The sequence below is a fragment of the Azohydromonas sediminis genome (assembly GCF_003574675.1).
GTDB classification, from domain to species: domain Bacteria; phylum Pseudomonadota; class Gammaproteobacteria; order Burkholderiales; family Burkholderiaceae_C; genus Calidifontimicrobium; species Calidifontimicrobium sediminis.
In genome coordinates this window covers 1-40,431 of the sequence record NZ_QOAZ01000031.1, presented here as the reverse complement: position 1 = coordinate 40,431, position 40,431 = coordinate 1, and the positions used below count along the sequence as shown (strand labels likewise).

At 69.8% G+C, this 40,431-nt stretch carries 29 protein-coding genes, 4 pseudogenes and 1 other annotated feature; of the genes and pseudogenes, 30 read left to right on the top strand and 3 right to left on the bottom strand.

All coding sequences use genetic code 11. The features are described 5' to 3' along the window. The 13 genes and pseudogenes from DRV96_RS18600 to DRV96_RS14290 all read left to right on the top strand — a co-directional run. A partial coding sequence (locus tag DRV96_RS18600) for a GGDEF domain-containing protein (protein ID WP_235823418.1) occupies positions 1-572 on the top strand: 572 nt, incomplete at its 5' end. After that, positions 497-826, top strand: coding sequence for a diguanylate cyclase (locus DRV96_RS14345; RefSeq protein ID WP_235823414.1), 330 nt, complete (start codon positions 497-499; stop codon positions 824-826). The genes DRV96_RS18600 and DRV96_RS14345, both read left to right, overlap by 76 nt. A gap of 171 nt (positions 827-997) precedes the next feature. Further along, on the top strand, positions 998-1,771 hold the full coding sequence (locus DRV96_RS14340) for a FadR/GntR family transcriptional regulator (RefSeq protein ID WP_119292318.1): 774 nt from the start codon (positions 998-1,000) through the stop codon (positions 1,769-1,771). Next, positions 1,768-2,694 carry an L-threonate dehydrogenase gene (ltnD, locus tag DRV96_RS14335; RefSeq protein WP_119292316.1) on the top strand — a complete coding sequence of 309 codons (927 nt, stop codon included), beginning with the start codon at positions 1,768-1,770 and terminating at the stop codon, positions 2,692-2,694. Before DRV96_RS14340 ends, ltnD begins: the two co-directional genes overlap by 4 nt. After that, on the top strand, positions 2,691-3,998 hold the full coding sequence (otnK, locus tag DRV96_RS14330; protein ID WP_119292314.1) for a 3-oxo-tetronate kinase: 1,308 nt from the start codon (positions 2,691-2,693) through the stop codon (positions 3,996-3,998). The genes ltnD and otnK overlap by 4 nt, the downstream gene beginning before the upstream one ends. Positions 3,999-4,018: 20 nt before the next feature. Continuing rightward, on the top strand, positions 4,019-4,663 hold the full coding sequence (gene otnC / locus DRV96_RS14325) for a 3-oxo-tetronate 4-phosphate decarboxylase (protein ID WP_119292322.1): 645 nt from the start codon (positions 4,019-4,021) through the stop codon (positions 4,661-4,663). 13 nt (positions 4,664-4,676) lie between these two features. Further along, a complete protein-coding gene (otnI, locus tag DRV96_RS14320) occupies positions 4,677-5,465 on the top strand; it encodes a 2-oxo-tetronate isomerase (protein ID WP_119292312.1) in 789 nt (262 codons plus the stop codon). Beyond that, positions 5,462-6,475 (top strand): D-erythronate dehydrogenase, encoded by a 1,014-nt coding sequence (gene denD, locus DRV96_RS14315; RefSeq protein WP_119292309.1) that lies wholly within the window; start codon positions 5,462-5,464, stop codon positions 6,473-6,475. Before otnI ends, denD begins: the two co-directional genes overlap by 4 nt. 29 nt (positions 6,476-6,504) lie before the next feature. Beyond that, positions 6,505-7,482 (top strand): TRAP transporter substrate-binding protein, encoded by a 978-nt coding sequence (locus DRV96_RS14310; RefSeq protein WP_119292307.1) that lies wholly within the window; start codon positions 6,505-6,507, stop codon positions 7,480-7,482. Between the two features lie 76 nt (positions 7,483-7,558). Next, complete coding sequence (locus tag DRV96_RS14305) at positions 7,559-8,050, top strand: TRAP transporter small permease (RefSeq protein WP_235823412.1); 492 nt, start codon at positions 7,559-7,561, stop codon at positions 8,048-8,050. Positions 8,051-8,116: 66 nt separating this feature from the next. Beyond that, positions 8,117-9,391, top strand: a pseudogene (locus DRV96_RS14300) (TRAP transporter large permease); the annotation flags it as partial. Between the two features lie 331 nt (positions 9,392-9,722). Beyond that, positions 9,723-11,174, top strand: a complete 1,452-nt coding sequence (locus DRV96_RS14295; RefSeq protein WP_119292303.1) for an aldehyde dehydrogenase family protein — start codon at positions 9,723-9,725, stop codon at positions 11,172-11,174. 29 nt (positions 11,175-11,203) lie between these two features. Then, positions 11,204-11,959 carry an SDR family oxidoreductase gene (locus tag DRV96_RS14290; protein WP_119292302.1) on the top strand — a complete coding sequence of 252 codons (756 nt, stop codon included), beginning with the start codon at positions 11,204-11,206 and terminating at the stop codon, positions 11,957-11,959. Between the two features lie 119 nt (positions 11,960-12,078). Here the strand turns inward: DRV96_RS14290 and DRV96_RS14285 are convergent. Further along, a pseudogene (locus tag DRV96_RS14285) lies at positions 12,079-12,507 on the bottom strand (transposase); the annotation flags it as partial. A 52-nt stretch (positions 12,508-12,559) separates the two neighbouring features. Here DRV96_RS14285 and DRV96_RS14280 point away from each other — a divergent pair. Beyond that, positions 12,560-12,984, top strand: a pseudogene (locus DRV96_RS14280) (transposase); the annotation flags it as partial. After that, positions 12,838-12,954, top strand: a sequence feature (AL1L pseudoknot). It overlaps the preceding pseudogene by 117 nt. Before the next feature lie 57 nt (positions 12,985-13,041). Here the strand turns inward: DRV96_RS14280 and DRV96_RS14275 are convergent. Next, positions 13,042-14,391 carry a vWA domain-containing protein gene (locus DRV96_RS14275; protein WP_119292298.1) on the bottom strand — a complete coding sequence of 450 codons (1,350 nt, stop codon included), beginning with the start codon at positions 14,389-14,391 and terminating at the stop codon, positions 13,042-13,044. A 49-nt stretch (positions 14,392-14,440) separates the two neighbouring features. After that, positions 14,441-15,586: a hypothetical protein gene (locus tag DRV96_RS14270; protein WP_119292295.1), complete on the bottom strand. Its 1,146-nt coding sequence runs from the start codon at positions 15,584-15,586 to the stop codon at positions 14,441-14,443. Between the two features lie 308 nt (positions 15,587-15,894). Here DRV96_RS14270 and DRV96_RS14265 point away from each other — a divergent pair, with 308 nt between their 5' ends. The 16 genes and pseudogenes from DRV96_RS14265 to DRV96_RS18850 form a co-directional block, all read left to right on the top strand. Then, positions 15,895-16,881 carry a helix-turn-helix transcriptional regulator gene (locus DRV96_RS14265; protein ID WP_235823411.1) on the top strand — a complete coding sequence of 329 codons (987 nt, stop codon included), beginning with the start codon at positions 15,895-15,897 and terminating at the stop codon, positions 16,879-16,881. 2 nt (positions 16,882-16,883) lie between these two features. Further along, positions 16,884-20,450: a helicase-related protein gene (locus DRV96_RS14260; protein ID WP_119292291.1), complete on the top strand. Its 3,567-nt coding sequence runs from the start codon at positions 16,884-16,886 to the stop codon at positions 20,448-20,450. Positions 20,451-20,487: 37 nt separating this feature from the next. Further along, positions 20,488-22,725, top strand: coding sequence for a dynamin family protein (locus DRV96_RS14255; protein ID WP_162911070.1), 2,238 nt, complete (start codon positions 20,488-20,490; stop codon positions 22,723-22,725). Positions 22,726-22,749: 24 nt separating this feature from the next. Then, positions 22,750-25,893: a DUF1156 domain-containing protein gene (locus DRV96_RS14250; RefSeq protein WP_119292287.1), complete on the top strand. Its 3,144-nt coding sequence runs from the start codon at positions 22,750-22,752 to the stop codon at positions 25,891-25,893. Further along, positions 25,890-26,282, top strand: coding sequence for a hypothetical protein (locus DRV96_RS14245; RefSeq protein WP_119292284.1), 393 nt, complete (start codon positions 25,890-25,892; stop codon positions 26,280-26,282). Before DRV96_RS14250 ends, DRV96_RS14245 begins: the two co-directional genes overlap by 4 nt. Before the next feature lie 11 nt (positions 26,283-26,293). After that, a complete protein-coding gene (locus DRV96_RS14240) occupies positions 26,294-26,599 on the top strand; it encodes a nucleotidyltransferase family protein (protein ID WP_119292282.1) in 306 nt (101 codons plus the stop codon). Then, complete coding sequence (locus tag DRV96_RS14235) at positions 26,586-26,939, top strand: HepT-like ribonuclease domain-containing protein (protein WP_119292280.1); 354 nt, start codon at positions 26,586-26,588, stop codon at positions 26,937-26,939. Before DRV96_RS14240 ends, DRV96_RS14235 begins: the two co-directional genes overlap by 14 nt. Next, positions 26,939-30,283, top strand: a complete 3,345-nt coding sequence (locus DRV96_RS14230; protein WP_119292278.1) for a Swt1 family HEPN domain-containing protein — start codon at positions 26,939-26,941, stop codon at positions 30,281-30,283. The genes DRV96_RS14235 and DRV96_RS14230 overlap by 1 nt, the downstream gene beginning before the upstream one ends. 64 nt (positions 30,284-30,347) lie before the next feature. After that, positions 30,348-30,803, top strand: coding sequence for a hypothetical protein (locus DRV96_RS18595; RefSeq protein WP_235823417.1), 456 nt, complete (start codon positions 30,348-30,350; stop codon positions 30,801-30,803). Then, on the top strand, positions 30,695-31,189 hold the full coding sequence (locus DRV96_RS14225; RefSeq protein ID WP_235823415.1) for a PD-(D/E)XK nuclease family protein: 495 nt from the start codon (positions 30,695-30,697) through the stop codon (positions 31,187-31,189). The genes DRV96_RS18595 and DRV96_RS14225 overlap by 109 nt, the downstream gene beginning before the upstream one ends. After that, positions 31,186-32,625, top strand: a complete 1,440-nt coding sequence (locus DRV96_RS14220) for a Wadjet anti-phage system protein JetA family protein (protein ID WP_119292273.1) — start codon at positions 31,186-31,188, stop codon at positions 32,623-32,625. Before DRV96_RS14225 ends, DRV96_RS14220 begins: the two co-directional genes overlap by 4 nt. Positions 32,626-32,632: 7 nt before the next feature. Then, positions 32,633-33,349: a DUF4194 domain-containing protein gene (locus DRV96_RS14215; RefSeq protein WP_119292271.1), complete on the top strand. Its 717-nt coding sequence runs from the start codon at positions 32,633-32,635 to the stop codon at positions 33,347-33,349. Continuing rightward, positions 33,346-37,044: an SbcC/MukB-like Walker B domain-containing protein gene (locus tag DRV96_RS14210; RefSeq protein ID WP_119292270.1), complete on the top strand. Its 3,699-nt coding sequence runs from the start codon at positions 33,346-33,348 to the stop codon at positions 37,042-37,044. The genes DRV96_RS14215 and DRV96_RS14210 overlap by 4 nt, the downstream gene beginning before the upstream one ends. Continuing rightward, entirely contained in the window at positions 37,031-38,248 is a 1,218-nt protein-coding gene (locus DRV96_RS14205) for a hypothetical protein (RefSeq protein WP_119292268.1), read from the top strand. Before DRV96_RS14210 ends, DRV96_RS14205 begins: the two co-directional genes overlap by 14 nt. A 921-nt stretch (positions 38,249-39,169) precedes the next feature. Further along, on the top strand, positions 39,170-39,850 hold the full coding sequence (locus tag DRV96_RS14200; RefSeq protein WP_162911067.1) for a hypothetical protein: 681 nt from the start codon (positions 39,170-39,172) through the stop codon (positions 39,848-39,850). A gap of 449 nt (positions 39,851-40,299) precedes the next feature. Next, a pseudogene (locus tag DRV96_RS18850) lies at positions 40,300-40,431 on the top strand (IS256 family transposase); the annotation flags it as partial.

Here is a 40,431-nt window from a genome sequence, read left to right as displayed (position 1 = left end):
GCGCGGCGCTGTGCGGCGGCAGCAGCCTGGCTACCGCGCGGTCCTTGAATGCTTGTCCGTATCGAGCCAACTCGTTCTCTGTCATCGTCCCCGGGCCTACGAAATGCGGCGGCCAAGCAGGCTGTGGATTTATGGGCGATGCGCTGCGCGCACCGGCCAGCTTGCCGTGGACAACGCTGTCGCGTTGCCCACCGCGCAGGCCTTCGCCCACAAGCTCCACAGCCTCCCACCACCATCTACATGAACCTGGAACTCAACGAAGACCAAGTTCTATCGGGGTGACAACAATTCTGACGCGGGGGGTGTTCATCGACATCGCGGCGGCCGCGATGTGCAACTTCACCCTCGTCGCGCTGCTGATGGTGCGGTTGGTCAAGCGCCTGCAGGCGATGTCGTTGCGCGATGCGCTGACCGGGCTGCACAACCGCCGCGCGCTCGACGCCGACCTGCAGTGCGAGTCGGGTCGCGCACGCGACGCGGCGGGGCTGCGTTCTCGGTGCTGGCGGTCGACATCGACCACGTCAAGCAGGTCAACGACCGGCACGGCCACCTTGCCGGCGATGCGCTGCTGACGCCGGTCGCGCAGCGTTTGCTCGCCACGGCGCGCGAGGCCGACACCGTCGCGGGCGTCGGGCCACGATCAGCGTCGGGGTCGCGGTCGCGCGCGCCACCCACGGCGACGTGCAGGGCGTCCTGCGTCGGGCCGACGAGTTCGCCCAATGACAACGGCCTTGGCGAGTGCCAAGGCCGTTGTGCGGGTGTGGGGTGGTGGAGACGAGGAGGATCTCCAGCTCCTGCCGCTATCCCAAGAAAATCAAGGACTTAAGTCGGCATCGGCTGCGCTTTGTGCATCGGTATTGTGAACCACTTGCCCCGTTGCGCGAGTCCTTCCGGTTGATGTTCGCGCCGTGCGGCGCCGACGGGAATGCGCGTGGAGTTCTGCGTCCGTTGTGCGCCGCGGCAAGACAACCGCGGCGGCAATTTGTACGATGATCAGATGAGTGACCTCGGCGTGCTCCAGCCTCCCGTCCGCCTGTCGGATCGCCTCGCCGCGGTGCTGCAGGCGGCGATCGAGTGCGGGGAGCTCTCACCGGGCGACGCGCTGCCGACCGAGGCCAAGCTGGTCCAGCAGTACGGTGTTTCGCGTACCGTGGTGCGCGAGGCGATCAGCCGGCTGAAGTCCACGGGTCTGCTGGTGTCGCGGCAAGGCAGTGGCGTCTATGTCGCGCTGGCGGCCGCGAACCGGCCGCTGCTGCTGGATCCCGCGCTGCTGGGCACGTCCGATGCGGTGATCGAGGTGCTCGAGGTGCGCCGCGCGCTCGAGTCCGAGGCCGCCGGTTTGGCGGCCGAGAGGGCCGATGCGGCCACACGCCGGGCGATCCTCGACGCTTGCGAGGCGATCGACGCCGCGGTCGACGCTGGCGGTGACGGCGTGGCCGAGGACGTCGCCTTCCATCGCCGGATCGCCGACGCGAGCGGCAACCCCCAGTTCGGCCGCCTGCTCGGCTTCCTCGATCAGTACGTGCGGGCAGCAGTGGCCGTCACGCGCGCCAACGAAGCCCGGCGCGACGACTTCGCGCAGCAGGTGCGCGACGAGCACCGCGAGCTCGCGCGGGCGATCTTCGAGGGCGACGCCGCTCGAGCCAGAGCGGCGGCGGCCACCCACATGCACAACGCGGCGCGGCGCATCCGCGAAGGCATCCAGGCGCGCCGTGTGCGACCCCGGGCTGCCAGGCGCGCCGCCGCGACCGGCTCGGGGACGAACGCATGACGAACACCGTGGGTGTGATCGGGCTGGGGTCGATGGGGTGGGGCGCGGCCACCTCGGTGTTGCGCAAGGGGCTGGCCACCTGGGGCTTCGACACCCGCGAGGAAGTCCTCGCGCGCTTCGCCGCCGAAGGCGGCCGGATCGCGCGGCGGCCCGCGGATCTGGCCGCTGCCTGCGACGTGGTACTCGTGCTCGTCGTGAACGCGGCCCAGACCGAGCAGGTGCTCTTCGGCGAGGGCGGGCTGGTGCCGGGCATGCGCCCGGGCTCGGTCGTGATCGCGTCGGCCACTGTCGATCCCGCGCTGCCGCCGCAGTGGGCTCAGCGCCTCGCCGAGCACGGCGTGCTGATGATCGACGGCCCGGTGTCGGGTGGCGCATGCAAGGCTGCCGAAGGACAGATGACGGTGATGGGCTCGGGGCCGGCCGAGGCCTTCGACAAGGCCGCCGCGCTGCTCGACGCGATCGCCGGCAAGGTCTATCGCCTGGGCGAAGCGCCGGGCATCGGCTCCACGGTGAAGATGGTCAACCAGCACCTGGCCGGAGTGCACATTGCCGCGGCCTGCGAGGCGATGGCGCTGGGCATCCGTGCGGGCGCCGAGCCGCGTGCGCTCTACGACGTGATCTGCAACTCGGCGGGCATGAGCTGGATGTTCCAGAACCGTGTGCCGCACATCCTCGACGGCGACTACACGCCGCTGTCGGCGGTGAACATCTTCGTGAAGGACCTCGGCATCGTGCTCGATGCAGCGCGCAAGCTCACCTTTCCGCTGCCGCTCGCTTCGGCCGCGCACCAGATGTACCTCGCCACGGCGGCGCTGGGCCACGGCGGCGACGACGATGCGTCGGTCATCAAGATGTTCGCGGCACTGGCCGGCATCGAGCTGCCGGCCGCGGCAGCGTCCGGTGGCGAGGGGGCAGGCCGGTGATCCTGGGCGTCGTCGCCGACGACTTCACCGGCGCCACCGACGCGGCGAGCATGCTGGTGCGCAACGGCATGCGCACCGTGCAGGTGATCGGCGTGCCGCAGGGGCCGGCGCCCGACGCGGATGCGGTGGTGGTGGCGCTGAAGTCGCGCACCGTGCCCGCAGCCGACGCGGTGCGCGCGTCGCTGGCCGCGCTCGACTGGCTGCGTGCCGGCGGCGCGCGGCAGTTCTACTTCAAATACTGCTCCACCTTTGACTCCACGCCGGCCGGAAACATCGGTCCGGTGGCCGACGCGCTGATGCAGCGTCTGGGCACCGACTTCACGATCGCCTGTCCGGCCTTTCCCGAGAATGGCCGCAGCGTCTTTCGCGGACATCTGTTCGTCGGTGACGAGCTGCTGTCGGAATCGGGCATGCGCACCCATCCGCTCACGCCGATGACCGACTCGAACCTGGTCCGCGTGCTGCAGGCGCAGACGCCGTCGAAGGTGGGCCTGGTGCGCTACGACGTGGTCGCCCAGGGTGCTGAGGCGATCCGCGCGCGCTTCGACGCGCTGCGCGCCGAGGGCGCGCGCATCGCGATCGTGGACGCGACGTCCGACACCGACCTGCTCGCGATCGGTGCGGCCTGCGACGGCATGCCGCTGATCACTGCGGGGTCGGGCGTGGCGCTCGGGCTGCCGCGAAACTACCGTGCGCGCGGCTGGCTGCGCCAGCAAGGCGACGCGGCGCGGCTCGATCCGGTGGGGGGCGGCGCCGCGGTGCTGTCGGGCTCGTGCTCGGTGGCCACCAACGGCCAGGTAGCGCGCTGGCTCGCGGGCGGCAGGCCCGGCCTGCGGCTCGATCCGCGCAAGCTCGCTGCCGGGCGCGACCTCGCTGCCGCCGCGCTCGAATGGGCGCGCGCCCGGCTCGCCGAAGGCCAGGCGCCGCTGGTCTACGCAACCGCCGAGCACGACGAGGTGTCGGCGGTTCAGCGCGAGCTGGGCGCCGCGCGCGCCGGGGAGCTGGTTGAGCGGTGCCTGGCGCGCGTCGCGCAGGGGCTGGTCGAGGCGGGTGTGCGGCGGCTGGTGGTTGCGGGCGGGGAGACTTCCGGCGCAGTCGTGCAGGCGCTCGGCGTCGCACAGCTTCGCATCGGCCCGACGATCGCGCCCGGCGTTCCGTGGACGCAGGCCGAGGGGCGTCCCCTGTGGCTCGCGCTGAAGTCGGGCAACTTCGGCGGCCCCGACTTCTTCGCCGACGCGTTCGCGATGTCGGGCGAGGCTGGCGCTGCGGCCGCGTCCTCGACCGCGCGGGGAGCGGGCCGGTGAGCGCCGCGAGCCCCCGCCCGATGAGCCCCGCCGAGCAGCGCGCCCGCGAGCGCCTGTGCGAGATCGGCCGCTCGCTGTACGCGCGCGGCCTCACCGCGGGCAGTTCGGGCAACCTCTCGGTGCAGCTCGACGACGGCTGGCTGTTCACGCCCACCAACGCCTGCCTCGGTGAGCTCGACCCGGCGCGCCTTTCGAAGGTCGGCTTCGACGGGCGGCTGCTCTGCGGCGACGCGCCCACCAAGGAGCAGCCCCTGCACACCGCCGTGTACCAGCGGCGCGGGGCGGCGCGCGCGATCGTTCACTTGCACTCGCACTACGCGGTGGCGGTGTCGGTGCTCGAGGGCATCGATCCGCGCAGCGTGCTGCCCGCGCTCACCGCGTATTACGTGATGAAGGTCGGGCGCCTGCCGCTGGTGCCTTACTTCCGCCCGGGCGATCCGCGCGTGGCCGACGCGATTCGTGAGCTCGCCGGCGAGCACGCGGCGGTGCTGCTCGCCAATCACGGCCCGGTGGTGAGCGGTGACTCGATCGAGGCCGCCGCGTATGCGATGGAGGAGCTCGAGGCCACCGCCCGGCTCTTCCTACAGCTCGACGGCAAGCGCGTGCGGCTGCTCACCGAAGAGCAGATCGACCAGCTGCGCCGCGAGTTCGGCGCGCGCTGGTAGAGGAGTCCTGTCGATGCCCCGCTTCGCAGCCAACCTCTCGATGATGTACGGCGAGCACGAGTTCCTCGACCGCTTCGGTGCGGCGGCCGCCGATGGCTTCACGGGTGTCGAGTTCCTGTTCCCCTACGCGTGGCCGCCCGCCGAGATCGCCGCGCGGCTGAGGGCGAACGGCCTGACGCAGGCGCTGTTCAACATGCCGCCCGGAGACTTCGACGCGGGCGAGCGCGGCCTCGCGGCACTGCCGGGCCGCGAGGCCGAGTTCGAGCAGGGGGTGCGTCGAGCGGGCGCCTACGCGCTCGCCACCTGCTGCACCCGCCTGCACGCGATGGCCGGGATCGCCGCGCCGGGCGCGGACCGCTCCGAGATGCGCGCGACCTACGTGGCGAACCTGCGTCGCGCGGCGCGCATGCTCGCGCCCGACGGCATCACGGTGCTGATCGAGCCGATCAACCATCGCGACATCCCCGGCTATTTCCTCTCCACGCAGGACGATGCGCACTCGATCCGCGAGGAGGTGGGCGAGCCGAACCTGAAGGTGCAGATGGACTTCTACCACTGCCAGATCGTCGAGGGTGATCTGCTGCACCGCTACGAGAAGCATGCAGCCGGCGTCGGGCACATTCAGGTCGCCGGCGTGCCCGAGCGGCACGAGCCCGACGTTGGCGAGGTCAACTACACGTACCTGTTCGAAAAGCTCGACGCGCTGGGCTACCCGGGCTGGATCGGCTGCGAGTATCGTCCTCGCGCCGGCACCTCGGCCGGCCTCGGCTGGTTCGCGCGCTGGAAGGACTCCCAACGATGAAGGTGCTGATCACCGGCGGTGCGGGCTTCCTCGGGGCGCGGCTCGCGCGCACGCTGCTAGCGCGTGGCACGCTGGCCGGCCGCCCGATCGACCGCTTGATTCTCGCCGACCGCGTCGCGCCGGATCGTGCGCTGCTCGCTGACCCGCGGGTGAGCGTGGATGTGGGCGACCTGCTCGAGCGCATTCCCTCGCTCTTGCGCGAGCGACCCGAAGGTGTCTTCCACCTCGCGTCGGCGGTCTCGGGCGAGTGCGAGGCGGACTTCGACCTCGGCATGCGCTCCAACCTCGACACCACACGCGCGCTGCTCGACGCCTGCCGTGCCGCCGGCAACTCGCCGCGGCTCGTCTTCGCGAGTTCGGTCGCGGTGTTCGGCTCGGACCCGGCGATTGCGTTGCCGCCGGTGGTGCGCGACGACACGCTGCCCACGCCGCAGTCGTCGTACGGCATCCAGAAGTTCGTTTGCGAGCAGCTGATCGCCGACTACACGCGCAAGGGCTTCCTCGACGGGCGGGCCGCGCGGCTGATGACCGTGTCGGTGCGGCCGGGCAGGCCGAACGCCGCGGCTTCCGGTTTCCTGTCGGGTGTCATCCGAGAGCCGCTGGCGGGCCTGCCGGCGAATTGTCCGGTGCCCCTCGACACGGCGGTCGCGCTGGCCTCGCCGGCCAGCACGATCGACGGGCTGATCGCCGTGTTCGAGGCGAGCCGCGAGGCCTTCGGCGGGCGCACCGCGATGAACCTGCCCGCGCTCACCGTCACCGTGCGCCAGATGATCGAGGCGTTGCGCGAGGTGGGTGGCGAGGCGGCGGTGTCGAAGCTGACGTTCGAGCCGGATGCGGACGTCGCGCGCATCGTCGGCGGCTGGCCCTCGCGCTTCGAGACGCGGCGCGCGTGCGCGCTGGGCCTGAAGGCCGACGAGAGCTTCGTTGCGATCGTGCACCAGTACGTTCGCGACAACCCGGAGGCGGTGACCGTTCCCGTCGTTCAAGCCCAGACGCGCCATCCGCGTTGAGGGCATCCCAACCCAAGGAGGTAGACAGCATGAAGACCACTCTCACCCGCATCGCACTGGCCGTCGCGGCCACCGTCGCCACGATCGGCGCCGCGCAGGCGCAGACCGTGCTGAAGATCGGCTACGCCACCTCGAAGGAGTCGCACTACGGCGTCGGCTCCACTGTGTTCTGCGACGAGATGGAGAAGGGCACGCAGGGTCGCTACAAGTGCCAGCAATTCCCGAGCTCGGCGCTCGGCGGCGAGCGCGAGATGATCGAGGCCGTGCAGCTCGGCACGCTCGACCTGGTCAACACCTCCACGGGGCCGCTCGGCAACTTCGTGCCCGAGGTGAAGATCGTCGACATTCCCTTCCTGTTCCGCGGCTACGACCACGCGCGCAAGACCCTCGACGGCCCGATCGGAGAGGACCTGCTCGCCAAGATGCGGGCCAAGAACCTGATCGGCCTGGCATGGACCGAGAACGGCTTTCGGCACATGACCAACAACAAGCGGCCGATCGTCAAGGCCGAAGACGCGAAGGGCCTGAAGATGCGCACCATGGAGAACAAGGTGCACATGGACGGGTACAAGACCTTCGGCATCCTGCCCACGCCGATGCCCTTCCCCGAGCTGTTCACCGCCTTGCAGCAGGGCACGGTCGATGGCCAGGAGAACCCGATCCCGGTGATCCTCTCGGCGAAGTTCGCCCAGGTCCAGAAGCATCTGTCGCTCACCGGCCACGTGTACTCGCCCGCGGTGATCATCCTGTCGCCGGCGGTGTGGAACAAGCTGTCGGACGCCGACAAGAAGGTCTTCGTCGAGGCCGCACGCAAGGGCGCCGCTGCGCAGCGCAAGAAGGTCAACGACGACGAGGCCAACGGCATCGCACAGCTTCGCAAGGACGGCATGCAGGTCGTCGAGAAGGTGGATGGCGAGAGCTTCCGCAAGGCGGTCGCGACCGTGTTCCCCGAGTACGCGAAGGAGTTCGGTGCGGATCGCATCGCTGCGATCCAGGCGGTCAAGTAAGCCCAGGTGTCGCCCGCGGCCGCCCTGCGCGGCCGCGGCCTGCCGACCCCTCGTTGCTGCACGTGCGGGAGTTGCCGTGAGATCCCTGATCCTCTCCCTCGACCGCCGCCTCAGCGGGCTGGCGCTGCTGCTCGCCGCGCTGCTGCTGGCACTGGTGGCCGCGCTCGGCCTGTGGCAGGTGGTCAGCCGTTTCCTGCTCGAGGAACCGTCCACCTGGACCGAAGAGGCGATGCGCCGGCTGCTGATCTGGATGGTGATGCTGGGCACCGCAGCCGCGTTCAGGCGAGGCGCGCTCGTGTCGGTGGACCTGATGCTCAGGCTTTCGCGTGGCGCGTGGCTGCGCTACGTGCGCCTGGGGATCGCCGGCGTGTCGCTCGCCTATCTGACCGTGATCGCCTGGTATGGCATCGACCTGGCCTGGCGCGTGCGCTTCCAGACCTTCGCCAGCATCGACATGTCGATGGGCTGGGCCTACCTCGCGCTGCCCGTGGGCGCGCTGCTCTCGATGCTCGCCGTGACCGCGAACTTCCTCGATCCGAGGAACGAAGAACTCGGCACCGCACAGTGAGCGCTTGGCGTCGCGGCCGCACGGCCGCGGCGGGCGCGCGCCAACCAATCCGACGACGGCAACGCGATGTCCTCCACCTTGCTCTTCACGATGCTGCTGTGCTTCGCCTTCAGCATCTCGATCGCCGTCTCGATCGGCAGCTCTGCGATTCTGGGCTTGGCGCTCTTCGATCCGTCGCGGCTGATCATCGCGCCCAAGGAGATGTTCACCGCGATCGACAAGTTCCCCCTCGCGGCCATCCCCTTCTTCATCCTCGCCGGAAACCTGATGGAGGCCAGCGGCATCTCGCGGCGGCTGGTCGAGTTTGCGAAGTCGCTGGTGGGCGGCGTGCAGGGGGGACTGCCGATGACCACCGTGCTGACCTGCATGATCTTCGCTGCGGTGTCGGGCTCGTCGGTGGCGACGACCTTCGCGATCGGCGCAATCCTCATCCCGGCGCTGATCCGCCACGGCTACCCCACCAGCTACGCGGCCGCGCTGCAGGCCACTTCGGCCGAACTCGGCGTGGTGATTCCGCCTTCGATCCCGATGATCCTGTTCGGCGTGGCGGCCGAGGTATCGATCGGTGATCTGTTCCTCGCCGGCATCGGCCCCGGCATCCTGATCGGCGTGACGCTGATGCTCTTCGTGCACGTCTACTGCCGCATCAAGGGCTGGGGCAAGCAGGACGGTGATGGGCGGCTGCCGGTGCTGCGTGCGACGATGGACGCGGGCTGGGCGCTGCTGATGCCCTTCATCATCCTTGGGGGCATCTACGGCGGGGTATTCACGCCGACAGAGGCCTCGGTCGTCGCAGTGTTCTACGCGCTGCTGGTCGGGCTGGTGATCCACCGCGAACTCGGGCTGCGGGACCTGCTGCCCATCCTCAAGAAGTCGGTGCTTTCGAGTGCGGTGATCATGTTCATCATCGCCAACGCCGGCCTGTTCGCGCTGATCATCACGCGCGAGGGCGTTCCCGAGGCGATCGGCCGGTGGCTGGCGCATGCGCTCGATTCGCCGGCCTGGTTCCTGCTCGGCATCAACGCGGCGCTGTTCGTGATCGGGATGTTCATCGAGACGTCGGCCGCCATCATCGTGCTCGCGCCGATCCTGGTTCCCGTGGCCGTGCACTTCGGCATCGACCCCGTCCACTTCGGGATCATCATGGTGGTGAACCTGGCGCTGGGCATGATCACGCCGCCGTTCGGCGTCAATCTGTTCGCCGCGTGTACGGTGGCGCAGATCCCGCTCGAGCGCATCGTCACGCACCTGGGGCCCTTCGTGCTCGTGGTGCTCGGCTGCCTGGCGGTCATCGCCTACGTTCCGCCCCTGTCGCTCGGGATCCGCGACGCGATACGCGCCGCGCCGGCGGAGGTCGCGCCGGTGGTCGCCCCGTCCGGCGCTCCCGCGCAGGCTGGGCGGTCGTCGCCCGTGCTCCCGGGCGGCGCGCCCGCGATCGGCCCGGCCGCCACCGATGCGTCCGCGCCGATCGGGCCGGCGGCCACGGACGCGTCGCCGCCGATCGGCCCGGCCGCCACCGACTCGTCGCCTCCAATCGGTCCGGCGCCGACGAACGCAGCCCCGCCGACCGGTCCGGCCGCGACCGACGCGTCGCCGCCGATCGGCCCGGCGGCCACCGACCCATCCCCACCCGCCGGCGCGCGTCAGTGACACCCACGGCACGGAGCACGAGATGAACGCACGCTACGACCAAGGCTTCCACTGGATCGGCAACCGCTGGGTGCCCGGGGCAGGGGAGCATACCCTGCCGATGATCGATCCTTCCGACGGCCAGCCCTTCGCTGCGATCGCGCGCGGCGACGCCCGCGACGTGGATGCGGCGGTGGCCGCCGCGCGGGAGGCCTTCGAGGGGGAGTGGGGCCGCGCGAGCGCGCTGGAGCGCGGTCGCGTGCTGATGCGCGTGGCCGCGAGCATCCAGGAGCACGCGGACGAACTGGCGGCGATCGAATCGCGCGACTGCGGCAAGCCGCTCGGCCAGGCGCGCAGCGACGCGCTCGCCTGCGCACGCTACTTCGAGTTCTACGGCGGCCTCGCCGACAAGGTGGGCGGCTACACGATCCCCTTCCAGGCGGGCTACACGGTGTTCGCCGAGCGCGAGCCGCACGGCGTCACCGGGCACATCGTGCCCTGGAACTACCCGATGCAGATCTTCGGGCGCACGGTGGCCGCGGCGCTGGCCGCCGGCAACGCGTGCGTGGTGAAGCCGGGCGAGGACGCCTGCCTGTCGCTGCTGCGGGTGGCCGAGCTCGCGGCCGGCTGCGGGCTTCCCGCCGGCGCCCTGAACCTGGTCACCGGCCTGGGCTCCGAGGCGGGCAGCGCGCTCACCGCCCACCCCGGCATCGACCACTACTCGTTCACCGGCTCGCCCGAGACCGGCACGCGCGTCGCGCAAGCGGCCGCCGAGCGCCACGTGCCGGTCACCCTGGAGCTGGGCGGCAAGTCGCCGCAGATCGTGTTCGCCGATGCCGACCTCGACGCCGCGCTGCCCTCGTTGGTCAACGCGATCGTGCAGAACGCCGGGCAGACCTGCTCGGCCGGCAGCCGCCTGCTCGTCGAGCGCTCCATCTACGAGCCACTGCTCGCGCGGCTGGGCAAGGCCTTCGATGCGGTGCGCGTGGGGCCCGGCGCGGCGAATCTCGCGTGCGGCCCGCTGATCCGCAGGAGCCAGCTCGAGCGCGTCGCGCGATTCGTCGAGATGGCCGAGAGTGACGGCCTGCGCGTGGTCGGCCGGGGCAGCATCGCGCCCGACGCGCCCGCTGGAGGCTTCTACCTCGCTCCGGTGCTCTTCGCGGATGTGCCGGCCGACCATCCGATCGCTCAGCAGGAGATCTTCGGCCCGGTGCTTGCCGCCATGTCCTTCGACGGCGAGGACGAGGCGGTGCGGCTGGCGAACGCCACGCGCTACGGCCTGGTCGCCGGCGTGTGGACCCGCGACGGTGCGCGCCAGATGCGGATGGCCAGGAGGCTGCGGGCCGGGCAGGTGTTCATCAACAACTACGGCGCGGCGGGTGGCGTCGAGCTGCCCTTCGGCGGCGTGAAGTCCAGCGGCCATGGCCGCGAGAAGGGCATCGAGGGGCTGCTGTCCTTCACGACCATCAAGACCGTGGCCGTGCGCCACGGATGACATCAGAGCCAAGAGAGGAGGAGTGAACGATGAGGCTGGCGGGCAAGATCGCGATCGTGACCGGCGCGGGTTCGGGCTTTGGCGAGGGCATCGCCAAGCGCTACGCGCAGGAAGGCTGCAAGGTGGTCGTCAACGACCTTCGGCCCGAGGGGGGTGAACGGGTGACCGCCCAGATCCGCGCGGCCGGCGGCGAGGCGGTCTTCGTGCAGGGAGACGTCTCGAAGGACGCGGACGTCGCCCGCCTGGTGCAGTCCGCGCTCGACGCCTACGGCGGGCTGACCACCGTGGTCAACAACGCCGGCACCACGCACCGCAACCGGCCGATGCTGGAGGTGGGCGAGGACGAATTCGACCGCATCTACGCGGTCAACGTCAAGAGCCTGTACCTCACCGCGAAGCACGCGGTGCCGGTGTTCCGCAAGGCCGGTGGCGGCTGCTTCATCACGATCGCCTCCACCGCGGGCGTGCGCCCGCGCCCGGGCTTGACTTGGTACAACGGCAGCAAGGGCGCCGCGATCGTCACCAGCCGCTCGATGGCCGCCGAGCTCGGCCCGGAGCGCATCCGCGTGAACGTGATCAACCCGGTGGCCGGGGAGACTGGGCTGCTCGCCGAATTCATGGGCGAGGACACGCCCGAGCGCCGCGCGAAGTTCATCGCGACCATCCCGCTGGGCCGGCTGTCTCGACCGCTCGACATCGCCAACGCGGCGCTCTTCCTCGCGTCCGACGAGGCGGAGTTCATTTCCGGGGTGTGCCTCGAGGTGGACGGCGCGCGCTGCGTCTGAGTAACCGTGTTCTTCGTCAAGTCCCCCGTGGCTGAGGAACGCCGAGTTGCTGGCGTGAGCACGGGTTGCCCACAAGCAAGTCCGGTGGACAACCCTGCGCTTTGGCGGTCCGGGTGGGTTCAGGTCTTGGCGGCGGATCGATGATCGGCGTGCCAGACGGTGCGCGTGCGGACCATGGCTTTCAGCGTGGTCAGCAGCTTGCGCATGCAAGCGACCAAGGCGATCTTGGGGCATTTGCCGGCGGCGATCAGTCGCTCGTAGAAGGCCTTGATGACGGGGTTGCGGCGGCTGGCGGTCAGTGCGGCCATGTACAGCACGCGGCGCACGTCGAAGCGCCCGCCCTGGATGCGTCGTCGGCCCTTGCTGGAGCCGGAGTCGTTGGCCATCGGGGCGAGGCCCGCCAGCGCGGCGATCTCGCGCCGGTTCAGCCGGCCGAGCTCGGGCAGCTCGGCGATCAGCGTGGCGCTGGCCACCGGGCCGATGCCGCTGGCCGACTGCAGCAACCGGTCGAGTTCGGTGAAGTGCTCGCGCACGTGGCCGACCATCTTGAACCGCCCCGGGAATTGAGGAGGCTCCTTCGTTTGAGAAGATGGAGCCATCATGAGGAAGTCCCCGAAGTTTTCCCCGGAGGTCGTCGAGCGTGCGGTGCGCATGGTGTTCGAGGCCAAGGACCAGTACCCGTCGCAGTGGGCAGCCATCGAGTCCATCGCGGGCAAGATCGGCTGCACCGCCGAGACGCTGCGCCGCTGGGTGCGCCAGGCCGAGCGTGACCAGGGCCTGCGCGAAGGACCGACGACGGCCGAGCAGCAGCGCGTCAAGGAGTTCGAGCGCGAGGTGCGCGAGCTGCGCCGGGCCAACGAGATCCTGAAGCTGGCCAGCGCGTTTTTCGCCCTGGCGGAGCTCGACCGCCGCCTCAAGTCGTGAGCGAGTTCGTCGAACAGTACCGCGAGCGCTTCGGGGTCGAGCCGATCTGCAAGGCGTTGCAGGTCGCCCCGGCGGCGGTACGCAAGCGGCTGGCTCGACGGTAGGAGCCGGAGCTGCGCTCGGCGCGCGAGCGACGCGACGCCGATCGCAGCGCGGGGTCACGCCGTCGGCCCAGACTGCTTGTCAGACTTACCCTGCATGCGCTTGCGGCGCAGGAAGGTCGGCAACTGCGCCTCGTCGTCGACCGAGAACTGCAAGCCCTCTTCCCGCAGCGCGAGCCGGTCGCGCAGCCGGGTCGACGAGTACATCATCTCCTTCATCGCGCGCTCGATCTCGCGCGTCTCGGCGATGGAGCGCATCGCGGCGAGGACCGACGCCACCCACTCGTTGCCGGCGAACTGGCGGCTGGCTTCCTCGAGCATGCGGTCGACTTCTTTCCAGCGGCCGCGGGCGGCTGCGGCGCGGATGCGGGTCAGTGCGTCCGCCGCGGCCAGCTCGATGAGCCGGCGCGTGACGAGCTCGTCGTCGGCCAGCGCGTTGAAGCTGCCGGCGCTGAGCACCGGCACCGACAGGCCGGTGCGCTCGAGCTGCACCGCTTCGCCGTCCGGCGTGCGCCCCGACACCGACACACGCACGAGCGTGGCCGCCGTCCCGACCGGTGGCAGCGACGTGACCGGCACCTTCAGCCGCAGCACGGCCCACGCCTCGGCGCCCCAGGCGAAGTCGGGCAAGTGCCACTGGCCCTCGGTGCGCGGCAGGTCGTTGACCACCTGCACCTCGACCCCGTCCGGTGCCTGCACCGCCAGGCGCAGCTCGCGCAGGCACAGGTTGCCCAGCAGCTCGAGTTCGCGCTCGAAGGGCTCCATCAGGTCGGCCGCGGTGTCGCCGTAGTAGCTGCTGCCGCCGCCGGCGCGCGCCATCGCGATCATCAGCTCCTCGTTGAACTGATGCCCGAGCCCGTAGGTGCTCGTCGTGATGCCGCGGCTGGCCCACTGCGCGCACTGCGCGGCGATCTTGGCGGGGTCGGTCAGGCCCTGGTTGGCCTGCCCGTCGGACAGCAGGATCACGCGCTTCAGGCCATGGCCTGCCACGGTGCCGAGGCTCTCGGCGCCGTCGAGCCAGCCGCCGTGCAGGTTGGTGCTGCCGCCCTCGGTGATGGCCTCGACGGCGGCGCGCTGCACGCTGCCGTCGCCCAGCGGCTGCGCCGGCCACAGCCGCCGCACGCGGTCGTCGAACTGCACGAGCGACAGCGTGTCGGTCGGCCGCAGGCGGGAGATCACGTATTCGGCGCAGCGCTTGGCCTCGGCCAGCGGCTGCCCGGCCATCGAGCCCGAGCGGTCGATCACGAGCGCAATCGCCTGCGGCGGACGCTGCGCGGCGTGCCCGGCTGGCGCGTCGGGGGCCTGCACGCGCAGCAGCACTTCGACGACGTTGTCGCGGCCGTCGACGACGCCGGCGCGGCGCGGGGTCAGCACGACGGTGGTGGAAAGGCAGAGGTACTCGTCCATGACGTCTCCAGCAGAACGGGGGGGCACTCGAGGATCGCAGGCGACTGGCTCAACGAGCGAGCCAGCGGGGCAGCTCGGTGCGGGCCGGTGTCGGCGGCAAAGCGGTCACCTCGTGCACCGCCGCGGGCGCGGGCAGCTGCTGCCGCATCGGCTCGGGCGAGTCTGCGGCCGCCCGCCCATTCGTCTCCAGCGCCCAGCCGTCGGTGGCTACCTCGAAGCTCAGGCAGCGCAGTTCGCTGCCTGCCAGGCGCCGCTGCACGGCGAGCTCGACGATGCGCTCGCACTGCGCGGGCGTCAGCCGCAGCGCCACGCGCTGCCAGCGGCGCAGCACCAGCGGCCGCGCCCAGGCTGCCTCCATCGCCCGGCGCAGCGCGGCGGCGTCGGCCGCGGGGCCGGCGGCGATGCGGCGGGCGAGCAGGGTGGTCAGCAGGTTGTGCAGCGCCAGCCGCACGCCTTCGGGGAACAGCGCCACCACCTGGTCCACGCGCGGCAGCCGACCCGGGTAGCAGAAGCGCAGCGTGAGCACGACCTGCAGCGCCTGCACCGGGTTGAGCACGCGCAGCCGCGGCGGCGGCAGCACCAGCAGCGGCAGGCTGGCGGCCTCGGCGTGCGTGAGCGGCGTGCACAGGCTCATCAGCGACGCCAGGCGCGCCCACTGCCCGGCGCTCAGCCCGTCGATCGTGCCGAGCCGCCCCGCCTCGATCTGGCGTGCGAAGCAGGCCGCGTCGCGCCAGTCGTAGAGCGACTTCGCGCGGTTGGCGCGCACGCTCATCACGGCGAGGTTGCCCGCGGCGTAGCCAGCGTCGTTGTTCACCCGGTCCACCGAAGCGTCGCTCGGCAGCCCGGTGCCGTGGGTGAGCGCCTCGCCGGTGATCGGGCACACCGGCACGTCGATCGCTTTCAGGAAGTGCGGCGTGACGGCCACCGTATCGAACGCCTTGCCGCGCAGCCACGCGTTCAGGCGCAGCTGCAGCCACTTGCGCACATGCGGGGTGGCGCGCAGCGTGCGCGCGCCGAAGACGGCCTGCCCGGCCTCCCAGCCCTGGCGCATCGGGTGGCCCTCGTGCAGGTGGTCCGCCGGCGGCACGAGGCGGTAGTGCGCGTGGTCCCAGCCGATCTCGAAGGCGGTGCGGTCGGCCGGGGAGGGGGTGTCGAGCACGAGGGTGCTGCGGGCGAGGGTGTGGGCGTCGGACATGGGGGTTCTCCTGCGCGTTCGACGGGCACCGCGCCCATCGTGACCGCCAGCGTGCATCCCCAATGGCTCAGGGCGTGAGCCACCTGGCGCGCTTCCATCCGGGCAAACCCGGGCGGCGCGCCGCGGCTGCCGCCGCCGTTCGGTGCGCGGGCGCCGCAGGGGCGCCTCCCCGGGCAGCGTTGCACACACGCGACGCTGATCGGATTGCGCACGTTCGGCACCGGCACGTACAGTCGGGTGGCTCGCCCGCTGAGCCACCGAACCGGCAGCCTTCCATGACCAAGACCGCGCGCGTCTACCGCATCGAGATGCTGATCAAGGCCAGGGGGCACGTGAGCTTCCGCGAGCTGCTCGACGAGCTCGAGGTCTCGCCCGCGACGCTCAAGCGCGACCTCGAGTACCTGCGCGACCAGCTCGACGCGCCGATCGAGTACGACCGGTTCCTCAACGGCTACAAGTTCGGCGCCGAGTTCCGCGGGCGCAAGCACGAGTTGCCGGGCCTGTGGTTCAGCGAGCGCGAGCTCTACAGCCTGCTGATGACGCACCAGCTGCTGAGCGAGCTCGACGGGCAGGGCACGCTCAGCCGTCACCTGCAGCCGCTGCTGGAGCGCGTGCACCAGATGCTCGGCACGACGGACGCCGAGGCCAAGGCGATCGTCAAGCGGGTCAAGATCATCAGCCCGGCGCGCCGCCCGGTGCCGTCGAAGTTCTTCGAGCTGATCGGCGAGGCGCTGGTCAAACGGCGGCGGGTGGCGATGCGCTACTTCAGCCGCGGCCGCGGCGAGGTCGGCCAGCGCGAGGTGTCACCGCAGCGGCTCGTGCACTACCGCAACACCTGGTACATGGACGCGTGGTGTCACCGCTCGGAAGGTTTGCGGCGCTTCGCGCTCGATGCCATCGAGGACGCCTCCCTGCTGGAATCTCGTGCAAAGGATGTACCGCTCAAGCAGGTCGAGGCGGAAATGGATGGTGGGTACGGCATCTACGCCGGTGCGAAGACGCAGTGGGCCAAGCTGGTTTTCGAGCCGCAGGCCGCGCAGTGGGTAAGCCGCGAGGAGTGGCATCCGCGGCAGCGGGGGCGTTGGCTGGACGACGGGCGCTACGAGATACAGGTCCCCTACGCCGACGCGACGGAGCTGGCCATGGACATCCTGCGCCACGGTGACCAGGTTCGCGTCGTCGAGCCCGAGACCCTGGTCGACCAGGTTCGCGCGGCGCTGGCGAGCGCTTCTGCGCGCTACGTGCCGTCGACCAACTCGCCGCCGTTGCGATCTTCCATTTCTGCGAGGCACTGAGCATGAAGCTCGAACACCTCACCCCCGGCGCCTCCGTGCGCGGCATCTTGCCTAGCGGCGTCGTCACCGTGGTGAGCGCGCAGTGGTTCGGCTCTGAAGGGCTCGAACTGACCTACAAGACGGCCGAGGGCCGTCTGGGTAACGAGCTGCTCTATCGCCACGACGAGCCGCGGCTGGAAGTCGTCGCCCAGGGCAGGCCTTGGAGCTTCGACGGCGACGGGCACCTGTTCCGCCTCGTCTCCGAGGCCCACCGCATCCGGCTTGCGCATCTGTTCGACCCCCTGCTGGCCGTGCACACCTCGCTGGTCGAGCCGCTGCCGCACCAGATTACCGCCGTCTACGAGGCGATGCTGCCGCGGCAGCCTTTGCGCTTCCTGCTCGCAGATGACCCTGGCGCCGGCAAGACGATCATGGCCGGCTTGCTCATCAAAGAGCTGCTCGCCCGCGGTGACCTGCAGCGCTGCCTGGTCGTCTGTCCTGGCAGCCTCGCCGAGCAGTGGCAAGACGAACTCTGGCGCCGGTTTCAGCTGCCATTCGAGATACTCACCAACGACAAGCTCGAGGCCGCGCGCACCGGCAACTGGTTCACCGAGACGCCATTGGTCATCGCACGGCTGGACAAGCTCTCGCGCAACGAAGACGTGCAGGCCAAGCTCCAGTCACCCGAGGCGGGCTGGGATCTCGTGGTTTTCGACGAGGCGCACAAGCTCTCGGCCACTTTCTTCGGCGGCGAGATCAAGTACACGAAGCGCTACCGCCTGGCGCAGCTCCTGGGCGCGCGCACGCGCCACCTCCTGCTGATGACGGCCACTCCCCACAACGGCAAGGACGAGGACTTCCAACTCTTCCTCGCGCTGCTGGACAGCGACCGCTTCGAAGGCCGTTTCCGCGACGGTGTGCACCAGGTCGACGTCACCGACCTGATGCGCCGCATGGTCAAGGAAAGCCTCGTCAAGTTCGACGGCACACCGCTCTTTCCCGAGCGCGTGGCGCACACCGTGCCGTACGACCTCACCCCCGCCGAGCAGCAGCTGTACAGCGAGGTCACGAGCTACGTCCGCGAGGAGTTCAACCGTGCCGAAGCGCTGCAAAACGACAAGCGCGCCGGCACGGTGGGCTTCGCGCTCACGATCCTGCAGCGCCGGCTCGCTTCGTCGCCCGAGGCGATCTACCAGTCTCTCAAGCGCCGTCGTGAGCGCCTCGAGAAGCGCCTGCGCGAGCTGGAGATGCTGCAGCGCAACGGTGCGCTCGCAATCGACTTCCAGGGCCCCACGCTCGACGCCGACGACATCGACGACCTGGAGGACGCTCCCGACGACGAGGTTGAAACGGCCGAGGAGGAAGTTCTCGACCAGGCCACCGCCGCACGCACGATGGCCGAGCTCAAGACCGAGATCGGCATGCTGGCACACCTGGAGGCACTGGCGGCCAAGGTGCGCGCCAGTGGCACCGACAAGAAGTGGTTCGAGCTGGCGAGCCTGCTCGATGAGATCTTCGGCGGTGCGCCAGCCTTGCAGGCTGCCGAACCGGAGGCCACCTATGGCGACCAGCCGGCACCACGGCCGGTGCCGTCGCCTTCGCAGAAGCTGGTGGTGTTCACCGAGCACCGCGACACGCTCAACTACCTGCAGCGCAAGATCACCGCGCGCCTGGGTCGGCCCGAAGCGGTGCAGATCATCCACGGCGGCATGGGCCGCGAGGAGCGGCTCAAGGCGCAAGAGGCCTTCAAGCACGACCCCCAGGTCAAAGTGCTCGTGGCCACCGACGCGGCCGGCGAGGGCATCAACCTGCAGCGCGCGCACCTGATGGTCAACTACGACCTGCCGTGGAACCCGAACCGCATCGAGCAGCGCTTCGGCCGCATCCACCGCATCGGCCAGACCGAGGTCTGCCACCTCTGGAACCTCGTCGCCGACAAGACCCGCGAGGGCGAGGTCTATCTGCGGCTGCTCGAGAAGCTCGAGCTCGCCCGCCAGGCCCTTGGCGGCCAGGTGTTCGACGTGCTGGGCAAGCTCGTCTTCGACGGCCGCCCGCTGCGCGAACTGCTCGTCGAGGCGATCCGCTACGGTGAACAGCCCGAGGTCAAGGCGCGCCTCACCCGAGCCATCGACGGGGCCGTCGACCGCCAGCAGCTGCGCGAGCTCATCGAGGAGCGCGCGCTGGCGCACACCGTGATGGACGCCTCGCGCCTGGCCGAGATCCGCGACGACATGCAGCGCGCCGAGGCGCGCCGCCTGCAGCCGCACTACATCGAGTCGTTCTTCCTCGAGGCATTCCGGCAGCTGGGCGGCGCCGCGCGGCAGCGCGAGCCGCGGCGATACGAAGTCACGCACGTGCCGGCGCCGGTGCGCCAGCGCGACCGGCTGATCGGCCTCGTCGAGCCCGTGCTGCCCCGCTACGAGCGCATCGTGTTCGAGAAGGAACTGGTTGCGCCCCTCGGCCAGCCGCTGGCCGCCTTCGTCTGCCCCGGTCATCCTCTTCTCGACGCGGTCATCGACCTCACGCTCGAGCGCCATCGCGAGCTGCTCAAGCGCGGCACCGTGCTCGTCGACGAGCGCGACGCCGGCACTTCGCCGCGCGTGCTGTTCTATCTTGAGCACAGCATCCACGACGCCACGCCGACGACCTCCGGCGATCGCCGTACGGTCTCGCGCCGCATGCTCTACGTGGAGCTCGGCGAGCACGGCCAGGTGCGCCACCTGCACTACGCCCCGTACCTCGACTACCGCCCGCTGCGCAGCGACGAGCCCGGCGTCGAGGCGCTCCTCGGTCGCCCCGAGTGCATCTGGATCCGGCCCGAACTCGAGCACCAGGCGCTGACCCACGCCATCGCCGAGGTCGTCCCCGAGCACCTGCGTGAAGTGCGCGGCCAACGCCTGGCGTGGATCGAGAAGACGCGTGCGGCCGTCAAGGACAGGCTGACCAAGGAGATCGCGTACTGGGACCACCGGGCGCAGCAGCTGCAGCAGCAGGAATCGGCCGGCAAGCCCAACGCCCGCCTCAACTCGCAGGAGGCCCGGCGCCGTGCCGACGAGCTGCAAGCCCGCCTCCAGGGGCGCCTGCGGCAGCTCGACCTGGAGGCGCACATCACTGCCGTGCCGCCGGTCGTGATGGGTGGTGTCGTGGTCGTGCCCGCCGGATTGCTGGCGGCCATGCAGGGGCGGGACATGGCCCGGTCGCCTGCCATCGACCGTCAACTCGTGGCGGCTCGGGCACGCGACATCGTGATGGAAACCGAGCGCCGGCTCGGCTACCACCCCGTCGACCGCGAAGCCGAGAAACTCGGCTACGACATCGAGAGCAAGGATCCCCGCAGCAGCCAGCTGCGGTTCCTGGAGGTCAAAGGCCGCGTCGAAGATGCCGACACGGTCACCGTGACGAAGAACGAGATCCTGTACTCGCTCAACCAGCCTGGGCAGTTCATCCTCGCGCTGGTGGAGTTCACGACCGATGGCGGCCACCGCGTGCACTACCTGCGCGAGCCGTTTCGGCGCGAGCCCGACTTTGGGGTGACCAGCGTCAATTACGACTTTGCCGAGCTGCTGCAGCGAGCACAGCCACCCGCATGAGGTGCAAAGTCATCTGACCGACGAAGGGGAGAGGGCATTGCTGGAGAAAGACGACCCGATTGAGAAAGCTCGGTCGGCGCTACGGCGCACGGAACAGTGGTTTGCGGACAGAGTTGAGCCTGTGGCGAGCGCCGGCCACCCCGACGAGTGGAAGCGCTGGCAACGCGAGCTGGATGACATACGGGACTCGCTCGCGCGTCCGCAAGTCGTGCGTATCGCTCTGGTCGGGACCACCGGCGCGGGCAAATCGACGCTGCTGAACTCATTGCTGGGCATCCAGCTGCTCCAGGTCGGTGTGGCTCAGTCCATCACGTCATTCGTCACCCTGGTGCGGCACGCTTCCGATGGGGGTTACTGCGTCGAGATCGAATACGAATCGCTGCAGGAATGGGCTGCCGAGGTCGATCGCTTCCTGAAGGCGATGGCGCGCGGTGAGGATGAGCCTGATGGTGAAGCGAAGAGCATTCTCAACAACCTTCGCAAGCGCATCGAGGCCGTGCACGGGATCAAACTCGATTCGGCTACCGAGCTTCCGAACCTGCATGATCTGCCCGTCACGCCAGACGTTGCCGCCATCTTCGAAGGGTCGTCGCGAGTTGCCCGGAGCTTCGCGGACCCGAAATCGATGGTCGAGTACCTGCGCTCCGTTGTGCGCGCTGAAAGCTCCGTGTGGCCCCTGGTCAAGCAGGTCACGATCACCGGGCCCTTCGAGGCGCTGCGCGGCGGTGTCGAGCTCGCCGATCTGCCCGGAACCAACGATCTGAACGACGCGCGTGTCGATGTCACGCGTGAGTTCATCCGCAGCACGCCGTTCGTCTGGCTCGTGTTCTCGATGAAGCGCGGCATCACGAAAGACGGCTCGGAGATTCTCGAACGCGAGAAGGTATTGCGCACCTTGGTCCTCAGCGGCTCATTCAACTCGCTGCAGGTGATCGGCACGCATGCCGACGACGTCGATTGGGACGTCGCCGAGGACCTCGGTGTGGATGCCGAGCACGATACGCAGGCCTACCTCGTGCGTGCATACAGACGCCACTTCGTCGAAACGACGCGGCCGGCATTGGTGCAGATGGTCGACAACCTGGCGAGCAGCGCCGACCGTGGGCCGACACTCGAACGGATGCGCAAGCTGGCGCAAGAGGCACCGATACACGCTGTCAGCGCGCGTGCCTTCAACAACATCACCGGCATCGTCCGTTCCACTCAGCACTTCGGCTTGAGCGAGGTGGAAGACACTGGGATACCGGGGGTAATCCGGTCGCTGCGCCAGATTGCCGACGAAGTCGGCGCGGGGCTCACCGGCCGCACTGCGCTGCAGCGCATCCAGAACCTCCAGGCCGAGATCGCGAGCTTTTTTCGTGCGCGGGCGGCGGCAGGGAACCCTGCAGTCGCCCGTGCCAAGGCGACGCTCGAAGAAGAAGTTCGCAGGCTCGAAGACAACGTCACGAAGGTCGTGAGCGACGCTCGCGCCGAACTTGACCAGAAGCGCAAGACCTTCCTCGGGCGCGTGGATCAGATGCTCAAGGCGAGCATTCACGGAGTCGAGCGTGCCACGGCGGGTTGGCAGCAGATTCACTGGGCCACGCTGCGGGCCATCGTGAGCCGGGAAGGGGTGTTCAAGAGCCCCTCGAGCGGTCGCATGTACGACCTGAACGAGGAACTCGTCGACCCGCTGCTGAACCAGCTGCCCGTGGCCTGGGAAGCCTACTTCACCAGCGAGCTTGGCGCGGCGCGCGACCTGCTGGGACGGCGCCTTGAAGATCGGGTGGACGACTTCGTCGAGCGTGGCCGGCAGTTGTCGCAAGACATCGGCGGCACCTCGCACGCGCTGTTCGACCACCAATTGCAGACCTTGCGCGGCCGCATGGCTTTTGAGCGGCAGCAATGCGAGATGAAGATCTTCGAGCGCGTGTCCGAGATTCGGCGAAAGGCCGCGAACGGCATGGTGCACACGGCCCAGATGCACATGGTGCCGGCTTACGAGCAAGCTTCGGGTGAGAATGGTCCGGGGATGAAGGCCCGGATGCTGGACCGCCTGCAGCCTGCCGCGAGGTCAGCGGCGCAGCCGATCTTCAACGCCATCCATCACGATCTGGGCGACCGCCTGATCGAGATGGAATCCATCGTTCAGGCGCTCTTCGAGTCACTCGGGCGTGTTTGCGTGGAGCAGGCCCGGCTCGTGGCGCAGAACATCAACCTGGACATCGACGAGGCCCGTGTGCCGGTGGAGATGCGCTCGCTGCTCAGCGACATGCCCGGTCCCGTGGCGACTTGAGCGCGCCAAACCCAATTTGCATTCATGACCGTCACCCGCAAGAAACTTATCGAAGTCGCCCTCCCGCTGGACGCGATCAACGCCGCCAGCGCGCGCGAGAAGAGCATCCGCCACGGCCACCCGAGCACGCTGCACCTGTGGTGGGCGCGGCGGCCGCTGGCGGCGGCGCGGGCGGTGATCTTTGCGCAGATGGTCGACGACCCCTCCGCCTACGTCGATACGCTGCTGTCCGACCCCGCGCTCAGGCGCCGTGCCGAGCGCGAGCTGAAGGACCGGCAGGCCGTATGGCAGCGGCGGCACGATGCCTGGCAGGCCGCGCAGGCCGCCGGCGACACCTCGGTGCACGCTCCTGGCGAGCCGCCGACGCTGGCCGGCTGCGCGGCCGACCTCGAGCGCGAGCGGCTGTTCGACATCCTGCGCCGGCTGGTGCAGTGGGAGAACACCACCAACGAGACGGTCCTGCAAGCCGCGCGCGACGAGATCTGGCAGAGCTGGCGCCGCGCCTGCGCCGAGCACGCCGGCCACCCGCGGGCCAAGGAGCTGTTCGACCGGCACACGCTACCCGGCTTTCACGACCCCTTCGCCGGCGGCGGCGCGCTGCCGCTGGAAGCGCAGCGGCTGGGGCTGGAGAGCCACGCCAGCGACCTCAACCCGGTGGCGGTGCTGATCAACAAGGCCATGATCGAGATCCCGCCCCGGTTCCCGGGCAGGCCGCCGGTGAACCCCGAGTCGCGCAAGGAGAAGTCGCTCATCGCCCGCGAGTGGCGCGGCGCGCAGGGCCTGGCCGAGGACGTGCGCTACTACGGCCAGTGGATGCGCGACGAGGCCGAGCGGCGCATCGGCCACCTCTACCCCAAGATCGAGATCACCGCCGAGATGGCGGCCGAGCGGCCCGACCTCAAGCCGCTGGTGGGCCAGAAGCTCACCGTGATCGCCTGGCTGTGGGCGCGCACGGTCAAGAGCCCCAACCCGGCCTTTGCGCACGTGGAGGTGCCGCTCGCCTCGACCTTCATGCTCTCGACCAAGGCCGGCAAGGAGGCCTACGTCGAGCCGATCATTGAGGGCAGCGGCTACCGCTTCACGGTGAAGGTGGGCAAGCCGAAGGACGCGGAGGCGGCGAAGAACGGGACCTCGGCAGGCAAGCGCGCGGCCTTCAAGTGCCTAATGTCGGGTACACCGATCACGTATGACTACATCCGCGCTGAGGGCCAGGCCGGTCGGATGGGCGCGCGCCTGATGGCTATTGTGGCCGAGGGCGATCGCGGGCGCGTCTATCTCGCACCGACGCCGGAGCACGAGGCGGCGGCGCAGCAGGCGAAGCCGGAGTGGAAGCCGGACGTCGCGCTGCCCGTGAACCCGCGCGACTTCAAAACGCCGAACTACGGTCTGATGACGTTCGCCGACCTCTTCACCCCCCGCCAGCTCGTGGCGCTGACGACGTTTTCCGACCTGGTGGGCGAGGCCATCGAGCGGGTGCGGCGCGACGCGGAAATAGCGTTTAGGGGGTTAGCGGTTAGGACTCAGGACATAGGGCATCGCAGCGACAGCCCCGCTAAGTCCTATGTCCTAGATGCTAAACCGCTATCCCGAGGCGGCACCGGCGCCCAAGCCTACGCCGAGGCGGTGGGGGTGTATTTGGCGTTTGCAGTGGACAAGGGTGCTAACTATTGGTCGTCTCTCTGTGCCTGGCATCAGACGCGCTACGGAGTCGTATCGACATTTGGTCGGCAAGCGCTCCCTATGGTCTGGGACTTTGCCGAGGCCAATCCGATCAGCGGTTCGTCCGGGAACATTTTGCTCGGCGTCGAGCAAGCAGCCAAGATGCTTGAAGTACTTGGCGTCGGAGCCTGTGGGTCAGCTTTTCAAGCTGATGCTACGGCGCAATCAACCACAGCAAACAAACTCGTCTCCACCGACCCGCCTTACTACGACAACATCGGCTACGCCGATCTCTCCGACTTCTTCTACGTCTGGCTGCGCCGCTCGCTGCGCCCGGTCTTCCCCGACCTCTTCGCCACGCTCGCCGTGCCCAAGGCCGAGGAGCTGGTCGCCACCCCCTACCGCCACGGCAGCAAGGAGAAGGCCGAGAGGTTCTTTCTCGACGGCATGACGCGGGCGCTGCACCGACTCGCCGAACAGGCGCATCCGGCGTTCCCAGTCACCATCTACTACGCCTTCAAGCAGCAGGAGTCAGCAGCTAGGACACAGGACGTAGGACCTAGCGACGGCATCGATCTAAGTCCTAAGTCCTATCCGCTAACCGCCACCTCCACCGGCTGGGAGACCTTTCTCGACGCCGTGATTCGCGCCGGTTTCGCCATCAGCGGCACCTGGCCGATGCGTACGGAGTACACAGGCAACCTGAAGAAGAACGTTGCCGCCCTCGCCTCGAGCATCGTCCTCGTCTGCCGCAAGCGCGCCGCCGACGCGCCCACCGCCACGCGCCGCGAGTTCGTCGCCGCGCTCAAGGCCGAGTTGCCGCAGGCGCTGGCGAATCTGCAGCGCGGCAACATCGCGCCGGTGGACCTCGCGCAGGCGGCGATCGGCCCGGGCATGGCGGTCTTCACGCGCTATTCCAAAGTGCTCGACGCCGAGGGCAGGCTGCTTTCCGTGCGCGAGGCGCTCGCCCTCATCAACCGGATTCTCGACGAAGCGCTCGCCGAGCAGGAGGGCGACTTCGACGCCGACAGCCGCTGGGCGCTCGCCTGGTTCGAGCAGCACGGCTTCGAGGCGGGCGAGTACGGCGTGGCCGAGACGCTGTCCAAGTCCAAGAACACCAGCGTGGCCGGCCTGGTCGAGGCTGGCATCCTCGAATCGAAGCGCGGCAAGGTGCGGCTGCTCGAGCCCGAGGAGCTTCCCGCCGACTGGGACCCGGCCACCGATGCGCGCCGCAGCGCCTGGGAAGCGGTGCATCACCTCGTGCGCGCGCTCGGCTCGGGTGGCGAAGCGGGCGCCGCCCGGCTCGCCGCCAAGCTCGGCGCCGACGCCGAAGTGGCGCGCGAGCTGGCCTACCGGCTGTACCAGCTGTGCGAGCGCAGGAAGCGCGCAGTCGAGGCGCTGCACTACAACGCGCTGGTGCAAAGCTGGCCGGAAATCGTGCGGCTGGCCAGCGAGCAGGCCGGCACGCAGCCGCGTGCGGCCGCGGTGACCGAGGAGCTGTTCCGATGATCGAAGAACTGTCGCTGCGCGGGTTCAAGCCGTGGCAGGACTCCGGCCCCCTGCGGCTCGGGCGGCTGACGGGGCTGTTCGGCACCAACGGCTCGGGCAACACCAGCGTGCTGCAACTGGTGCTGTTGAAGCAGGCTGCCGATTCGCCCGACCGCGAGCTGGCGCTCGACCTGGGCGATGGACGCGGCCTGGTCGAGCTGGGCACGTTCCTCGATCTTCGACGCTGCGCGCAGGCGCCACGGCGTCGTTGCGGTTCGGCCGTGCCCGGGTCTGGTGCCCCCAGGCGTTGCCGCGAACTTGCGGACCCGCACCGGACGCATGAGGAGCCGACCGGTTCGACGGGCGCGTCGGCCTCGCGGGGTCTGAAGCCAAGGATGTCCACGGTTTAAAGGGCCAAGTCATGGAAACCCGCTTACCGATCGATCCGGACAAGCTTGCCGAGTTGTGCCGGCGGCACCGCATCCGCAAGCTGTCGCTGTTCGGCTCGCGACTCAAGGGCACGGCACGACCCGATAGCGACTTCGACCTGCTGGTCGAGTTCGAACCGGATGCCCGGATCAGTCTGCTCGACATGGCGAGCATCGAGAACGAGCTGTCCGCGCTGATGGGCGGCAGGAAGGTCGACCTGCGCACCGCACCCGAATTGAGCCGGTACTTTCGCGACGAGGTGCTGCGCACCGCGCAGCCGATGTATGTCGCCGGATGATCTGATTCGACTGCGCCACATGGCAGATGCTGCTGCGCTCGCGATGGAGTTCGCGCGCGGCCGCGAGCGCGCGGAACTGGACCGCGACGCGATGCTGCGCCTCGCGCTGACACGGGCGGTCGAGATCGTCGGCGAGGCGGCATCCAAGGTGTCGGCCGAGGCGCGGCAGGGCCTGGAGAAGGTCGCCTGGGCGGCCATCGTCGGCATGCGCAACCGTCTCGTGCATGCCTACTTCGACGTCGACGTCGATCAGCTTTGGATGGTCGTGATACGCGATCTCCCGGAACTGCTGAAGCAACTCCAACCGTTCATCGAAAAACCGGAAGAAGGCGCGGGCTGATGGCCATCACCAACCACGAACGCGTCGGCAAGGCGCTGGAGTTCTTGCGCAGCGGGCTCGCGCCCTACGTCGAGCGCGAGGTCAAGGCGGCGGTGCAGGCGGGCAGCCTGTCGCCGCAGGCTGTGCGCGGCTTCCTCGAGGACCCGGCGCTGGCCGACAAGTCGATTGGCCAGTACGACGTCTCGGCGCTGATGAAGCTGATGTGGGAGACCTGGAACGACGTGTTCCGGCGCCCGCTCAGCTTCGCGCACCGCAGCCTCGTCTCGGAGATCCGCGACTGGCGAAACAAGTGGGCGCACCAGCAGCCGTTTTCGAGTGACGACGCCGACCGCGCGCTGGACTCGATGGAGCGGCTGCTGAACGCCGTCTCGGCTGCCGAGGCCGAGGACGTGCGGCGCATGAAGCTCGAATTGCGCCGCCTGGTGGCCGACGAGCAGGTGCGCGGCGAGCGGCGCAAGACGGCGAGCCTGCCGCTGGAGAGCGCCGCGAGTGCGTCGCTGAAGCCGTGGCGCGAGCTGATCACGCCGCACCGCGACGTGGCTGGCGGCCATTACCAGAGCGCCGAGTTCGCGGCCGACCTGTGGCAGGTGCACCTCGGCGAGGGCGCCGACGAGTACCGCAAGCCGGCGGAGTTCTTCCGCCGCACTTACCTCACCGAGAGCCTGCGGCGACTGCTGACCGGTGCGTTGCGGCGCATTGCGCACGGCAACGGCGACCCCGTGGTGCAGTTGCAGACCAACTTCGGCGGCGGCAAGACGCACTCGATGCTGGCGCTGTACCACCTGTTCTCGGGCATCGAACCCGCGCAGCTGCTGGGGGTGGACGAGCTGATGGCCGCCGCCGGCATCACCGCGTTGCCGAGCGCGCGGCGCGTGGTGCTGGTGGGCAACAAGATCTCGCCGGGCAACCCGGCGCGCAAGCCCGACGGCACGGTGGTGCGTACTCTCTGGGGCGAGCTGGCGTGGCAGTTGGGCGGCGCGCAGGCCTTCGCCCGCATCGCCGAGGACGATGCCCGCGCCACGAGCCCCGGCGACGCTCTGCGCGAGCTGTTCAATGCGTACGGGCCCTGCATCGTGCTCATCGACGAGTGGGTGGCGTACGCGCGCCAGCTGCACGACCACAAGGACCTGCCGGCCGGCGACTTCGAGACGCAGTTCAGCTTCGCGCAGGCGCTCACCGAGTCGGCCAAGCTCGCGAGGAACTGCCTGCTGGTGGTGTCGCTGCCGGCGTCGGACACGGGCACTTCGCCGCACTCGGTGGGCGACGACGAGGAGGTGGGCGGCGAGCGCGGGCGCGCGGCGCTGCTGCGGCTGCGCAACGTGATCGGGCGGCTCGACGCGCCGTGGACGCCGGCGACGGCGGAGGAGGGCTTCGAGATCGTGCGCCGGCGGCTCTTCGAGCCGATGACCGACCCCGAGCACTTCAAGCAGCGCGACGTGGTGGCGCGCGCTTTCCACGAGCTGTATCTGGCGCAGCGCGCCGAGTTTCCGGCCGAGTGCGCCGACGCCGACTACGAAAAGCGGCTGCGGGCGGCGTACCCGATTCACCCCGAGGTGTTCGACCGTCTGTACCGCGACTGGGGCTCGCTGCCCAAGTTCCAGCGCACGCGCGGCGTGCTGCGGCTGATGGCGGCCGTGATCCACTGCCTGTGGGAACGCGGCGACCGCAACCCGCTGATCATGCCGGCCACGCTGCCGATCGACGATGCGCGTGTGCGCGACGAGCTGACGCGCTATCTCTCGGACAGCTGGAAGCCGATCATCGAGAGCGACGTCGATGGGCCGGCATCGCTGCCGCTGCGCATCGACGCCGACGTGCCCAACCTGGGCAAGCTCTCGGCAACGCGGCGCGTGGCGCGCACGATCTACCTGGGCTCGGCGCCGCTGGAAGGCGCGGCCAACATGGGCCTGGACGACCGGCGCGTCAAGCTCGGCAGCGCGATGCCCGGCGAGCCGGTGCCGGTGTTCGGCGATGCGATGCGCCGGCTGGCCGCGGCGGCCACCTACCTGTACCAGGACGGCGCGCGTTACTGGTACAGCACCCAGCCGACGGTGGCCAAACTGGCGCGCGACCGGGCCAACCAGCTGCTGCGTGAGCCGGACAAGGTGGCGCACGAGATCGAGCAGCGGCTGCGCAGCGACGTGGCGCAGCGCGGCGAGTTCGAGCGCGTGGTGGTGATGCCCGCCTCCGGCGCCGACGTGGCCGATGAGCTCGAAACGCGCCTCGTGGTGTTGGGGCCCGAGCACGCCTACAGTAAGTCGGCAGCCAACGCCGCCGAGGCGGCGGCCAAGGCGTTGCTCGAGTCGCGCGGCAACGCGCCGCGCCTGTACCGCAACACGCTCGTGTTTGCCGCGCCGGACGCCACGCGGTTGCAGGACCTCGAAGGCGCCGTGCGTGACTACCTGGCGTGGTCTTCGATCGTGGCGCAGAAGGACGAGCTCAACCTCACGCCGCATCAGGCCAGGCAGGCCGAGACGCAGCTGCGCACCGCCACGACGACGGTGCAGGCGCGCCTGCCGGAGACGTACCAGTGGCTTCTGGTGCCCGAGCAGACCACCCCGCAGTCATCCGTGACGTGGGAGGCACTGAAGCTCGGCGGCACCGACGCTTTGCCGGTGCGTGCGGCCAAGAAGCTGCGCAGTGAGGACCTGTTGTTCACCACGCTGGGTGGTACGCGGCTGCGCATGGCGATGGACCAGGTGCCGTTGTGGCGCGGCAACCATGTGGCCATCGCGCAGCTGGTGCAGGACTTTGCCAGCTACCTGTATTTGCCGCGCCTCGCGAAGCCCTCGGTGCTGAGCGACGCAGCACGTGCCGGCCTCGCGCTATTGACGTGGGAGCAGGACACCTTCGCCTACGCCGAAGGCTACGACGCCGAGGCGCAGCGCTACCGCGGCTTGCAGTGCAGCATCGATCTGGCGCTGAAGCCCGACGACGCGGGGCTGTTGGTGAAGCCGGCCGTGGCGCGCCTGCAGCTCGATCGCGAAGCACCGGCTCCTGGGGCGCCCACCCCGTCCGCCGGCGCCGGGGCCGGAAGCGGCGGCGGGACGGCTCCACAGACTGGCGGAGCACCGGGCGGAGGTGCGAGTTCACCCGCGTCACCGGCGCGACCGAAGCGCTTCTATGGGTCCGTGACGCTGGACCCGGAGCGCGTTGGGCGTGACGCGGGTCAGATCGCCAGCGAGGTGATCGCGCATCTGGAGGGGCTCGTCGGCGCGCGGGTTCGCGTGACGCTCGAGATCGAGGCGGAGATTCCGAACGGCGTGCCCGAGAACGTGGTGCGCATCGTGACCGAGAACGCACGGACGCTGAAGTTCGATGCGCAGGGGTTCGAACGGGAGTGAGACGCAGCGCAGCGCCGGTTAGCGTCTTCCGTTCCTTGTGGCGATTGAGTCATTTGGAATAGGTATGGGCAACTCGAAAAGCAAGAGCACGCGGCCATCCTGCACTGGACAGACGAAAGCGGATCGACAGTTCGATCCCGGCGAGATATCGATCCTGCGTGCCTACTTCCGGCTGCCGACCAGAAAGAGCGATCCGGCGCTGAAGACGCTGTACGTCGAGCCGTATGATCGAGATGCAGTGGCGCCCGACAAGCGCACTCCGCAGCGGCTTCGGCGGCCGATCCGGTTGGTGACATGTGACAGCTACGGCAATGTCGTCAGTGATCTCAATCATGCGGTCGCACGCATCTGCCTATCCGACGTACAACGCGAACTGCCGCAGTGGATCGACGCGTCGCGCTCGGCAAGCGCATCGACACCGCCGCCGAGGTCGACCGCGGGCGGCTCGGCGACGCGATTCACGCGTGCATCGCGGCGCACCTGGCGATGCCCGATCGGCCGCTCGAGCCCGATGAGGTGAGTGCGATCCTAGAGCGCATGGGCGTCGCCGAAGGCATTGACGCGCAATCGCTGCACGGCCAGCTCGAGGCGGTTCGAAGCTGGGTCGCGCAACGCTGGCCCGGCGCGCAGGCGATGGTGGAGCTGCCCGTGCAGCAGGTCACTCAGGAGGGCCAGTACCTCGTTGGGCGCGCCGACCTCGTGCTGCGCACCGCGACGGGCTGGGTGCTGATCGACCACAAGTCGGCGCCGGTCGGCTCGTCGCAGTGGGACAGCCTCGCGCAAGCCTACGGTGGGCAGCTCGCCGCATACCGGGAGGCGCTGCAGGCGGCAAGCGGCCTGCCGGTCGAGGCGATGTGGCTCGTGCTGCCCGTGGCCGGCGCCGCCCTCAGAATCGAACCCCGATGAGCACCGTCTTCTTCACCGGCCGCCAGGAGCACTTCTTCCGCCCGCTGACGCACGGCGACCGGGAGTGCTGCGCTGCGGTGCTGCGCAGCCTGCACGACCGCGTGCACGGCCCGAACGCCGACTACTCGCAGGCGCTCACCCGCGAGCTGGTGCTGGTCGTGATCCAGCAGGTGCTCGCGGACCCGCGCTACCGCGCCTCGGCGCTCGGGGCCGGGCGAACGGCCACCGCCGAGGACGAGCGCGACTACGCGTCGGAGCTGCTGCGCAAGCTCAAGGAGCACGGCTGGATCGAGGACTACAAGGACCCGATCGACCTCAAGCCCACGCTCAAGATGACGCGCGCGGGCAAGCAGATCGCGCAGGCGCTGTCGGACCTCGACAACTCGCGCTCGCGCACCCGCCAGCGCAACATGCGCTCGGCGAAGAAGGCGCTGGCCGCGTTCCTGGCGAGCCAAGACGTCGACGAGCTGCTCGACGCCTACGACTTCGCCAGCCGCGTCGTGCAGGACCTGCAGGACGACATCGAATACTTCCGCGCGCTCATCGGCAGCCTCACGCGCGAGGCGCTCGAGCAGAAGGTGGCGTGGAGCGAGTTCAACGATTTCATCGAGAAGCGCTTCGCGCGCGAGTACGCAGTGCGCCTGGTGGCCGACTCGGCCGAGCGCCACCGCGGCCAGATCGTCGAGCAGCTCGAACTCGTGCGCGCACTCGACGCAACTGCGCGCGCCGCCGCCGACGCCAACCTACTGCAGCGCGCCGCGTGGCTCGAGGGCGAGTGCGGCAGTCGCAGCCCGACGCTGTGGCTGGCCGACCGCATCGAGGGCATGGTCGAGGCCGCGTGCAGCCTGAAGCTGCCGATGCTGCGCTCGGAGATGAGCAATTACGTGCGCCGCTTCACCAGCCTGCTGCGCCAGGCGCTGTCGCTGGACTACGGCGCCGAGTCGCCGCTCGGGCGCACGATGGGCTGGCTGAAGGAACGGCCCGACGAGCAGCGCGCCGACCTGCTCGACGCGCTGGCCGGACGGCTCGCGACCGCGGAGGTGCGGCTGGTGGGTGCGGGCGTGCGCTGGACGGTGCGCGAGCGCGAGGCGGAGCACGCGCCGCTGGCGCCGCTCGTCTACGACGAGGCGAGCCGGCTGGAGGCGGCGATGCGCCGTGCCGAGGCCGAGGCCTTCGCGCTCAGCGACGAGGAGGTGCTGGCGGGGCTGCTCGCGCAGATGCGCGACGGGCGCCTGGCGCTGTCGCAGCTGCCGGTGCACGACGCCCTCGGGGCGCTGCGCGTGCTGCACGCGGTGGGCGCGGCGCGGTCGCAGGAGGGCCGGCGCTGGCTCGCGGCGCGGCGCCGGCTGGCGACCTTCGAGACCGACTGGTTCGTCGCCGACGACTACGAGCTCGAAGTCGACCGCTCGGCCGCCAAAGCCCCGGCGTCGCCATAGGACGGCCGTGCTGCAGTCGGTCCAGCAGTTCCTCGAGGAGCGTCTGAAGACGGAGGGCGCGGGCAACGTCTCGCTCGAGAGGTTCACGCAGCTGGCCGGGAGGCTGCTGGCCAGCGGCGTGATCTGGCGCGGCTTCTCGCGCCCCGAGGCCGACGCCTACGACGACGCCGCGCAGTGCGAGCAGCTGCTGCGCGAGACGTTCGCGGCGCTGGGCTTCGTGCTCACGCACGACCCCGACGCGACGACGATGCGCCTGTACCCGCCCGGCGACGCCGGCGATGGCGACGAGGAAGGCGTGCGGCGGCTGCGCGCGCGGCTGTCGCGCGACTTCGTCGCCGCCGCCGTCGCGCTGCGCTTCCTCTACACCGAGGCCCTCACCGGCAAGCGCGAGCTGGTCGACGAGGTGCTCACGATCAGCCTCGAGGAGCTGTCGCAGACCGTGGTGTCGCTGCTCGCGCACACCTTGCCGGCCACCGTCGGCGACCGGCTCGCGCTGCTGCGCGAGCTGCGCAAGCACCGGCTCATCCGCTTCCACGACGGCGAGGGGGCGGGCGGCATGGAGATGCTGCTCAACGTGCTGCGGCCGGTGATGAGCTACGTCAGCGACGAGGCGCTGGCCGATTCGCTCGCCGTGGCCGAGCAGGTGGCGGCACGCCGCGCCTCGGCGGCCCATGGCAAGGCCCCGTCGGCCCAGGGCGAGGCAGGCTCGGGGGCGCCGCCTTGAAGATCGCGCGCCTGATCACGTGGCACTGGGGCTCGCTCGAGGACCGCGAGTGGGCCCTGGCCGACACGGTGCTGCTCACCGGCGAGTCGGGTTCGGGCAAGTCGACGCTGCTCGACGCGATCCAGACGCTGCTGACCGCGGCGCACCACCACGTGGTGCAGTTCAACGCCGGGCAGGAGGAGTCCACGCAGGGGCGCCGCGGCGGCAAGGAGCCGCGCACGCTGGCGGCCTATGCGCTCGGGCAGCAGGCCGACGGCGTGTTCCTGCGCAGCCGCGCCACCAGCTACGTCGCCGCGGTGTTCGAGCCCAGCGCCGCCGCCAGCGAGGACGAACCGCCGTTCACCGCGATCGCCGGCGTCGAGGCGCGTGCCGACGGCGGCAAGGCGGTCGCCGACCGCAGCCAGTTCTTCCTCGTGCGCCGCCCGGTCGCCCTGCAGCACCTGCTGCAGCGCACCGGCGAGGGGCTGCAGCCGGTGGCATGGCCGCTGAAGGAGCTGTATGTGCAGCTGCAGCACCAGCTGCGCGTCGAGGCGGACGTCGTCCAGCGCTTCGACGACAAGAGCAGCTACCTCACGCGGCTGTACGGCGCGCTGATGGGCAAGGCCGCCGTCGCCGAGGCCGAGGCGTTCCGCGCCGCGAAGTCCATCGTCAAGGCGATGGCGTACCGCGAACTCGGCAACGTCGACGAGCTGGTGCGCCACGAGATCCTCGACCCGCACGACTTCGGCCGCGATCTCGACCGCATGCGCGAGCTGATGCGCACGATGAGCGCGCTGAAGGCCGAGGCCGAGCGGCTGCGGCTGAACATCGAGCGGCTGGAGAACGTGCAGGCGGCGGGGCAGCGCGTGCTCGACGAGGCGCGCCACTTCGTCGTGACGACGATCGCGCACGCGATGCGGGCGGTGGCCGACGCCGAGGGCGAGCTCGAGTCGGTGCGCCGTCAGATGGCCGCGCAGCGGCGGCGCCACGCGCAGCTCGACGAGCGGCTCGCGACGCTGCGCGAGTCGAAGACGCAGCTCGAACAGCAGCTCGACGTCGTCAAGGGGCGGCTCGCCGCGAGCGACGTCGCGCAGCGCAAGGCCGCACTCGAGGACCAGGTGCGCACGCTCGAGGCCCAGTTCCGCCGCGGCTGGGTGGCGCTGCAGCAGGCCGCGCAGGGTCTCGAACGGCTGGTCGGCCAGCTGCGGCAGCTGCTCGCACTCGACTTCGCCGCGGCGGGCGAGGCGGCGCGGCCGCTCGCCGACGCCGTCGGCGCGCTGCGGCCGGCCGCCGGCGCGGTGCTCGACGCGTGGACGCCGATGGTGCAGCGCCTGCTACAGCCGGCGCAGCTCGACACCGAGTTCCCCGCCCTCGACCTCGAGAGCTTCGACGCCGACCTCGCCCGCCTCGAGCACGGCATCCGCGGCCCCGAGGGCAGTCTGTCGGACGCGGTGATCCGGGCCTTGTCCGGCGTCGACGCACGGGTCGCGTCGCTGGGCCAGGAGCGCGCCGAACGCGAGGCCGAGCTGCGCGTGCTGCAGGCCGGCGGCGCGCCGGCGCCGCAGCCGGTGCGACAGGCGCTCGAGCTGCTGGAGCGCGAGCTGCCCGCCGCACGCGCGGCCACGCTCGCCCAGCTCGTCGAGCCCAGGCCCGGCAGCACGTGGATGAACGCGATCGAGGGCTACATGGGCGGCGACCGCTTCGCGATCGTCGTCGAGGCGGGGATGGAAGCCGCCTGCACCCGGCTCGTCAAGCGCCACTTCCGCGGCCAGGGCCGCTCGCCGAAGGTGGTGCAGGGCACCAAGGCGATGGCCGACAGCGAGGGGCGCGCGCTCGAGCCGAAGGCCGTCGTGCACGAACTCGTCTGCCACCACCCGGTGGGCCGCGCGTTCCTCGTCGCGCAGTACGGCCGCGTGCGCAAGGTCGACGGCGAGGAGGAGCTCGCGCGCACCGCGCAGGGCCTGATGGAAGAAGGCGTGGGCAGCCGCGGCTACGGCATGTTCGTGTGCCGGCTGCCGGACCAGGAGCTGGCCTTCGGCGAGGCCACGCGACGCCGGCGGCGGGCGTGGTGCGAGGCCGAACTCGGGCGCCTTGACGCCGAGCTCGGCTCGCTCGCCGGTCTGCGGCAATCGCTCGCGTTCGTCGCGCGCATGTTCCAGGGCGCCGCGTTCACGCCGCTGGCGCCGCTGATGGGCGAGGTGCTGTCGAGCCAGCTGCAGCACACGCACGCCGCGCGCGCGCTCGCCGCGCTCGACCTGTCGTCGATCGAGGCGTTGGAAGCCGAGCGTGCGCGGCTCGTGCAGGCGATCGCGCAGGTGCAGGCCGACGTCGACCGCGAGAACCAGCAGGTCGGCGAGGTCAACGGGGCGCTGCGCCAGTTGCGCGAGCGCGAGGAGCGGCTCGAGCTGCGTCTGCCGGACCTGCGCACCGAGCGCAGCCACGCGTCGGTGTGGGCGGCGCGCTTCGTCGCCGGCGCGCCCGAGCTCGCGACCGAGGCCCAGCTCGTCGGCGAGGCGCAGGCGCTGGCCGACGACGCCGGCGTCACGCTCGATGCGCTGCGCCACCGCGCAGCCGCTGCGCAGGAGCGCCCGGGCGCGCTGCTGCGCGAGCTCGCCACGCACGTCTCGACGTACCTGACGGCGGTGCGCAGCGACCAGGAGCGCTTCGTCTGGGCCGACCCGCCGCGCTCGTTCGACCGCATCGAGGCGATGCTGCCGGCGGTCACGGCGTTGCTGGCGGCCGTCGGCGAGCAGCTGCGGCGGCAGCGCTCGATCGGCCTGGCGGAGAACCTGGCGCGGTTGCGCGAGGCCGAGACGAACTTCAACGCCGTCTTCACGACGAACTTCTGCTTCAAGGTGCGCGACGACATCCGCCAGGGAGCGCTGACGCTGCAGAAGCTCAACCGGCAGCTGCGCCACATCCGCTTCGGCACCGACGGCTACGAGCTGCAGTGGGACTGGGTGCCGCGCCTGCAGCGGGTCTACGAGTTCTTCGAGGCGCTGGAGGGCGTCGTCGACGGGCTCGAGCGCGAGCAGGGTTCGATCTTCGACTCGCCGCGGCTGGCCGACGCGCACCGCGAGACGGCGCGCGAGATCCGCCAGTACCTGCTGGCCAACGACCAGGGCGCCTCGGAGCGCGCGCTGCGCGAGCTGGCCGACTACCGCAACTACCGCCGCTACGACATCGTGCGCCACAGCCCCGTCGGGCAGACCAAGCTCTCGACCTGGGGTACCGGTTCAGGCGGCGAGCTCGAGACGCCGTTTTACGTCGTGCGCTCGGCCGTGCTCGCGCACGCGCTCGGGCACTTCGGTCGCGACCGCGACGGGGCGCCCGCGCTGCGCCTGATGCTGTCGGACGAGGCGTTCTCGAAGATGGACGAATCGCGCTCGCGCAGCGTGCTGCGCTTCCTGTCGCAGGACTTGGGGCTGCAGCTGATCGTGGCGATGCCCACGTCCAAGTCCGGGGCCGTCAAGCCCGAGTTCGACAAGGAGTTCACGTTCTCCAAGGTGATGGCGCGGCGCGACGGGCGCGAGCTCTTCGTCAGCGAAGCGCACGAGAAGACCTTCAAGCGTGAAGCGCTCGGCCGCCTGTGGCGCGAGCACGGCGAGCGCGCCCGCGAGGCGGCGCGGCTCGAGCACGAGGCGCTCGCACGCGCGGCGCGCGAGGCGACGACGACCGAAGCGCAGCCGCCACAGCGCAGCGATGAGCACGGCTGAGCCACCGCCGCCGCACCCGTTCGTGCGGCGCGTGGCCGAGCAGCTGCTCGTCAAGGCCGAGCGCTCGCAGCGCGGCACCTCCGGCGAGGGCGTGCGGCTGAAGCTCGACGCGGTCGTCGCGCCAGAGCTGCATGCACACGCCGACCCCGACGACGTTCGGCGCTACGAGCTGCTGCTGCGCGACCTCGAGCGCACGGGATGGGTGCGGCTGCTGCTCGATCGGCCGCGCGAGTTCGCCGGCTTTGCGGACCGCCATCCCCGGCTCGAGCTGCTGCGCTTCGACGAACTCGCGCAGTGGCTGGGATACGAGCGCAAGACCGAACGGTGGCAGCGCCGGTTCGTCGATGCGCTGGCGGCGCGCTGGCAGCTGCGGCGCGACGGCGAGGGCGGGGCGCTGCTCGACTACCTCGCCCGCAGTCCTCTGACGTCGCTCGAGATGCTGGAGGTCGACGAGGCCGTCGACTGCCTGGCGCGGCTGCGCGACCTGGTCGGCTCGGGCGCGGCGATGCCGCTGCGCGAGGCTTCGGCGCGCGTGTTCCACGGGCGCTCGAAGGTGCTCGACAGCCGCGAGGAGTTGCTGCGACTGCTGGGCGCCGCGCCGGGCCAGTTCTTGTCGGCGCCGATCCAGCTGCTCGTCGACGTGCCTGCAGCGTTCGACGACGTGCTCTTCGTCGAGAACCTCGTGACCTTCGAACGCATGGCCGACGCGCGCCGCACCGCGTGGTCGCGTTCGGTGCTGGCGTATGCGTCGGGCTTCAGGGGCAGTGCTCGGCGGCTGCGCCTGCGCGAGGGGTGCAGGCTCTACGTGCGTGCGGGCACGTCCGGCGCCGGCTGCTCGCAGCATTCGAATGCGGCCGGTATCGCCGCGCTGCAGGCGTGGCTCTTCGCCGATGAATCGCTTCCGGTCGCCTTCTTCGGCGACCTCGACTTCGCGGGGATGCAGATCCTCGCGAGTCTGCGCGAGGTCTTTCCCGGGGCTGTCGCTTGGCGGGCGGGGTACGAGCCGCTCGTGGGTCTGTTGCGCACTGGCCGGGGGCACCTGCCCGAGCACGCAGCCAAGGAGCAGCAGACGGATCCTGGCGCCACCGGATGCACCTACGCCGACACGGTGCTGCTGCCCGCGATTCGAGAGCAAGGGCAGTTCGTCGATCAGGAGGCGTTCGACGTGACGCAGGCCGAGAGCAAGGCGGGATTCGGGGCATAGCCCAGACGGACGGGCGGTTGCCGCGGCCGGTCTCAGGTGGCCCGAGTGGCATAAGGCCCGAGCAGAGTCGCGTCGGCAGTCCTGACGGCCTGGCGTCGATTTGCTTTCTGCAGGCAAACTTCGTATAATAACAACATCGATAGCGCAATCAAGAGCACGAATGAAATTCTCTTGGCTTCGACCTCGTCGACTTGATCGTGTCCCTCTTGTTGGCGGCCAGTGCCCAGCCTGCCGGAGGGCGTCAAGGAGACGCCATGCACCTTCTTCCAATTCCGCATCGTCACACGCACGCGCGGCGTGCAAGTGACCGCACCCACGACGACCTGACCTCGGAGCCTGAGCGCCGCCGACATCCTCGACGGATTCGAGGCGAGCGCTGGTTACTCGTAGAACGAGCGGCATGCATGGGCCCCAGTGGGGCCGGTGCATCACGCAGAGGGCGCGACCGCACGGTGCCGCCCCGACGCTCGATGCGGCATTCCCGCCGCTCGGTGCCCAATGGCGGCACCTGCGCTGCGAGGCTGGTTCGTATCCACGTCTCGACGACGACAAGTCGTCGGCTCAGCTAGCTGGCCCCTGCGGGTCGGCCTGCCGCTGTCCGTTGACAGCGGGCTCGAGAACGCGATCGGCTGCAAGTTCCCAAGGGCCAGCCATGCCGGATTGGGCTTGCAACGCCGAGCCTTGAGTCCGTCTGCACCGCAGCGAAAGGCGAGGCAGGGCACATAGGTGCGTGCACCCTGGTGCACCGCACCCCACACCGTTTGTTGCCGGGTCCGGTCGCGACCAGTCGCGACCGGCGCCCGAGCGGCCGCCTGGACGTCGCAGGCCTCAAAGCCTCGATGTGCGGCGCGGCTGCCCGCTGAGGGGCGGTCGAGACCGACCAACCCTCTCTTCGTCAACTGCAGTCTTAAGGAGTCATTCATGTCCAGTCATCGCTTCAACGAAATGCACTATCTCGACAATGGTTCATCGTTCGTGTCACCGAGCGAGTTCGTTCACGCCAACTGCGGCAGCAAGCTCGCCGCAAGGGTTGGTGACCTCCCCGTGCTGTGCGGCCATTTCGACGCCAGCCGCGTCGACCTCTCGCCTGGCACGCCGAGAAGCGGCGGCTGGCAAAGCCTTGTCCTCGACGGCTTGCCGGTGCTGGCCTTCCACGCCCAGGTCGGACGCAACGTGCTCTACTGGTTTGCCGACGCAAGCGACCCATGCGTGTGGAGCGCGCTCGACAAGTGGCACGCCGCGGGGAAGATGGTGCTCGCCGCCTCGTTCGCCCGCGACAGGGTCTGGATTCTGAAGCTGGAATACCAGCCCGGGCAGCAGCTGGACGGGCTGCGCCACGCAGCGCAGCGCGACGGGTCATCGCGCGAGAAGTTCGCGCGGCTCATGCTGCGGCTTGCAGAGGGGGACGCGCTCAAGGCGCTCGCGGCCACTGTCGTCGGCAGCGAGGGCGACGTCGGGCATGTGCAGTTCTGCATGGTCTGTACTAAAGAGACGCCGCGGCTGTACCTGCACAACGTCATCGCGCTGCTGCCGCCGCAAATCGCCGCCGCCGTGACATGCACAGCGATGCCCGTGGTCCGACCCGCCAGTAAGGCGCACTGAGCGGGTCAGCCTGCCAGGCACATCCCCAAAGACAAGACCCCGTGGGCGCGGCTCGGCTCGCCGATCGTGCCCCGCCTTCCACTTCATGACTTCAATCCGTTACGAGCTATGTACATGCAACTTGGAGAACTCCGTCTCGTCCGTGGCAAGAAGTGGCGCTACGCCCGCTATCTCAATGACCCTAACCGCTGCTGGCACGGCGCCTTCTCTGCGGTGGTACTCGTGTCCGAGGACTGGGTGGCGAAGTTCACGTGCTGCCAAGCCACGAAGCCGTGTTTCACTCGGCTGCTACAACTCGACCATCCTGTGAGCGGCCTGCCTATGGTCGCGAGAAGGCTGCGGGGCGATGTCCCAAAGTCTGTTGAACGCGTGAGCTGAGGTGGCGGCTCCTTCGACCCGCATGCGAGAGCATGCGGGTTGCCTCGCAAGCAACCGAAGGAGCCACCGAGATGAAGTCTCACACGAAGTCGTCGTTGCGGGCCGTGCCCGCTGCGCAGGTTCAGATCTCGCTGCCCGTGCAGGGCGTGCTGCGCGATGTTCGCCACGCCTTCCTGGGCCTGTGCATCGACGCCGGCCAGAAG

Bases quoted from the DNA above. Each gene is read 5' to 3' on its own strand.
- DRV96_RS14275 (WP_119292298.1), bottom strand. From the start codon at position 14,391: ATGGACGAGTACCTCTGCCTTTCCACCACCGTCGTGCTGACCCCGCGC.
- DRV96_RS14310 (WP_119292307.1), top strand. From the start codon at position 6,505: ATGAAGACCACTCTCACCCGCATCGCACTGGCCGTCGCGGCCACCGTC.
- DRV96_RS14230 (WP_119292278.1), top strand. From the start codon at position 26,939: ATGGCCATCACCAACCACGAACGCGTCGGCAAGGCGCTGGAGTTCTTG.
- denD (WP_119292309.1), top strand. From the start codon at position 5,462: ATGAAGGTGCTGATCACCGGCGGTGCGGGCTTCCTCGGGGCGCGGCTC.
- DRV96_RS14265 (WP_235823411.1), top strand. From the start codon at position 15,895: ATGCTGATCAAGGCCAGGGGGCACGTGAGCTTCCGCGAGCTGCTCGAC.
- DRV96_RS14205 (WP_119292268.1), top strand. From the start codon at position 37,031: ATGAGCACGGCTGAGCCACCGCCGCCGCACCCGTTCGTGCGGCGCGTG.
- DRV96_RS14295 (WP_119292303.1), top strand. From the start codon at position 9,723: ATGAACGCACGCTACGACCAAGGCTTCCACTGGATCGGCAACCGCTGG.
- DRV96_RS14220 (WP_119292273.1), top strand. From the start codon at position 31,186: ATGAGCACCGTCTTCTTCACCGGCCGCCAGGAGCACTTCTTCCGCCCG.
- DRV96_RS14245 (WP_119292284.1), top strand. From the start codon at position 25,890: ATGATCGAAGAACTGTCGCTGCGCGGGTTCAAGCCGTGGCAGGACTCC.
- otnC (WP_119292322.1), top strand. From the start codon at position 4,019: ATGAGCCCCGCCGAGCAGCGCGCCCGCGAGCGCCTGTGCGAGATCGGC.
- DRV96_RS14235 (WP_119292280.1), top strand. From the start codon at position 26,586: ATGTCGCCGGATGATCTGATTCGACTGCGCCACATGGCAGATGCTGCT.
- DRV96_RS14200 (WP_162911067.1), top strand. From the start codon at position 39,170: ATGTCCAGTCATCGCTTCAACGAAATGCACTATCTCGACAATGGTTCA.
- DRV96_RS14340 (WP_119292318.1), top strand. From the start codon at position 998: ATGAGTGACCTCGGCGTGCTCCAGCCTCCCGTCCGCCTGTCGGATCGC.
- DRV96_RS18595 (WP_235823417.1), top strand. From the start codon at position 30,348: ATGGGCAACTCGAAAAGCAAGAGCACGCGGCCATCCTGCACTGGACAG.
- DRV96_RS14270 (WP_119292295.1), bottom strand. From the start codon at position 15,586: ATGTCCGACGCCCACACCCTCGCCCGCAGCACCCTCGTGCTCGACACC.
- DRV96_RS14290 (WP_119292302.1), top strand. From the start codon at position 11,204: ATGAGGCTGGCGGGCAAGATCGCGATCGTGACCGGCGCGGGTTCGGGC.
- ltnD (WP_119292316.1), top strand. From the start codon at position 1,768: ATGACGAACACCGTGGGTGTGATCGGGCTGGGGTCGATGGGGTGGGGC.
- otnI (WP_119292312.1), top strand. From the start codon at position 4,677: ATGCCCCGCTTCGCAGCCAACCTCTCGATGATGTACGGCGAGCACGAG.
- DRV96_RS14240 (WP_119292282.1), top strand. From the start codon at position 26,294: ATGGAAACCCGCTTACCGATCGATCCGGACAAGCTTGCCGAGTTGTGC.
- DRV96_RS14260 (WP_119292291.1), top strand. From the start codon at position 16,884: ATGAAGCTCGAACACCTCACCCCCGGCGCCTCCGTGCGCGGCATCTTG.
- DRV96_RS14250 (WP_119292287.1), top strand. From the start codon at position 22,750: ATGACCGTCACCCGCAAGAAACTTATCGAAGTCGCCCTCCCGCTGGAC.